The organism is Chelatococcus sp. KU-N122, from assembly GCF_055391085.1.
Genome location: NZ_AP043981.1, coordinates 657413 through 714818, shown reverse-complemented (window position 1 = coordinate 714818; position 57406 = coordinate 657413). Strand labels below are relative to the sequence as shown.

Annotated in this window: 48 protein-coding genes (2 of these 48 cut by a window edge); 36 read left to right on the top strand and 12 right to left on the bottom strand. The window is 68.3% G+C overall.

Annotated features, from left to right (window positions below; genetic code table 11):
* From ACZ5PO_RS03225 to ACZ5PO_RS03190, 8 genes are all read left to right on the top strand, one after another.
* Positions 1-439, top strand: partial view of an HvfC/BufC N-terminal domain-containing protein gene (locus ACZ5PO_RS03225; RefSeq protein WP_464190201.1) — the 3' end only. It extends 476 nt beyond the left edge of the window; the window shows 439 of its 915 coding nt (coding positions 477-915); the start codon falls outside the window, past its left edge; the stop codon is at positions 437-439.
* A complete protein-coding gene (locus ACZ5PO_RS03220; RefSeq protein ID WP_464190199.1) occupies positions 436-942 on the top strand; it encodes a DoxX family protein in 507 nt (168 codons plus the stop codon). The genes ACZ5PO_RS03225 and ACZ5PO_RS03220 overlap by 4 nt, the downstream gene beginning before the upstream one ends.
* A 228-nt stretch (positions 943-1170) precedes the next feature.
* Positions 1171-2145 (top strand): helix-turn-helix domain-containing protein, encoded by a 975-nt coding sequence (locus ACZ5PO_RS03215; protein WP_464190197.1) that lies wholly within the window; start codon positions 1171-1173, stop codon positions 2143-2145.
* A 414-nt stretch (positions 2146-2559) separates the two neighbouring features.
* Positions 2560-4860 (top strand): FdhF/YdeP family oxidoreductase, encoded by a 2301-nt coding sequence (locus ACZ5PO_RS03210; RefSeq protein ID WP_464190195.1) that lies wholly within the window; start codon positions 2560-2562, stop codon positions 4858-4860.
* Positions 4861-4862: 2 nt separating this feature from the next.
* Positions 4863-6305, top strand: a complete 1443-nt coding sequence (locus ACZ5PO_RS03205; protein ID WP_464190193.1) for a cytochrome ubiquinol oxidase subunit I — start codon at positions 4863-4865, stop codon at positions 6303-6305.
* A gap of 4 nt (positions 6306-6309) precedes the next feature.
* The gene (gene cydB / locus ACZ5PO_RS03200; protein WP_464190190.1) at positions 6310-7371 is read left to right on the top strand and encodes a cytochrome d ubiquinol oxidase subunit II; all 1062 of its coding nucleotides are present in this window, start codon (positions 6310-6312) and stop codon (positions 7369-7371) included.
* 505 nt (positions 7372-7876) lie between these two features.
* Positions 7877-8992: an HlyD family secretion protein gene (locus tag ACZ5PO_RS03195; protein ID WP_464190188.1), complete on the top strand. Its 1116-nt coding sequence runs from the start codon at positions 7877-7879 to the stop codon at positions 8990-8992.
* Positions 8973-10574 carry an MFS transporter gene (locus ACZ5PO_RS03190; protein ID WP_464190186.1) on the top strand — a complete coding sequence of 534 codons (1602 nt, stop codon included), beginning with the start codon at positions 8973-8975 and terminating at the stop codon, positions 10572-10574. The genes ACZ5PO_RS03195 and ACZ5PO_RS03190 overlap by 20 nt, the downstream gene beginning before the upstream one ends.
* Positions 10575-10583: 9 nt before the next feature.
* Here ACZ5PO_RS03190 and ACZ5PO_RS03185 read toward each other — a convergent pair whose 3' ends face one another.
* Entirely contained in the window at positions 10584-11816 is a 1233-nt protein-coding gene (locus tag ACZ5PO_RS03185) for an MFS transporter (protein ID WP_464190183.1), read from the bottom strand.
* A gap of 113 nt (positions 11817-11929) precedes the next feature.
* Between ACZ5PO_RS03185 and ACZ5PO_RS03180 the strand changes: the two genes are divergently transcribed.
* Entirely contained in the window at positions 11930-12859 is a 930-nt protein-coding gene (locus ACZ5PO_RS03180) for a LysR family transcriptional regulator (RefSeq protein WP_464190181.1), read from the top strand.
* Here ACZ5PO_RS03180 and ACZ5PO_RS03175 read toward each other — a convergent pair.
* From ACZ5PO_RS03175 to ACZ5PO_RS03165, 3 genes are read right to left on the bottom strand one after another with little or no spacing between them, the layout of a single operon-like run.
* Complete coding sequence (locus ACZ5PO_RS03175) at positions 12843-14126, bottom strand: acyl-CoA dehydrogenase family protein (protein ID WP_464190179.1); 1284 nt, start codon at positions 14124-14126, stop codon at positions 12843-12845. The genes ACZ5PO_RS03180 and ACZ5PO_RS03175 overlap by 17 nt on opposite strands.
* 28 nt (positions 14127-14154) lie before the next feature.
* Positions 14155-15375, bottom strand: coding sequence for an acyl-CoA dehydrogenase family protein (locus ACZ5PO_RS03170; protein ID WP_464190177.1), 1221 nt, complete (start codon positions 15373-15375; stop codon positions 14155-14157).
* A gap of 24 nt (positions 15376-15399) precedes the next feature.
* Positions 15400-16044 carry a peroxidase-related enzyme gene (locus ACZ5PO_RS03165; protein ID WP_464190175.1) on the bottom strand — a complete coding sequence of 215 codons (645 nt, stop codon included), beginning with the start codon at positions 16042-16044 and terminating at the stop codon, positions 15400-15402.
* Positions 16045-16456: 412 nt separating this feature from the next.
* On the opposite strand from ACZ5PO_RS03165, the gene ACZ5PO_RS03160 reads away from it, so the two are divergent.
* The 5 genes from ACZ5PO_RS03160 to ACZ5PO_RS03140 all read left to right on the top strand — a co-directional run bounded on the left by ACZ5PO_RS03160 (position 16457) and on the right by ACZ5PO_RS03140 (position 23363).
* Positions 16457-17701, top strand: coding sequence for a sugar ABC transporter substrate-binding protein (locus tag ACZ5PO_RS03160; RefSeq protein ID WP_464190173.1), 1245 nt, complete (start codon positions 16457-16459; stop codon positions 17699-17701).
* 194 nt (positions 17702-17895) lie between these two features.
* Complete coding sequence (locus tag ACZ5PO_RS03155) at positions 17896-19236, top strand: sugar ABC transporter substrate-binding protein (protein ID WP_464190171.1); 1341 nt, start codon at positions 17896-17898, stop codon at positions 19234-19236.
* Between the two features lie 43 nt (positions 19237-19279).
* Positions 19280-20926, top strand: a complete 1647-nt coding sequence (locus ACZ5PO_RS03150) for a sugar ABC transporter ATP-binding protein (protein ID WP_464190169.1) — start codon at positions 19280-19282, stop codon at positions 20924-20926.
* A complete protein-coding gene (locus ACZ5PO_RS03145; RefSeq protein ID WP_464190167.1) occupies positions 20923-21918 on the top strand; it encodes an ABC transporter permease in 996 nt (331 codons plus the stop codon). Before ACZ5PO_RS03150 ends, ACZ5PO_RS03145 begins: the two co-directional genes overlap by 4 nt.
* A gap of 65 nt (positions 21919-21983) precedes the next feature.
* Entirely contained in the window at positions 21984-23363 is a 1380-nt protein-coding gene (locus ACZ5PO_RS03140; RefSeq protein ID WP_464190165.1) for an LLM class flavin-dependent oxidoreductase, read from the top strand.
* Between the two features lie 127 nt (positions 23364-23490).
* Here ACZ5PO_RS03140 and ACZ5PO_RS03135 read toward each other — a convergent pair whose 3' ends face one another.
* Complete coding sequence (locus ACZ5PO_RS03135) at positions 23491-24063, bottom strand: peroxidase-related enzyme (protein ID WP_464190163.1); 573 nt, start codon at positions 24061-24063, stop codon at positions 23491-23493.
* Positions 24064-24521: 458 nt separating this feature from the next.
* Here ACZ5PO_RS03135 and sfnG point away from each other — a divergent pair, with 458 nt between their 5' ends.
* The 9 genes from sfnG (at position 24522) to ACZ5PO_RS03090 (ending at position 33642) form a co-directional block, all read left to right on the top strand.
* On the top strand, positions 24522-25625 hold the full coding sequence (sfnG, locus tag ACZ5PO_RS03130; protein WP_464190161.1) for a dimethylsulfone monooxygenase SfnG: 1104 nt from the start codon (positions 24522-24524) through the stop codon (positions 25623-25625).
* A 24-nt stretch (positions 25626-25649) separates the two neighbouring features.
* Complete coding sequence (locus ACZ5PO_RS03125; protein WP_464190159.1) at positions 25650-26525, top strand: ABC transporter ATP-binding protein; 876 nt, start codon at positions 25650-25652, stop codon at positions 26523-26525.
* Positions 26525-27421, top strand: coding sequence for a branched-chain amino acid ABC transporter permease (locus ACZ5PO_RS03120; protein ID WP_464190157.1), 897 nt, complete (start codon positions 26525-26527; stop codon positions 27419-27421). The genes ACZ5PO_RS03125 and ACZ5PO_RS03120 overlap by 1 nt, the downstream gene beginning before the upstream one ends.
* 3 nt (positions 27422-27424) lie before the next feature.
* Entirely contained in the window at positions 27425-28477 is a 1053-nt protein-coding gene (locus ACZ5PO_RS03115) for a branched-chain amino acid ABC transporter permease (RefSeq protein WP_464190155.1), read from the top strand.
* A 46-nt stretch (positions 28478-28523) separates the two neighbouring features.
* A complete protein-coding gene (locus ACZ5PO_RS03110) occupies positions 28524-29867 on the top strand; it encodes an ABC transporter substrate-binding protein (protein ID WP_464190153.1) in 1344 nt (447 codons plus the stop codon).
* A gap of 74 nt (positions 29868-29941) precedes the next feature.
* Positions 29942-31261: an LLM class flavin-dependent oxidoreductase gene (locus tag ACZ5PO_RS03105; protein ID WP_464190151.1), complete on the top strand. Its 1320-nt coding sequence runs from the start codon at positions 29942-29944 to the stop codon at positions 31259-31261.
* Positions 31262-31298: 37 nt separating this feature from the next.
* Entirely contained in the window at positions 31299-32132 is an 834-nt protein-coding gene (locus ACZ5PO_RS03100) for an ABC transporter ATP-binding protein (protein ID WP_464190149.1), read from the top strand.
* Positions 32129-33388: an SfnB family sulfur acquisition oxidoreductase gene (locus ACZ5PO_RS03095; protein WP_464190147.1), complete on the top strand. Its 1260-nt coding sequence runs from the start codon at positions 32129-32131 to the stop codon at positions 33386-33388. The genes ACZ5PO_RS03100 and ACZ5PO_RS03095 overlap by 4 nt, the downstream gene beginning before the upstream one ends.
* 41 nt (positions 33389-33429) lie before the next feature.
* Positions 33430-33642: a dodecin gene (locus ACZ5PO_RS03090; RefSeq protein ID WP_464190145.1), complete on the top strand. Its 213-nt coding sequence runs from the start codon at positions 33430-33432 to the stop codon at positions 33640-33642.
* Between the two features lie 125 nt (positions 33643-33767).
* On the opposite strand, the gene ACZ5PO_RS03085 is transcribed toward ACZ5PO_RS03090, so the two are convergent.
* The 7 genes from ACZ5PO_RS03085 to ACZ5PO_RS03055 form a co-directional block, all read right to left on the bottom strand.
* Entirely contained in the window at positions 33768-34982 is a 1215-nt protein-coding gene (locus tag ACZ5PO_RS03085) for an acyl-CoA dehydrogenase family protein (protein ID WP_464190143.1), read from the bottom strand.
* A complete protein-coding gene (locus ACZ5PO_RS03080; RefSeq protein ID WP_464190141.1) occupies positions 34979-36385 on the bottom strand; it encodes an LLM class flavin-dependent oxidoreductase in 1407 nt (468 codons plus the stop codon). The genes ACZ5PO_RS03085 and ACZ5PO_RS03080 overlap by 4 nt, the downstream gene beginning before the upstream one ends.
* On the bottom strand, positions 36382-37614 hold the full coding sequence (locus ACZ5PO_RS03075; protein WP_464190139.1) for an ABC transporter substrate-binding protein: 1233 nt from the start codon (positions 37612-37614) through the stop codon (positions 36382-36384). The genes ACZ5PO_RS03080 and ACZ5PO_RS03075 overlap by 4 nt, the downstream gene beginning before the upstream one ends.
* A 57-nt stretch (positions 37615-37671) precedes the next feature.
* On the bottom strand, positions 37672-38376 hold the full coding sequence (locus tag ACZ5PO_RS03070) for an ABC transporter ATP-binding protein (RefSeq protein ID WP_464190137.1): 705 nt from the start codon (positions 38374-38376) through the stop codon (positions 37672-37674).
* Positions 38373-41105, bottom strand: coding sequence for an ABC transporter permease subunit (locus ACZ5PO_RS03065; RefSeq protein ID WP_464190135.1), 2733 nt, complete (start codon positions 41103-41105; stop codon positions 38373-38375). Before ACZ5PO_RS03065 ends, ACZ5PO_RS03070 begins: the two co-directional genes overlap by 4 nt.
* Before the next feature lie 435 nt (positions 41106-41540).
* Positions 41541-42332, bottom strand: a complete 792-nt coding sequence (locus tag ACZ5PO_RS03060) for an SDR family NAD(P)-dependent oxidoreductase (RefSeq protein ID WP_464190133.1) — start codon at positions 42330-42332, stop codon at positions 41541-41543.
* Positions 42333-42349: 17 nt separating this feature from the next.
* Positions 42350-43465 (bottom strand): PAS domain S-box protein, encoded by a 1116-nt coding sequence (locus tag ACZ5PO_RS03055; RefSeq protein ID WP_464190131.1) that lies wholly within the window; start codon positions 43463-43465, stop codon positions 42350-42352.
* Between the two features lie 177 nt (positions 43466-43642).
* On the opposite strand from ACZ5PO_RS03055, the gene clpS reads away from it, so the two are divergent.
* From clpS to ACZ5PO_RS02990, 13 genes are all read left to right on the top strand, one after another.
* Positions 43643-43948 (top strand): ATP-dependent Clp protease adapter ClpS, encoded by a 306-nt coding sequence (gene clpS, locus ACZ5PO_RS03050; RefSeq protein WP_464190129.1) that lies wholly within the window; start codon positions 43643-43645, stop codon positions 43946-43948.
* Between the two features lie 1939 nt (positions 43949-45887).
* Positions 45888-46703, top strand: a complete 816-nt coding sequence (locus ACZ5PO_RS03045) for an ABC transporter ATP-binding protein (RefSeq protein WP_464190127.1) — start codon at positions 45888-45890, stop codon at positions 46701-46703.
* Complete coding sequence (locus ACZ5PO_RS03040; RefSeq protein ID WP_464190125.1) at positions 46700-47416, top strand: ABC transporter ATP-binding protein; 717 nt, start codon at positions 46700-46702, stop codon at positions 47414-47416. The genes ACZ5PO_RS03045 and ACZ5PO_RS03040 overlap by 4 nt, the downstream gene beginning before the upstream one ends.
* A 10-nt stretch (positions 47417-47426) precedes the next feature.
* Positions 47427-48299 (top strand): branched-chain amino acid ABC transporter permease, encoded by an 873-nt coding sequence (locus ACZ5PO_RS03035; RefSeq protein ID WP_464190123.1) that lies wholly within the window; start codon positions 47427-47429, stop codon positions 48297-48299.
* A 20-nt stretch (positions 48300-48319) separates the two neighbouring features.
* Positions 48320-49264 (top strand): branched-chain amino acid ABC transporter permease, encoded by a 945-nt coding sequence (locus tag ACZ5PO_RS03030; RefSeq protein WP_464190121.1) that lies wholly within the window; start codon positions 48320-48322, stop codon positions 49262-49264.
* A gap of 25 nt (positions 49265-49289) precedes the next feature.
* Positions 49290-50534, top strand: a complete 1245-nt coding sequence (locus ACZ5PO_RS03025) for an ABC transporter substrate-binding protein (protein ID WP_464190119.1) — start codon at positions 49290-49292, stop codon at positions 50532-50534.
* Positions 50535-50590: 56 nt separating this feature from the next.
* Entirely contained in the window at positions 50591-50761 is a 171-nt protein-coding gene (locus ACZ5PO_RS03020) for a DUF559 domain-containing protein (protein WP_464190117.1), read from the top strand.
* A 159-nt stretch (positions 50762-50920) separates the two neighbouring features.
* On the top strand, positions 50921-52477 hold the full coding sequence (locus ACZ5PO_RS03015; RefSeq protein ID WP_464190115.1) for an AMP-binding protein: 1557 nt from the start codon (positions 50921-50923) through the stop codon (positions 52475-52477).
* Between the two features lie 179 nt (positions 52478-52656).
* Positions 52657-53238: a LysE family translocator gene (locus ACZ5PO_RS03010; RefSeq protein ID WP_464190113.1), complete on the top strand. Its 582-nt coding sequence runs from the start codon at positions 52657-52659 to the stop codon at positions 53236-53238.
* Between the two features lie 204 nt (positions 53239-53442).
* Positions 53443-54999 carry a long-chain-fatty-acid--CoA ligase gene (locus tag ACZ5PO_RS03005; RefSeq protein ID WP_464190111.1) on the top strand — a complete coding sequence of 519 codons (1557 nt, stop codon included), beginning with the start codon at positions 53443-53445 and terminating at the stop codon, positions 54997-54999.
* Positions 54882-56048 carry a phosphotransferase family protein gene (locus ACZ5PO_RS03000; RefSeq protein ID WP_464190109.1) on the top strand — a complete coding sequence of 389 codons (1167 nt, stop codon included), beginning with the start codon at positions 54882-54884 and terminating at the stop codon, positions 56046-56048. The genes ACZ5PO_RS03005 and ACZ5PO_RS03000 overlap by 118 nt, the downstream gene beginning before the upstream one ends.
* Entirely contained in the window at positions 56045-56524 is a 480-nt protein-coding gene (locus tag ACZ5PO_RS02995; protein ID WP_464190107.1) for a hypothetical protein, read from the top strand. Before ACZ5PO_RS03000 ends, ACZ5PO_RS02995 begins: the two co-directional genes overlap by 4 nt.
* Before the next feature lie 28 nt (positions 56525-56552).
* Positions 56553-57406, top strand: the 5' portion of a protein-coding gene (locus ACZ5PO_RS02990; RefSeq protein ID WP_464190104.1) for an Rv3169 family protein. It continues 274 nt past the right edge of the window; only the first 854 of its 1128 coding nucleotides appear in the window; it begins with the start codon at positions 56553-56555; its stop codon lies beyond the right edge, outside the window.

Below are 57406 nucleotides of genomic sequence, written 5' to 3'. Positions count from 1 at the left end.
CTACCACGCCGCCGAGGCCGGTCCGACCGATCCCGTGCCGTTCCTGACCATGGATCGGAACGCGCTCCCGGGCCTCCGCCTCAAGCTTCATCCGGCCGTTCGCATTGTTCGCTCGTCGTTTCCAACGGTCCGGATCTGGCAAATGAACACCCGCGACGGCCTTCCTGTCGCCGTCGACATCGATAGCGGCGGCGAGGACGCGCTGGTGACGCGGCGGGAGGCCGAGGTGGACGTCCGCGTGCTGCCCGCCGGCGCTGCCGTGTTCATCGGCGCGCTGGCCTCTGGAGCGCCGATCGTCGAGGCGACGAAGGCGGCGCTGCACGACGATCCCCGGTTCGACCTCGCGGGCGCACTGACCGGCCTGCTGGCAGCAAGGGCGATCGCCGGATGGAGCCCACGCGAAGAGGCCTCCGACAATCAGCCCGGGAGGCCTGCATGACGTCGCTCGTTCGCCCACACGGTGTCGTGCGGCTCGTCCGCAATGTCTTGGAATGGCTGACGGCCGGGGCGGCGGCCGTTGCCCCGCCGTTGCTGCGGATAGCCTTGGCGCTGCCCTTCTTCAGATCGGGCCTGACGCGATGGGACGGCTTCCTCTCCCTCTCCTTCGGGACGCAGTATCTGTTCGAGGAGCAGTTCAAGCTTCATGTCTTTGGCGGCGTCTACGATTTTCCGGCGCCTGAGGTGCTGGCCCTGATCGTCGCCATCGCCGAGATCGTGCTGCCGATCCTGCTTGTCCTGGGGCTTGCGACGCGGTTTGCGGCCGCCATCCTCCTCCTGATGACCGGCGTGATCCAGCTTGTGTTCCCCGACGGCTGGGCGAATTTCCATCTCTATTGGGCGACGCTGGCCATCGCCATCATGGCGCTCGGCCCGGGACCGCTGTCCGTCGACCGCCTCGTCGACCTTTGGCTCCGCTCACGCGCCAACCAAAGCGTGGTGTAAGGCGCAGAGCTCGCCCAGCGCCTCCGTTCACCCAGGCTTCGCCAGCCCACACGGCCCGCCCGGCCGGACTGGCTTTCGACGAGGAGCGCACCGTGTGCATGACATTGATCGTCGAAACGCTGATCGAGCAAGAGCGTGAGCGAGTCTTCGATATTCTGGTCGAGCATGAGCTGTCTTCGGATCATCGCTGATATAGGCTGCGCTGCGATCTCGGACGCGACGGCCGGCATGCATGAGATCAACGGGTGGATCATGACGATGGAACCGCAGCTCGGGAGCCCAACGCGATCGGCGCTCGTTACCATTGACGAAATCGTCAATATCAAGTCTCGCCGTCCAACGGCAACGAGCCGGGAGCGTGGTTGGAGCGGGGTTACGATAGATCTATACCGCCCGCGGACAAATCTCTTTCAGAGCTATCCGGCTCTTGATCATCATCTGATCTGCTATTGTCCATCCGGCGCCGGCCGGCTTGTCCAGCGCCGTAACGGTGTCGTCCATGAGAGCATGATGTCGGCGGGCACGTCGTTGCTGATGCCGGCTGGCTGCGAGTCGACCTGGGAGGGCGATACGGCAGCCTCGGCTCGGTTGCGCGTTCCCGCCTCTCTCGTTGCATCGGCCGGCGAGCAGCTCGGCAGCAGATGCGCGTCGCAGATCGAGATTCGCAACGTCTTCGACGTGCGTGACGCCACGATCGAACGGATGGCGCAGCTTCTGCTGTCAGAGCTCGAGCACGAGCCCCATCCCGCCCAGACTCTGGTGGTCGATCATATCTCCGTGGCCCTCGCGTCCCATATCTTGCGGAGCTACAATGTATTCGACACCGCCGGCCGCTATGAGCTGCCTCCATTGGGGCGTCTCGAACTGTCGCGGTTGACCGAGTTCATCGAGGACAACATCGATCGCTCGATCAGCCTTGCCGAGCTCGCCGAAATCGTGAGTGTCAGCCGCTTTCACTTTACGCGTATATTCAAGAAGAGCACCGGCTTGACGGCCATCAGCTTTGTCGAGCGATGCCGGATTCGCCGAGCCCAATCATTCATTCTCGAAACAGACTTGGCGCTCGTCGACATTGCATTGATGACCGGCTTCGCCGACCAGAGCCACTTCACCAGGCGCTTTCACCGGCACATCGGCTCCACCCCGGCCGTGTTCGCACGAGAGAACGGTCGGCGGCGTTCGACGCGCCGGGCGCCCGATTAGGTGGCGGGCGCCACGTTTATCCGAGCCGAATGCGGACGGCGCGGCTTCCCCGGAGCTGGTGCCGATAGGGCCGAACGGGCGCGTAGACGACCGCATGGCCCGTCCGTCGCATGACGATTCCGAGCGATCGCCACATGCTGGCAGAGCGCTATACCGTGGTTTTGCCAGACTGCTACGCGTCCTGACCGCCTAAACGTTGGTATGTGTTGCTCGATATATTGTTTCATGGGGAATATCCCCGCCAATGGCGGCGCTAAAAGGTATGCCGAAAGCGCGTATTTGCGATCTGCTTCACAATTTTCACCATTCAATACGTTGCCGGTGAAGAGCGCCTCGACAGCGGCCAGTCCGAAAGACGTGGGCATCGCCGGCGCAAGATCGGCCCGCGGCGAAGTCTGACCAAGGGAGCATGTCATGTCCGAGAGAAAGCGCATCCATCGCTATGACGAGCCCGCGGGCGGCTGGGGCGCTCTGAAGGCGCTCAGCCAGCACCTCGTCGAGCAGGACATTCCCGTCAAGGGCGCCACCACGCTGCTGCGCATGAACCAGCCGCTGGGCTTCGACTGCCCCGGTTGCGCCTGGCCGGACCCGAAGCACACCTCGTCGTTCGAGTTCTGCGAGAACGGTGGCAAGGCCGTGGCCTGGGAGGCGACCGCCAAGCGCTGCACGCCCGAGTTCTTCGCCGGGCATACCGTCTCGGAGCTCTCCCGCTGGGACGACTACGAGCTCGAGATGGTCGGGCGCCTCACCCATCCGATGGCCTATGACGCTGCCAGCGATCGCTATCTCCCGGTGAGCTGGGAGGAGGCCTTCGCCACCATCGGGCGGCACCTCGCGGCGCTCCCCGATCCGAACATGGCGGAGTTCTACACCTCCGGCCGCACCTCCAACGAGGCGGCCTTCCTCTACCAGCTGTTCGTGCGCGAATACGGCACCAACAACTTCCCCGACTGCTCCAACATGTGCCACGAGGCCACCAGCGTCGGCCTGCCGCTGTCGCTCGGCGTCGGCAAGGGCACGGTGCTGCTCGACGATTTCGACAAGACCGACTGCATCTTCATCTTCGGCCAGAACCCGGGCACCAACAGCCCGCGCATGATGACCAGCCTGCGCAACGCCTCGCGGCGCGGCGCCGCCATCATCTCCTTCAACCCGTTCCGCGAGCGGGCGCTGGAGCGCTTCCAGGCGCCGCAGAACCCGGTCGAGATGGCGACGCTGACTTCGACCCCGATCAGCTCGCGCCTGCACCAGGTGCGTGTCGGCGGCGACGTCGCCGTCATCAAGGGCCTGATGAAGGTGCTGGTGGAGGAGGACGCGCGCGCCCGGGCCGACGACCGGATCGAGATCCTCGACTGGGACTTCGTCCGTGGCCATACCGCCGGCATCGACGCGCTGGTGGCGGACCTCGTGGCGACCGGCTGGGACGACATCGAGCACCGCTCCGGCCTGACGCGGGCCGCCATCGAGGAGGCGGCGCACGTCTACATGAAGGCGGAGCGCGCCATCGTGGTCTACGGCATGGGCATCACCCAGCACCGGCACGGGGCACGCAACGTCCAGCAACTCGCCAACCTGTGCCTGCTCAAGGGTAACATCGGCAAGGAGGGCGCGGGCCTCTGCCCGGTGCGCGGCCATTCCAACGTGCAGGGCGACCGCACCGTCGGCATCACGGAGATCCCGACGGCGGAGTTCCTCGGGCGGCTGGAGCAGCGCTTCGGCTTCAAGCCGCCGTCCGCCCACGGGCACAACGTGGTCACCGCGCTGGAAGCGATGGCGCGCGGCGAGGTCAAGGTGTTCGTCGGCATGGGCGGCAACATCACCGCCGCCATCCCGGACTGGCAGGTCACCCAGGACGCGTTCCGCCGCCTCGACCTCACCGTCCACGTCTCGACCAAGCTCAATCGCAGCCACCTCGTCCACGGCCGCGAGGCGCTGATCCTGCCCTGCCTCGGCCGCACCGAGATCGACGTGCAGGCCACCGGCCCGCAGTCCGTCACCGTCGAGGATTCCATGTCGATGGTGCACGCCTCGACGGGCATGAACACGCCCGCCGCCGAGCAGCTGAAGAGTGAGCCGGCGATCGTCGCGGGCATGGCCCGGGCCACGCTCGGCGACCGCACCATGGTCGACTGGGAGGGCTTCGTCGGCGACTACGACCTGATCCGCGACGCCATCGAGGCCGTGTTCCCGATCTTCCAGGGCTACAACGCCCGCATCCGCGTTCCCGGCGGCTTCCATCTGACCTCGACGGCGCGGGAGCGGATCTGGGCGACGGCCAGCGGCAAGGCGAACTTCCTCGTCTACGACGGGCTCTGCGAGGACCCCGATCCGACCGATGCGGAGGTGCTGTGGCTCACCAGCGTGCGCAGCCACGACCAGTACAACACTACGCTCTACTCGCTCTCCGACCGTTATCGCGGCGTCTACGGCCAGCGCGACGTGCTGTTCATCAGCGCCGAGGAGATCGCCAAGCGCGGCTTCAAGGCCGACGATCGCGTCGATCTCGTCACCGTCGCCGCCGACGGCGTGGAGCGCCGCGTGCGCAATTTCCGCCTGGTGGCCTACGCCTTCCCGGAGCGGAGCTGCGCCGCCTACTACCCGGAGACCAACCCGCTGGTGCCGCTTGCGGCCTACGACCCGATGAGCTTCACGCCCTCCTACAAGGGCATCCCGATCCGTCTCGAGCGGGCGCAACCCGAGATGGCGGGGGCCTGACCATGGACGCGGTCATCCTGGCGCGGATCCAGTTCGCCTTTACCATCGGCTTCCACATCCTGTGGCCCACCTTCACCATCGGGCTGGCGAGCTTCGTGGCGCTGCTGAGCGGCCTGTGGTGGCGCACCGGGCGCACGGTCTACCGCGACCTGATGCGCTTCTGGATCAAGATCTTCGCGCTCGCGTTCGGCATGGGCGTCATCACCGGCGTCGTGCTGAGCTACGAGATCGGCACCAACTGGGCCGGCTTCTCGCGGTCCGTGGCCAACGTGCTCGGGCCGCTGTTCATGTACGAGGCGCTGACCGCCTTCTTCCTCGAGGCCGGCTTCATCGGCATCGTGCTGTTCGGCGAAGGCCGCGTCGGCAAGGGCCTGCACTTCGCCTCCTGCTGCATGGTGGCCGGCGGCACGCTGCTCTCGGCCACCTGGATCCTCGCCTCCAACAGCTGGATGCAGACGCCGGCCGGCGCCGTGGCCGACACGCAGGGCATCTACCACGTGGTCGACTGGTGGCAGGTGGTCTTCAACCCGTCCTTCCCCTACCGCCTCGCCCATATGGTGTGCGCGAGCTTCGTTACCGGGTCGTTCGTGGTGGCCGGCGTCTCCGCCTTCCACCTGTGGCGCCGGCGGCCATTGAATGGCCAGAACCTGGAGGCGAGCCGCATCGCCTTCTCCCTGGCCCTATGGATGGCGCTGGTGCTGACGCCGACCCAGATCCTGCTCGGCGACCTGCACGGCCGCAACACGCTCGCCTACCAGCCGACCAAGCTCGCCGCCATGGAGGGGCTGTGGGACACCACCCGCGGCGCGCCGATGACCCTCATCGGTTGGCCCGACATGGCCGAGGCGCGCAACCGTTACGCCATCGAGGTTCCGCACGCGGCGAGCCTCTACCTCACCCATTCCTGGAATGGCGAGGTGCAGGGGCTGAAGGCCGTGCCCGCCGCCGACCGGCCCTACGTGCCGATCGTTTTCTTCGCCTTCCGCGTCATGGTCGGCGTCGGCCTGATCCTGCTGGCAACGGCGATCACCGGCGCGGTGTTGCGCTGGCGCCGCCGCCTCTATGACAGCCGCTGGTTCCTGCTGCTGGCCATGGCCACCGCGCCGCTGGGCTTCGTCGCGGTGCTGGCCGGCTGGACGACGACGGAGACCGGGCGGCAGCCGTGGATCGTCTACGGGCTGCTGCGCACGGCCGATGCCGTCGCGCCCGTCAGCGCGAATGCCATGACGCTCAGCCTCGCCGTCTTCTTCATCGTCTACATCGTGCTGCTGCTCACCTTCCTGTGGTTCGCCGGGCGCATCGCGATCCGCGGGCCCGCAAGCATGGACGCGGCCGACCCACGCCGTCTTCGTCCGGGGCTCGACCGCAGCGGACCGGCCATCGTCGGCTCGGCGCCGGCGGCAGTGCCTCTTCCCTCCGCCCGCAACCTCGCGCCTGGAGCGTGACGTCATGATCGCCGATGTGATGACCCACCTGCCTGTCCTGGTCGCGGCGCTCGTCGCCTTCTGCGTCGTCGTCTACGTGCTTGCCGACGGTTTCGACCTCGGCGTCGGCATCCTGTTCCTGCTGGCGCCGCGGAACGCCGACCGTGACCTGATGATGGCGAGCGTCGAGCCGGTGTGGGACGGCAACGAGACCTGGCTGGTGATGGGCGGAACACTGCTGCTCGCCACCTTCCCCGCGGGCTATTACGTGCTGCTGCCGGCGTTCTACCTGCCGGTCATGTTCATGCTGTTCGCGCTGATCTTCCGCGGCATCGCCTTCGAGTTCCGGCTGCAGACGGAGCGCTACCGCTGGGTCTGGGACCTCGCCTTCGCCGGCGGCTCGCTCCTCGCCACCCTGTGCCAGGGACTCATCCTCGGCGGCCTCATCAGCGGCGTCACCGTGCGCGAGGGGATGTTCGCCGGCGGCCCGTTGGACTTCGTCAGTCTGCTCGGCCTTGCCTGCGGCGTCGGCCTCGTCGGTGGCTACGCCCTGCTCGGCGCCGGCTGGCTGATCTGGAAGACGGATGGGCCGACCCAGGTCTTCGCCCGCGAGGTGGCGCATTCGGCGCTGATCCTCACCGCGGCGATGTTGCTGCTGGTCAGCGCCTGGAGCGCCTGGAGCGTCCCCGAGGTTGCGGCCCGCTGGTTCGCCTGGCCGAACATCGCCTGGCTCGCCCCCGTGCCGCTCGTCACGGCAGCCGTGCTGGCGACGATCTGGCGCCGCATCTGGCCCGGGCGTGACGCGACCCCGTTCGTGCTCGCCATCGTCGTGTTCCTGCTGGGCTTCGCCGGCCTCGTGGTGAGCCTGTGGCCCTACGTCGTGCCGCGCCACGTCACCGTCTGGGACGGCATCGCCGACCCGCAGACCGTCGCCTTCGCCGGCGTCGGCGTGGTCATCATCATCCCCATCGTCCTGGCCTACCAGGCGCATGCCTATTGGGTGTTCCGCGGCAAGACGCGGCTGCTCGAAGGCTATGGCGATGGGGCGCACGTGCCGGTCAGCGGCGCCGAGCACCGCGTCGGCTGATGGCGCATCCGCGCCCGGCCCTCCTGCAAGCCGGAATTAGGCGCGCAGTCGCTTCTCGAACGAACCTGCCGCATAAGCTCTTGTTCTGAAAGCATAGAGCAGGTTGGACCACCCCCCACCCTTATCCCTCCCCATCACTTCGTGGGGGAGGGAGGAACCTCACCTTTTAAGCTTGGAGAGTCGGCTGGGCGGCCCAACGAACGGTCTCCCCCTTGTGGGGAGGCTGTCCCGACCGAGGGGGAGGGACTGGTGGGGGTGGGCTCCAACCGCCGCAACGTCGCCAGAGCTGCGTGGCCACGCCGTGGCGCGAGGTCTCCATGCAGCCTCATCCGACCGCACGAGACGCGCCCGGATTCGAAGAGCCTCGCCTCCCCTATACGTTGAGATGATCACGTCCGATCCGGAAATGCTCTAGAGGTTGGTTTCAAGCAGAACCCAGTCTCAGCAAGATCAGGCTCCAGCGACAGCTTGGAGCGGCGCGGGCTTCATCTCGGGAGCAGCAGCCATGTCCATGGCCGAACCGACCATCAGCAAATATGCGCCTCCCGCAGTGGAGCCGCCCGCGTCGCTCGCGGCCGGCCTGCGCCGCCTGGCCCTGCCGGCGGTGGCGATCGGCGCGGTCGTCGGCCTCATCTTCGTCTCCAGCAACCGGTGGGGGCACTGGGTCAGCCAGGCCGCGGTGCAATCGACCGACGACGCCTATGTGCATGCCGACGTCTCGACGCTCTCCGCCCGGGTCAGCGGCAACGTGCGGCGCGTGCTGGTCGATGATTTCGCGCCCGTGAAGGCCGGCCAGGTGCTGGTCGAGATCGACCCGGCCGACTATCAGGCGGCGCTCGAGGCCGCCCGCGCCGCTGCGGCCGGCGCCCGCGCGGCCCTCGACAATCTCGCCAACCAGGAGTCCTTGCAGCGGGCGCTCGCCCTGCAGGCCAAGGCGCAGCACGACTCGGCGCTTGCGGCCCAGACCGAGGCGCTCCAGGAGCGCAATCGCCAGCAGACGCTCGTGCAGGGCGGCATCGCCGGCACGCTGCAAAAGCTCCAGCAGGCGACGGCCGCCTACGACGAGGCGGTGGCCAACGTGGCGGCGACGCAGGCGGCGATGGAGGCGCAGCAGCGCCAGCTCGACGTCCTGGTCGGCCAGCGGGGGACGCTGCGCGCCAATCTGGACGCGGCGCTCGCCAACCTGAAGAGCGCCCAGCTCAAGCTCGACTACACGTCGGTCGTGGCGCCGTTCGACGGCGTGGCGAGCACGCGGCAGGTTCAGCCCGGCGACTACGTCAACGTCGGCACCAACCTCATCTCCGTCGTGCCCGTACCGAACGTCTACGTCATCGCCAACTTCAAGGAGACGCAGCTCACCCGCGTCGAGCCGGGCCAGCCGGTGGAGCTCGGCGTCGACACTTTCCCCGGTGAGACCCTGCGCGGACGCGTCGGACGCCTGTCGCCCGCGAGCGGCGCCGTCTTCGCCCTGCTGCCGCCGGACAACGCCACCGGCAACTTCACCAAGGTGGTGCAGCGCATCCCCGTCCGGATCGAGATCGACGCCGGCCAGCCGCTCGTCGAGCGCCTGCGCGCCGGCATGTCCGTGGAGGCTCACATCCATGTCGACGGCGATCGTTGAGGATCTGACGCCCCGCCCGGGCGGAACCTTCGGGCTGGCCTGTCCGAAGCCGGTCTATGCGGCCGCGGCCGTGCTGCTCGGCTCGTTCATCGTCGGCTTCGACACGCGCCTGTTCTCCGTGGGCCTGCCGGACCTGCGCGGCGCCTTCGGGCTCAGCTTCGACCAGGGCGCCTGGCTCAATACCTTCGCCACGGCGCCGCAGATCCTGATCGCGCCGTCCGTCGCGTGGCTCGCCGCCACCTTCGGCGTGCGGCGGCTGCTGTTCTGGCCCAGCCTCGGCTATGCCGCCATCTCGTTCGTGCTGCCGCAGGTGCGGGAGTGGGAGCTGCTCGTCGCCTTGCACGTGGTGCGCGCGCTGCTGCTCGGCGTGTTCATCCCGGCGACGATCATGATCATCTTCCGCAACCTGCCGATCAGATGGTGGGTGCCGGCGCTGGCGGTCTACGCCTTCCGCCTCACCTTCTCGCTGAACACGGGACCGCTGCTGATCGGGCTCTACGATGCCCACGTCGGCTGGCAGTGGATCTACTGGCAGGACATGATTCTGGCGCCGATCGTCGGCCTGCTCGTCCGGCTCGGCACGCTGCGCGAGACGGTGGACGTCGGGCTGCTTGAGCGGGCCGACTGGGGCGGCATGGCCCTGCTCGGCACCGGATGGATGCTGATCTACGCCGCGCTCGACCAGGGCAACCGCCTGGACTGGTTCGAATCCGGCCTCGTCACCTGCCTGATGGCCGGCGGGGCGACGCTCGTCGTCCTCTTCTTCCTCAACGAGCTGCTGGTGCGCGACCCGTGGGCCAGCCACAGGGTCATCGCCAAGCGCAACGTCAGCCTCGGCATCCTGACCATCTGCGCCTACACGGCGGCCAGCCTGTCGAATTCCCAGCTTGTCCCGGGATTTCTCACCAATGTCGTCGGGCTGCGCCCCGAGGAGATCGGCTGGACGATCTTCGCGAGCAGCGGGCTGCCACTGCTCGTCACCACGCCGCTCGCCGTCCTGCTCATCCACCGGTTCGACGCGCGCGTCACGATCCTGATCGGCTTCGTGGCCTTCGCCGTCGCGGCCTGGCTGGGCACCCGGCTCACCACGCTCTGGGGCCCATGGACCTTCGCGCCGATCGCCCTCATCCAGTCGGTCGGCCAGGGGTTCACGCTGGTCGCCATCATCGTCTACATCCTCGCCAACTCCGACCCCAAGCAGGCGACGGCGTCGGCCGCCTACATCCAGGTGGTGCGCCTCGGCAGCGCCGAGACGGCGACGACGCTGATGGCCACCTTCCTGGTGCACCGTGAGCAGCTGCATTCGTACCTGCTCGGGCTGCACGTGGCGGCGGGCGGGGCCAGGACCGAAGGCGCCCTGGGGCTGCTCTCCCACATCTTTTCCGGCAGCGGCAGCTCGCCTCAGGCGCTCGCCGCCCGCAGCGTCTCGACCCTCCACACCATCGTCGGCCAGCAGGCGAATGCGCTCGCCTATATCGACGGCTTCCAGGTGACCTTCTGGATCGCTCTTGCCGGCCTTGTGCTCGTGGCGCTCCTCGGCCCGGCGCCCGCCGGCCCCTTGTCGCCGCATCGCTCGTCGTGAAGCCGTTCATCAGCCGCCGAGATCCGGCTTGCCGCCGGCGCACCCGACCGTCGGGGCGAGGTCGCGACGGGCTGCCAGGGCGATGCCGAAGGTGGCGGCGAGAAGCGCGAGCAGCAGCGGCGTGAAGGCGGCGACGCCGGCGGCGTCGAGCAGGAGGCCGCCGACCAGCCCGCCACCGGCAATGGCGAGGTTCCAGGCCGTGACCAGCATGGACTGGGCGACATCGGCCGCCTCGCCTGCCGCATGAGCCAGCGCGGTCTGGAACAGGGTGGCTGCGCCGCCGAAGGCCAATCCCCAGAGCGCGATGGCCGCAAGGACGGCGACGGGCTCGCCGCCGGCGGCCGCGAGCCCCGCCACCGCACCGGCAAAGCCGGCCGTGCTCGTCAGCACCAGCGCCCGCAGGTGCCGGTCGATCAATACGCCGGTGAGCCAGAGGCCCGCGAGCGCGGCGACGCCGAAGACCAGGAGCGCCAGGTCGACGCGGCTCGCCATGCCGCGGGCGGCGAGGAGCGGCGCCAGATAGGTGTACAGGATGTTGTGAGCGAGTACGAAGGCGAGCACCATCGCGAGGATCGGCCGGATGCCGGGCCGGGAGAGCACCGCACGCAGGCGCGGGCGATGTCCCGCCGGCTGGCCGCAGAAATCCGGCACGCCGAAGCGCACCCAGACGGTCAGCGCCAGCGCCAGCGCGCTCATCAGGCCGAACGTCATCCGCCAGCCGAGCAGGACGCCGGCGAAGGTGCCGGCGGGGATGCCCAGCGACAGCGCCAACGGCGTGCCGACCATGGCGACGGCGATGGCCCGGCCCTTCAGATGCGGCGGCACCAGGCGCGCCGCATAGCCGGCGAGCAAGGCCCAGAGCAGGCCGGCGGCGACACCGGCGACGAAGCGAGCGACGAGCGTCAGGCCATAGTGCGTCGACACCGCCGTCACCCCGTTGGCTACAGTGAAGCCGGCGACGGCGGCCATCAGCAGGGGGCGACGGCGCATCCCCTGCGTCGCCGTGGTCAGCGGTATGGCGGCCAGCAGCGAGCCCAGGGCGTAGGCAGTGACGAGCTGGCCGACCAGGGCTTCGGACGCACCGAGGCCGGCGCTCATCTGCGGCAGCAGGCCGGCCGGCAGCGCCTCCGTCAGAATGGTGATGAAGCCTGCCATGGCGAGCGCCAGGAGGCTCGGCCAGGGCAGGCGGTCGGACCCGGCGGGGGCAGGGCGGGGGGACGAGGCGGAGAGGGTGGAGCTCATGGCCGCGGACCCTACGAGGCTCGCCCATACGAGAAAACGAGGCTACGGTTCCTGTCATACCGGACATCAAAGTCCGTAATGGCGCCTTCAATCTCAAGCCTCGAGGCCGGCTCATGGAGCACCTGGGCGCGCTCGCGTCTTTCGTTCAGACGGCCGAGACCGGCAGCTTCGCCGCCGCCGCGCGCCAGCTCGGCGTGTCTCCCTCCGCCGTCGGCAAGGCGGTGGGGCGGCTGGAAGAGCGCCTGCGGGTGCGGCTCTTCCACCGCTCCACGCGATCGCTCACCTTGACGGCCGAAGGCGCCCTTTTCCTGGACCGGTGCCGGCGCATCTTCTGCGAGCTCGAAGCGGCGGAGCTGGAGCTCGCCCAGGCCCAGGAGGCGCCGCGCGGCCGGTTGCGTGTCAGCCTGCCGTTGATCGGCATGCTGATGATGCCGGCCGTGATGGCCTTCATGCGCGCCTATCCGCAGATCGAGCTCGATCTCGACTTCACGGACCGGCTGGTGGACGTGATCGAGGAGGGCTTCGACGCCGTCGTCCGCACCGGCGAAGCCCGGGACTCACGGTTGATGATGCGTCGACTGGGCGCGTTCTCGCACCGCATCGTCGCCTCGCCCTCCTACCTTGCCGCGTACGGCACGCCGGGAGTTCCGGAGGACCTGGTCCATCACGCGTGCCTGCATCACAAGTATCCCTCGACCGGCCGGCTCGAACGCTGGCCTCTCGTGCGCGACGGCGTCGACCTCGAGCTCGACCTGCCGGTGAGGGCGGTCGCAAGCACGCTGGAGCCTCAGATCTGCCTCGCCGAGGAGGGCTTCGGCCTCGCCTGCCTGCCGCTCTTCGCCGTGCGCCGGCAGCTCGACGGCGGTACGCTGGTCAGCGTGCTGCAGGGCCATATCCGGGACATGGGCGCCTTCCACGTGCTCTGGCCGGCGAGCCGCCATCCTTCGCCGAAGGTCGCGGCCTTCGTCGCCTTCATGGCCGCGAACCTGCTGGGTGATCAGCCGCCCCGTGGAGGGGCGGCGGATGTCAGGCCAGCGCTCTGAGCAGGGGGCCGGTCTTCTGCTCGCCGGCGTCCGCCGCCGGCTCCGCGGGCGTGCCGATGCGCCACTGATAGGGCGGCAGGGTGCCGTTCACGGCGAAGTCGCCGACGATGCGGTCCTTGTAGATGCGCGGATTGTGCGAGGACAGGGTGCGGGCGTTGCGCCAGTGCCGGTCGAGCCCCGCCGGCTTCTTCGTGGCCGAGGCGCCGAGCGCGTCGAACAGCACGGTCGACGACTCGAGAATGAGATTGCTGACCACGGTCTGCGCTTGCGCGGTCTCCAGCTCGGCGATGGCGTTGGCCGCCTCCTCGGCGGCGAGGTCGCCGGCGAAGCGGGCGTCGAACGCCCTTTGCAGCGAGGCCGCCGCCTGCAGCACGATGGCGCTCGCCGAATAAGCCGCGCCGCGGATGCGGCCCACCACCTGCAGCACCTGCGGATCATGGCTCGAACGCGGCCCGGCGGCGTGCGTATAAGTGCGCGTGCGCTGTGCCACGGCCTTGGCTACGTCGCCGGTGATGGCGCGTCCGATCCCCGCCAGCGTCGCCAGATGGACGAGCTGGTAGAAGGCGGCGGAGTACTTGAAGCGGTCCTCGTCGGGCAGGATCTCCTCCGGCGCGACGGCGACATCGGTGAAGACGGTGGTGCCGCTGGCGGTCAGGATCTGGCCGAAGCCGTCCCAGTCGTCGACGACCGAGACACCCTCGGCGTTCCGGCGGACGAAGGCCGAGATGCGCTCGCCGGCCGGGCCCGTGGCCCCGACGTCGATCCAGTCGGCGAACAGCGAGCCGGTCGTGTAGTACTTGGCGCCGTTGAGCACCAGCGCACCATTCTTCGCGCTGACGCGGGTCGAGAAGCCGTCGATCTGCGCATCGCCGATCTCGGTCCAGGCGCTGCCGGCGATCTCGCCCTCGGCAAGGCGCGCGCTCCAGCGCTTGCGGTGCGCCGGCGCCCTGACGTTGAGCACGTCCTCGGCGAAGCCGAAATGCGCGCGCAGCGACTGGGTGACGTTGGAATCGGCCTCGGACAGCTCGATCAGCAGGTTGAACAGCTCCGGCAGGCTGGCCCCGTGCCCGCCGTCCGCGCGCGGCACGCGGACCGCGCCGAACCTCACCTGCTTGAGCCAGCCGATCGGCTCGTAGGGCAGCTCGTGGCCGAGCTCCCGTTGCAGGGCGCCCTCGGCGATCCTGGCGAAGATGGGACGAAAGCGGGCGGCAAGATCCTCGTAGCCGGCGCTAGGCCCGGCTCCCCATGCCAGATCGATCTGACTCATACCGTTATTGACCTTTGGTCCTGGTGCTTCACGCGGGGGCGTCGAGGACGCCGAGATAGGTCCGGCCGATCACGTCGTGCGTCGCATCGGTGTTCGGCGGATGGAACGGGCCGGAGCGCACGTCGCGATAGAGCCGCTCCAGCTCGTTGCGCCGATAGAGCGACGAGGCGCCGGCGATCTTGGTGGCGAGGTCCACCACGCGGCGCGCGCCGTCGACCGCGTGCTGCTTGGCGCCCAGGAGCTTCGCGCCCCAGTAGGGGCCATGGTCGGCGCCCTCGGACCACTCGACGGCGACGCGCTCCAGCAAGGCCCAGATGCTGTCCAGCTCGATCGCCGCCTGCGAGACGGCGAGCTGGGTCGGCCCATGGTGGGCATAGGTCTTGCCGCCGAGCGCGGGCGAGGCACGGCGCCTGGCGCCGTCGACGGCGATATCGAACGCCCGCCGCGCGATGCCGTAATAGACCGCGGCGATCGACGGTATGGCGGCGCCGAGGATGCCGTCGACGAAGGGATCCACCGGAGGCCCCGCCGGCAGGACGCGCGTGACGTGCGCGGCGTCGGCGACCACCCCCTCGAGGACGGTGTCGTCGCTGCGCGTCGCCCGCACGCCGAGCGTGTCCCAGGTCTCCTCCACCCGATGTCCGGGCGCCTCGCGCGCGATGAACGCGTGGACGATCCGGGGATTGGCCGGATCCGACTTGTCCAGGCCGTGGATGCCCAGCCAGTCCCAGACCGGCGAGAGCGAGGTGAAGGTCTTGCGGCCGGTGAAGCGATAGCCGCCGTCCCCCAGCGGCTCGGCATCGACGAGGGATCCCGCCAGGCCGAGGTCGTTGCCGGGCTCGCCGTGCCCGGCGGCGAAGACCTTGCCGTCCGCCGCGGCCTGCAGGAGCCAGTCCGTGGAGTGGTCGCCGCGGTGCCACAGATAGGCGGCCGCGCCCGTCCAGTAGAGGTGCATGTTGATGGCGAGCGCCGTCGCCGGGGCGTGATAGGCGAGGCGCACCTGCTCGCGCAGCAGCTCCGGCAAAGCCAGTCCGGCGCCGCCGAAGCTCTCGGGGATCGTGGCGCGCAGATAGCCCGCCGCCTTGAGGTCCTCGAAATCCTCGTCGAAGAAGCGGTTCTCCCGATCGTAGGCGGCGGCACGCCCGGCGAAGCGGGCGAGCAGCTCGTCGGAGAGCAGGCGCCCGGAGGCCAGTGGTGCGCCCGCCGGCGTGCCGATGTCGGCGCGGATGTCGCGGGTGATCTGGTTCATGCTCGCACTCCTCTCCGAGACCGGTCAGGCCGAGAAGAACTGCGCGTCCGGCACCACGTTGAGCGCGATGGTCAGCCGGTTGGCGTAGCTGAAGAAGGCGGAGATCTCGAGCACCTCGGTGATGGCCTTGTCGGTGAAGCCGAGGCCGCGCAGGCGCGCGATTTCGGCCTCGCCGACCGCGGTCGGGTTGCGGGTGAGGAGGTCGACGGTCTCGGCGAGCGCCTGCTCGCGTTCGGACAGCAGGACGTGTCCGTAGCCCTGCGCGATGCGCTGGGCGCGCACCCTGTCGCCGAGCGCCGCGGCGAGCGCCTGGGTGTGGTTGAAGACGCAGTAGCTGCAATGGTTGGCGGCGGAGGTCACGACGGCGATCAGCTCGCGGTCCGCAGCCGTGAGGTGGCTGTTCTTCGGATCGAACAGGTGCCGATAGAATTCGACGAGCCGATAGGCGGTGTCCGGATTGATCGCCAAGGCGCTCAGCCAATTGGGCACGAAGCCGTAGTGGGTGCGGAAGTCGTCGTAGATCGCCCGCACGTGTGCCGGCAGCCCCGCCTCATCGGGCAGCCCGAGGCGGGAAACCGGTTCCGCGCCCTGCGCAGGGCTCCCCGACGGGCGTTCCGCCGAGACGGCAACCGCAGCGGAACGATCGTGCGCGAGTGAGAGATTCGACATCGGTTATCTCCTGCGGTTGCCGGATGATGAGCTGTCAGGATCGGGACGAAATGGGCTCTGCCGTGGTGTGGCTACACATCGCTCAAGTGGTATTGCAATATAAGCCAACGTGAATCTTATCGATGCTCCGAACTGGAGACTTGTCCGCGCCCACTGTCCGTATGCGGCGACGAGGGGGTCGCGAGATGCGATCCTTGCACGCTAATCGCCGGATGTTAATAGCAAATATTTTGCTCGATCGCGCGGAAAATAAAGTAAGACTTTCCGGATGGATGTGAATAGCCTTGCTCTGTAGAAAATAAATCTAAAATCTGGAGCGATCTTGCCTCCCTATACCGATCCCCGACGTTTCCCGGATTTCGACAACAGGCGCGTCGTCGATGCGCATCTTGATCGTTTGGACACCCGCGGGGTGTCCCGCCGCGATTTCCTCGCCCTTGCTTCGGCGGGCGTGCTGGCCGGGGCGGCGGCGGGAGCCGCGGGGCTGCCCTCCGCCGCCGTGGCATCGCCGGACGGCAAGCTCGCCTATCTCGCCTGGACGTCGCGCGTCGAGTACATGATCCAGGCGGGACGGGCGATCGAAGCCGCGAGCAAGGCGCTGGGCCTCGGCTACACCTTCCTGGATGGCCAGTTCGACAGCCAGCGCCAGCTCAACCAGTTCGAGCAGCAGACCGCGACCGGTGCCGCCGGCGTCATCCTGCACGCTTCGGACGGCAGCGCGCTCAAACGCATCGCCCAGTTGTCGCAACAGAACAAAGTCTATTTCGCCAACGTCTGGGCGACGCTGCCCTGGTTTACGCCGTTCGACGCCGGCGAATACTATACGTTGTATGCGGTGCCCGAGGAGTTCTCGGCGCATCGTGGCGTGACGGCCGAGCTGCTCAAGACCGTCACGGCCACCTTCGGCGGGGGTGACATCCTGGGCGTCACGGGCGTGCCGGGCTTCTCCACCGACACGGTGCGCAGCCGCGGCCGCGACGACGCCTTCAAGGACTTTCCGAAGACCAGGCTGGTCGGCCAGCTGCCGGGCAACTTCAACCGCGAAGACTCGCTGAAGGCCACGGAGGACCTGCTCGCGCGCCATCGCAACATCGTCGGCGTCGTCGCGCAGAATGACGACGTGGCGCAGGGCGTGATCGCCGCGCTGAAGGGTGCCGGCCTCAAGCCCGGCAAGGACGTGCTCGTGGTCGGCGCCGACGGCACGAGCGAGGGCGCAACGGCCATCGTACAGGGATCGCAGCTTGCCACCAGCGCCAACAGCCCGGCCTTTTTCGGCGCCTTCTTCACCGCCCGGCTCTACGACGTCACCCACGGCTGGACGCCGCGCGCCGCCGAGCGGCTGCTCTATTGGCGCTCGGTCACGACCACCAAGGACAACGTCGACGTCTATGTAAAACGCTACGTCGACAACAAGGGCGTCGAGCCGTTCGACTACCGCAAGCTGTCCAAGGTGCTGCATCCCAACGACTGGGATCCGCAGGCCGAAGTCTTCCCGCTCGACATCGATCAGGAGTGGGCGGGCGTCGCCAAGCCGGAGGGCTGGACCTACCCGAAGGCCTATAGCGACGCCAAGGCCAACGGCGAATGGGAGGCCGTCACCGCCGAATACCGGGATCACTACAAGATCAAGTTCTTCGGCCCATCGCCCAACAGCTGATTCCGTCCTCGCCCGCTTCAGGCCTGTGTACGGCCGAGACGCCGAGGCGCGCGCCAACGGCGAGTTCGAGCCGTGAAGGCCGGGTGCGCCGCCCACGGCAAGATCGAGACCGACCTTTCCTCGAACCGCAAGACCTGACGCCAAAACCGTCGGTATCCCCAGTCGCTGTCGACACGTATCGGACCACACTCGAGATGACCAACAAGCATCCCTCCGCCGCCTTTCCCGATTTCGAGGACCGCAAGGTCGTCGACAGCTACCTGGAGCGGCTCGATACACACGGCGTCTCGCGGCGCGATTTCCTCGCTCTGGCCTCGGCCGGTGCGGCGGCGGGCGTCGCCGCCACGGCCATGGGCCTGCCGAGCGTCGCGGTCGCCGACCCGTCCGGCAAGATCGCCTATCTGGCCTGGAGCGCCAGCACCGAGTACAACCAGCTGGTGAGCAAGGGCGCGGAAGCCGCCTCCAAGGCGCTCGGCCTGAACTACGTGTTCCTCGACGGCCAGATCGACAGCAACCGCCAGCTCAACCAGTTCGAGCAGCTGACCACCACCAAGGCGGCCGGCGGCTTCTTCAACATCCTCGACGGCAGCGCCCTGCGCCGGGTCGGACAGATCGCCAACGACACCAGCACCTATTTCGGCGCAGTGTGGGACAGCGTGGCCTGGTACACGCCGTTCGACGTCGGCGACTACTACACGCTCTACGCCGTTCCCGAGGAGGACGAGGCGCATCGCGGCGTCAGCGTCGAGGTGCTGAAGGCGGTGACCGACGCGTTCGGCGGCGGCGACGTCGTTGCCCTCACCGGGACGCCCGGCAACTGGTGCGAGAACGCGCGCAATCGCGGCCGCGACGACGCCTTCAAGGACTTCCCCAAGACCCGGCTGGTCGACCAGCTCCCCGGCAAATGGCTGCGCGAGGAATCGCTGAAGGCGACCGAGGACCTGCTCACCCGCAACAAGAAGATCGTCGGCATCATCACCCAGAACGACGACGAGGCGCAGGGCGCGCTCGCCGCCCTGCGCAATGCCGGCATCCGCCCCGGGAAGGACGTGTTCATCGGCGGCGCCGACGGCACATCACTCGGCGCCCAGGCGATCAAGCGCGGGCTCCAGACCTCGACCAGCGGCAACAGCCCCGTCTTCACCGGCGCCCTGTTCGCCGCCCGCATCTACGACGTCACCCATGGCTGGAAGCCCAAGGCCGCCGAGCGCCAGCTCTATTGGCGCGCGCTGACGGTCACCGCGAAGAACGTGGACGGTTACATCGACCGCTACGTCGACAACAAGGAGGTGGAGCCCTTCGACTACCGCAAGCTGTCGCGCGTGCTGCATCCCAACGACTGGGATCCGCAGGCGGATGTCTATCCGATCGACCTGGAGCGCCACTGGCGCGGCTATCCCAAGCCGGACGGCTGGGCGCCGCCCAAGGCCTATGCCGAGGCCAAGGCGAGCGGCGAGTTCGAGGCGGTCAAGGAGGAGTACGCGGCCCACTACAAGATCAAGTTCGACGGCCCCTCGCCGAACCGCAAGGCGTGAGCTCGATGCGCGATACGGCGCGGCGCACGCCGGGAGGCGGCCCATGACGGTGCCCCAGCCGTCCCCGGTGCCCGCTTCAGGCCTCCTCTTCGAGGCCGAGGGGCTCACCAAGCACTACGGCACCAACCCGGTCCTGCTGGACGTCGGGTTCGCCGTGCCGAGGAACAAGGTCGTCTCCTTCGTCGGCGAGAACGGCGCCGGCAAGTCGACCCTGTTCAACATCCTGAGCGGCATCGTGCCGCCCGATGCCGGCAGCATGCGCGCCGGCGGTGCCGCGTACCGGCCCGCCGACTACGGCGAGGCGACGCGCCGCGGCATCGCGCGCGTGTTCCAGGAGCAGTCGCTGATCCTCAACGTGCCGGTCTACGAGAACCTGCTCATCGGCCAGGAGGCGCGCTTCGCCCGGCTGGGGCAGGTGCTCGACCGGACGGCGATGATCGCCGCCGCCGAGCGCATCGTCGACGACGCCGGGCTCGACGTCGACGTACGCCGGCGGACCGGCGACTATGACTTCTCCAAGCGCCAGTCCATCGAGATCGCCCGCGCCTGCCTCGCCGGCATTCATCTGGCCGGCATCGCGGAGCCGTTCGTGCTGCTCGACGAGCCGACCTCGGCGCTCGACCGGCGCGACGAGGAGGCGTTCTTCCGGCTCGTCGCCAAGATCAAGACGCGCGGCTCGCTGCTGTTCGTCTCGCACCGCCTGACCGAGGTGCTCGACGTCTCCGACGTCATCTACGTGCTGAAGGACGGGCGCCTGGTCGCCGAGCTCTCGCCGGCCAGCACCAGCGAAGCGGACCTGCACGGCCACATGGTCGGTCGCGAACGGGCCGCCGACTACTACTACGAGCGGCGCCAGCGGGTCGTGGCGGAGACTGCTCCGGCGGTGCTGCGGGCGCGGGCGCTGGCGCAGGAAGGCGCGTTCGAGCCCATCGACATCACCGTGCGCGCCGGCGAGGTCGTCGGCGTCGGCGGGCTGCTCGATTCCGGCAAGAGCGCCTTCGGCAAGGCGATCGCCGGCGTCGATGCGCCGACGGCCGGCACGGTCTCGCTCGATGGGCGCCCGGACGCCCTGCCGGACATCGGCCGCTTCGTACGCCAGGGGCTCGGCTACGTGCCGGCTGAGCGCATGGCCGAGGGCCTGGTCGCCGACGCCAGCGTCGCCTGGAACATCTCGCTCGCCAGCGGCGCCGATCTGTTCTCCAATGCTCTCGGCTTCTGGCGGCGGCGGCGCGAGGTCGCCACCGCCGAGCATTATGTGCGCAGCCTTGCGATCCGCTCGGGCTCGGCCGACGTGCGGGCGGCACGGCTGTCCGGCGGCAACCAGCAGAAGGCGGTGCTGGCGCGCTGGCTCTGCCGCGACCCGAAGGTGCTGGTCCTCGACAATCCGACGCGCGGCGTCGACGCCGGCGCCAAGGAGGAGATCTACCGGCTGATCCGCGACCTCGCGGACAAGGGCGTGGCGATCCTGCTCATCACCGACGAGCTGCTCGAGCTGATCGGGCTCGCCAACCGCATCATCGTTCTCCAGCGCGGCCGGCTCGTGGCCGAGGTGCCGGCCCCGGCCGACGCCAAGCCGACCGAACGCGAGCTCGTCGCCCTCATGCTGCCCCAGCTCGGGCGCGTGGACGGCGCGCCCGCGCCGGCCTTCCCCATTCCCGCCGATCCGAGAGCACCGGAGCCCGCCCGATGAGTGTCGAAGCCGACACGTTGTCCCCGTCCGCCGAGCGTCCGTTCCTGCGGTTGCCGCGGATCGACAAGAGCCTGTGGCTCCCCATCGTCGTGGTGCTGGGGTTGATCGCCTTCTTCTCGGTGGCGACCGATTCCTTCGCCACCCTGCGCAATTTCACCGCCATCAGCGGGCAGGCGGGGGCGCTGCTGATCGTGTGCCTCGGCGGCACCTTCGTCATCCTGATGGGCAGCATCGATCTCTCGGTCGGCGCCATCGTGCTGTTCGTTGCCGCCGCCAGCGTGAAGCTGCTCAATCTCACGGACATCGGCGGCGGCGTGCTGCTCGTCGCCGCCGGCATCGGCCTGCTGCTCGGCCTGTTCAACGGCGTGGTCTACGCCTATGGCCGCATCCCGTCGTTCGTGGCGACGCTCGGCACCCTGTCCATCTTCAGCGGGCTCGCCCTGCAGATCCTGGAAGGCCGCGCCATCCAGTTCGACCTGCCCGGCTTCGAGGAGATCGCCATCGGCCAGCTGGTGCCGCGGCTGCCGAACATCGCGCTGTGCGCGCTGGTGGCGTGGGCGCTCGCCGTGCTCATCGCCACGCGCACGCGCTTCGGCCGCTACATGTATCTGATCGGCGGCGGCGAGACGGTGGCGCGGACCGCCGGCATCCCGGTGCGGCGCTACAAGATCTACGCCTTCGCGCTGTCGGGCCTGCTCACCGGCATCGGCGCCATCCTGATGGTCGCTCGGCTCGGCGCCGCCGGCCCGTCGATCGGCCAGGAGCTGCTGCTCAACAGCCTCGCCGCCATCGTCGTCGGCGGCACCTCGCTGGCCGGAGGGGTAGGCGGGCCGCACCGGACGCTGATCGGGGTCCTGATCATTGCCATTCTCGACAATGGCCTGAACCTGCTGGGCGTGACGCAGTATTCGCAGATGATCGTCAAGGGCGTCGTGGTCATCGCCGCCGTCCTGGTCAGCCGCGAGCGCATCCTCGCCGCCATCGTCAAGTAGCCGCGTCGCCTGGCCAGCGCGGCGCAGCGCGGGCTGAGCGCGGCATCTCGCCAAGGACACCGCATATGACAAAGCGACTGATCCTCAACGGCTTCTCCATGAATGCCGTCTCCCACATCTATCACGGCTTCTGGCGGCGCCCGGATACGCGGCAGACCGAGTTCAACGACCTCGGGGCCTGGGTCGAGCTGGCCAAGCTGCTCGAGAAGGGCCGGTTCGACGCGCTGTTCGTCGCCGACGTCCTGGGCACCGACCCGGCCTATCGCGGCAGCTGGGACACCTACATCAAGGAAGCCGTGCAGATCCCGATCAACGATTCCGGCGCGCTCATTGCGGCGCTGATCGGCGCCACGGAGCATCTCGGGCTCACCTTCACCAGCTCGATCCTCCAGGAGCACCCCTTCAACTTCGCGCGCAAGGTCTCGACGCTCGACCATCTGAGCAAGGGCCGCATCGGCTGGAACATCGTGACCAGCGTCAGCCACAATGCGGCGCAGAACTTCGGCTTCGACCGCATCGTGCCGCACGACGAACGCTACCGCTGGGCGGAGGAATACGTCGACGTCGTCTACAAGCTCTGGGAGGGCTCCTGGGAGGACGACGCCGTCATCAACGACAAGCAGCGCGGCCTCTACGCCGACCCCGACCGCATCCATCGCATCCGCCACGTCGGCGAGCGCTACCGCGTGCTCGGGCCGCACCTGGCGCAGCCGTCGCCGCAGCGCACGCCGGTGCTGTTCCAGGCCGGCTCCTCGCGCGCCGGCCGGGCATTCGCCGCGCAGAACGCCGAGGGCACGTTCATCACCAGCCTGACGCCGGAGGGGGCGGCCAGGCTGGTGACCGAGGTGCGCGGCCAGGTCGCCGCCGCCGGGCGCGATCCGAGCGACCTGCTGTTCATCCAGGGCCTGTCGTTCGTCATCGGCAGCACCGAGGCGGAGGCGCGGCGCAAGGCGCGCGACCTCGACGAATACCGGAGCGACGACGGCCTGCTCGCCCATATCAGCCGGGATCTCGGCATCGATCTCGGCCGGCTGCCGCCGGACCAGCCGGTCGACGAGCTCGACATCGAAGGCGTGCAGGGGCTGGTGCGCTTCTTCGAGGAGGCCAATCCCGGTCGGCGGGCGACGGTGGCCGACATCGGGCAGGCTTACGCCTACAACACCCGCATCGTCGGCACGCCGGAGAGCATCGCGGACGACCTCGCCCGCTGGCAGGCGGCGGGCGTCGACGGCGTCAACGTCATCTACCAGACGACGCCGGGCTCCTTCGTGGAATTCATCGAGCACGTGCTGCCGGTGTTGCAGCAGCGAGGGCTGGCGCAGCGGGACTATGGGCCGGGCACCTATCGCGAGCGCCTGTTCGCCGGCCGTGGTGCCCGGCTGAACGAGCGCCATCCGGCGGCACGCTACCGCGGCGCCTTCCGGCCCAAGGCCAAGGTGGCCTGAGGGGCTGTGGCAAAACGAGTCTTTGAGCGGATGGATGGTCGGGCTTGACCCGACCATCCATCGACTTGGAAACTCCAGCAGTCATCTGCGCAAAGTCACGATCGTCGACTCTGGTGGGGTTCGCCCCTCAGCGCTCGAAGTATTTGGCGTCGGGGATCACGCCGAGCGATATGAAGATGCGGTTGGTGTGGTTGAACCAGGCGATGGTCTCCACCGCTTCGAGGATTTCCGCGTCGGCGAAGCCCACCGTGCGTAGCTCGTCGAAATCGGCCGGATGCACCGACTTGGGGTCCTGGGTGATGCGCACGGCCAGCTCCGCCAGTGCCTCTTCGCGCGCATTGAGCGGCGCGAGGTGATGGTCGAGCGCGATGCGGCGGGCCTTCGCCTCGTCGCCGATGAGGTCGGCCAGCGCGTTGGTGTGGTGGATCTCGCAAAGACCGCAGCCGTTGGTGGACGAGACGATCACCGCGATGAGCTCGCGCTCGCGCAACGGCAGGCGGCCGTTCGCCGGGTCGAACAAGCTGCCGAAATAGGCGACGAAGCGCTTGGCCGTATCGGCGTTCACCGACAGCGCGCGGATCCAGTTCTCGCCGTGATTGGCCTCAGTCAGCGCACGCACGTCGGCGCTCAGCGCGTCGGCGGCGGGCGGCGGCAGGCGTGATATCTCGGCCGATGCGGCGGGCTTGGGGCGGTCGAGCATCGATCTCTCCTTCGGCTTCCGTGCCGCCTGTGCGGCGCGTTCATTGAATGGTGGTGGCAGGCCCCCATAGATCAGCTTGAGGATAGGATGATCGGGTGAGAATTTGCTGTCATAGTTCGTCGTCGCAGCAGCAAATTTTGTTTATTATCAAGCATAAGCAAAGACGATGCCGGTTTGGTGGCGGTGTGGCGAAGGCGATCGACCCGCGGGGGTCGTCGGCTCGACGATGCCGATGAAGATGCGCGTTTCGGCGCTGACTGCCCAGGATAATAATTACTGCTTCGCCCTTGAAAAATGTGAAATCTACCTCATTGACCTCGGGCAGCGGCAGGTGAATGTTGATTTGGTGAGCTCGCTCGGTCGATGCCGAGCTTGCGGTTCAGTCCAGCGCGGGCGAAATACAACTTTTCTGGATCAACTTGGCAGAGTTCGCCCTCGGGGGCGGACGAGGAGAGCTTATGTCGACGCAGGTACTCCGCGCCCCCCTCAAATTCGCTTATTGGGTGCCGAACGTATCCGGCGGTCTGGTGATCAGCGATGTCGAGCAGCGCACCGGTTGGGACATCGATTATAATCGAAAGCTTGCGCAGATCGCCGAGCAGAATGGGTTCGACTACGCGCTCAGCCAGATCCGCTTCACGGCCGGCTATGGCGCCGAATTCCAGCATGAACCGGTGACGTTCAGCCAGGCGCTCCTCGAAGCGACGAAAGAGCTGAAGGTGATCGCGGCGTTGCTTCCCGGCCCCTGGAATCCGGCGGTTGCGGCCAAGCAGATTGCGACCATCAACAATCTCTACGGCGGGCGAGTGGCGGTGAATGTCGTCAGTGGCTGGTTCCGCGGCGAGTTCACCGCGATCGGCGAGCCGTGGCTCGACCACGACGAGCGCTATCGCCGTTCGGAAGAGTTCATCCGCGCTCTGAGGGGAATTTGGACGCAGGACGACTTTACCTTCCGCGGCGATTTTTATCGGTTCAGCAATTATAGCCTCAAGCCCAAGCCGATCGATCCTCAGCCCGAGATCTTCCAGGGCGGGTCGTCCCGTGCGGCCCGCGATATGGCGGCGCGCGTCTCGGATTGGTATTTCACCAACGGCAACACGCCGGAGGAGATCAAGAAGCAGGTCGACGATATCCGCGCCAAGGCCGCCGAAACCGGCCACAGCGTTCGGGTCGGCGTGAACGCCTTCGTGATTGCTCGCGATAGCGAGGCGGAGGCCAAGGCGGTTGTGGCCGAGATCATCGACAAGGCCAATCCCGAGGCCGTCAATGCCTTCGGGCACGAGGTCAAGAACGCCGGCAAGGCCTCGCCGGAAGGCGAGGGCAACTGGGCCAAGTCGACGTTCGAGGACTTGGTGCAATACAACGATGGCTTTCGCTCCAACCTGATCGGCACACCACAGCAGATCGCCGAGCGCATCCTGGCGCTGAAGGATGCGGGAGCGGACCTCATCCTGCTCGCCTTCCTCCACTTCCAGGAGGAGGTCGAGTTCTTCGGCAAGAACATCATTCCGCTCGTGCGGGAGCTGGAAGCTGCTCGGCCGGTCGCGGTCGCGGCCGAATAGCGCCATCGCCCTGAGGACCAGCCAATGGCCGCCGTGACCAGGGCCGCTTTGCGGCATGCGGACGCCACCGCCGATGCCCGCTCGCCTGCGGGGTCGGCGGTTGTCGCTCGACGCGTCGCTGCGCCGGTCCTCGTGCTCTCCGGGATCGAGCTGGCATTCGGCGGCGTGGCGGCGCTCCGCAGCGTCGATCTCGAGGTTCGATCGGGAGAGATCCGCTCCATCATCGGCCCCAACGGGGCGGGCAAGAGCTCGTTGATCAACGTGATCAGCGGTATCTACCGCCCCGACCGCGGTCAGATTCGCATCGACGGGCAGGTCTTCTCACGGGTTCCGACGCAGCGGCTGGCCAAGCTCGGCGTCGCCCGCACGTTCCAGAACCTGGCGCTGTTCCATGGCCTGACGGTGCTCGACAACATCGTTGCCGGCCGCGTCGCGGCGGCTCGCGCCAGCCTGGCCGAGCAGATCGTCGGTCTCGGCCGGGCGCGCCGCGAGCGCGACGATGCGCGGGCCAGGGCCGAGCTCCTGCTCGACTTCCTGGAGTTGCGGCCCGTCCGCGACCGCGCTGTCGGCACGCTGCCCTACGGCCTCCAGAAGCGGGTGGAGCTCGCCCGCGCCCTCGTGGCCGAGCCCAGGCTGCTGCTGCTCGACGAGCCGCTGGCGGGGATGACCGCCACCGAGAAGTCGCAGATGTCGGCCTTCGTCCGGGCCGCGCGCGATCGGTTCGGCACCACCGTGGTGCTGATCGAGCACGACATCGGCGTGGTCATGGACCTTTCCGATCACGTGGCCGTGCTCGACTACGGGCGCAAGATCGCCGACGGCCCGCCGGACGCCGTGCGGGACGACCAGGCCGTGATCGACGCCTATCTCGGCGTTGCGCACGACGACGAGGCGGCGTAATGGCGGGGTTCGACTGGCCTTTCTTCGTCGAGGTGGTGGTCGGCGGCCTGCTGTCGGGCGTGATGTACTCGCTCGTCGCGATCGGCTTCGTGCTGATCTACAAGACCTCGGGCGTGCTGAACTTCGCCCAGGGCGCCATGCTGCTGTTCGCCGCCCTGACCTTCGTCAGCCTCGTCGAGCGCGGACTGTCGTTCCCGCTCGCCTTGCTCGCCACCGTCGCCGTCATGGTGGTGCTCGGCATCGCGATCGAGAAGGCCGTGCTGCGCCCGCTGGTGAACAAGCCGCCGATCACCCTGTTCATGGCGACGCTCGGCCTGTCCTACATCATCGAAGGCGCGGCGCAGCTGGCCTGGGGCACGCAGGTTCACGGCCTCGATCTCGGCGTCGACGATACGCCGTTCGAGGTGGCGGGTGTGCTGATCTCGACCTTCGATCTCTTCGCCGCCGCCGTCGCGGGGCTGATGGTGGCGAGCCTGACCGCGTTCTTCCGCTTCACCCGTACGGGCCTCGCCTTCCGGGCCGTTGCGGACGACCAGTTCGCCGCATTTGCCGTTGGCCTGCGGCTGCCGCGCATCTGGGCCACCGTCTGGACGGCGGCGGGCGTGGTGGCGCTCGTCGCCGGGCTGCTGTGGGGCGCGCGGCTCGGCGTGCAGTTCTCGCTCTCGCTCGTGGTGCTCAAGGCCCTGCCGGTGCTCGTCCTCGGCGGCTTCGATTCCATTCTCGGCGCGATCGTCGGCGGGCTGCTGATCGGCGCCCTCGAGAAGGTGGCCGAAGTCTATATCGGCCCCTTCGTCGGAGGCGGCATCGAGGGCTGGTTCGCCTACGTCATCGCGCTCGCCTTCCTGCTGGTCAGGCCCGCCGGCCTGTTCGGCCAGAAGCTCGTGGAGAGGGCCTGAGCCATGTCGGTGCTGGCACCATCGGCGGAGACCTCGGCCAAGGGTGCGGCCAAGACGCTGAAGGTGCCGGGCTGGCTGTGGACGGCGCTGGCCGTCGCCGCCGCCTACGCGATCGTGCCCTTCGTCGGCAGCGCCTACCTGCTCGAAGCCATCCTCACACCGTTTCTCGTCCTGTCGCTCGCGGCCGTGGGGCTCAATCTGCTGACCGGCTATGCCGGGCAACTGTCGCTCGGCAGCGCCGCCTTCATGGCCGTGGGCGCCTTCGCCGCCTACAACTTCAATCTGCGCGTGCCCGGCCTTCCCCTGCTGGCCAGCCTGGCGCTGGGCGGCCTGACGGCCGCCGGCATCGGTCTGGTCTTCGGGCTCCCGAGCCTGCGCCTGCGCGGCTTCTACCTGGCGGTCTCGACGCTGGCGGCGCAATTCTTCGTGCAGTGGGCGCTGACCAAGTTCGGCTGGTTCTCCAACAACAATCCGTCCGGAGTGATCGATGCGCCGCCGCTGCGGGTTGCCGGCCTGTCCTTCGACGGCGCGATCGGCCGCTACCTGTTCACGCTGACCATCGTCGTCGCGCTCACCGCTCTGGCGGCGCGCATCGTTGCCACCCAGACCGGGCACAACTTTATCGCGGTCCGCGACAACGAGCTTGCGGCGCGGGTCATCGGCGTGCCGGTGCTGCGCACCAAGCTGCTGGCCTTCGGGCTGTCCTCCTTCATCATCGGGGTGGCCGGTGCGCTGTGGGCCTTCGCCTATCTGCGGACCGTCGAGCCGGCGGGCTTCAACCTCGACCGGTCGTTCCAGATCCTGTTCATCATCATCATCGGCGGGCTCGCGACCATCCGCGGCGCCTTTCTCGGCGCAGCGCTGATCGTGGTCTTTCCGCTCGTCCTGTCGCGGCTGGGCAATCTTCTCTTCGGCGGGCTGTTCGATTCGGGCGTGCTCGACATGACGCAGCGCATCGTCCTCGGCGTGCTGATCATCGTCTTCCTCATCGCCGAGCCGGACGGCCTTGCGGCGCTTGGCCGACGCCTGGCGGCGAAGCTCCGCCTGGCCGCCTGATCCCTTGTCCTCCCGTTTTCCATCCCCCGTGTCCGGAGCTCGTCCAATGCAACGCCCCCGTCGATCGTTTCCGGCCAGGATCCTGCGGGCCGTCGCCGTGCTCGCGGGCCTGGTGCCGGCGCTCGCCGCGCCGCTCGGCCAGACCGCGCGGGCGGACGAGCAGTACTTCCCGCTGCAGAGCTACCGCGTCGGCCCCTACGCCGCCGGTGGCACCGGGTTCTTCGGCGGCTTCATCGACTATCTCAACCTCGTCAATATCCGTGACGGCGGCGTCAACGGCGTCAAGCTCACCTGGGACGAGTGCGAGACGCAGTACGAGGTCGAGCGCGGCGTCGAATGCTACGAGCGCCAGAAGACGGGAAAGAACGTGGCGGCGTTCAATCCGCTCAGCCTCGGCATCCAGATCGCCCTGCTCGATCGCAGCAGGACCGACAAGATCCCGATCATCACCATCGACCACGGCCAGACCGCGACGTCGGACGGGCGGGTCTTCGAATACCTGTTCCCGCTGCTGATGAATCCGCCGAGCGAGACGTCGGCGATCGTCACCTATATCGGCCAGCGCGAGGGCGGCCTCGACAAGCTCAAGGGCAAGAAGATCGCCGTGCTGTATCACGGGTCGCCGTACGGCAAGGAGACCATCCCGATCTTCGAGCTGCTGGCGCAGAAGTACGGCTTCGACCTCCAGCAGATCGAGGTGCCGCATCCCGGCAGCGAACAGCAATCGCAGTGGCTGACCATCCGCCGCTGGAAGCCTGACTACGTGGTGCTGCGCGGCTGGGGCATCATGAACCCGGTCGCGATCAAATCGGCCCAGAAGGTCGGCTTTCCCATCGACCGCGTGATCGGCAACGTCTGGGCCAACTCCGAGGAGGACGTGATCCCGGCAGGGGATGCGGCCAAGGGCTATGTCTCGCTGATCACCCAGCCCTCCGGAACGGAATTCCCGGTGCTGCAGCAGATCATCGACAAGATCTACGGGGCCAACAAGGGCAACCTGGAAGACAAGAAGCGCATCGGCAGCGTCTATCATAATCTCGGGGTGGTGAACGGCATCCTCAACGTCGAGGCGATCCGGGCCGGCCAGGAGCGCTTCGGCAAGCGGGCGCTCACCGGCGAGGAAGTGCGCTGGGGCTTCGAGCATCTGCGCCTCGATCCCAAGCGCATCGCCGAGCTGGGCGCCACCGGCCTCCTGCAATCGATCAACGTGACGTGCGCCGATCACGAGGGGGAGGGGTCGGTGAAGTTCCAGCAATGGGACGGCAAGACGTGGAACCTGGTCAGCGACTGGGTGAAGCCGGATCGCGCCCTGCTGCGGCCGATCATCGAAGCCGCCGCGGCAAAGTATGCGGCCGAGCACAACATCACGCCGCGCACCTGCACCGAGTAGCGCTGCCCCCGGCGGGGCCGCCGAGCCTGCCCCGCCACACCCGATCAGACGCCGCACCTGGGACCACGATACACATGCCCGTCAAGAAAGCGCACTTGCTCGGCTTCATGCAGAACGGCTTCAACAGCCATGCGACCGGCATGTGGCGCCATCCGCGCGACAAGGTCAATTGGGACTACGGCCGCTACGATTACTGGCAGCATATCGCCAAGGTCCTGGAACGCGGCCTGTTCGACGCGATCTTCATTGCGGACCAGCTGGCGCCGTATGCGACCTACAAGGGGTCGTCGGACGACAGCGTCCGTTACGCCGTGCAGTTCCCGTGCAACGAGCCCTCGACGATCGTGCCCGCGATCGCCACGGCCACGCAGCATCTGGGCATCGGCGTCACCCTGTCGACGGCCTTCGAGCATCCCTATTCCATGTGCCGGCGGCTCTCGAGCCTCGACTATCAATCCGGCGGGCGCATTGCGTGGAACATCGTCTCCTCGTTCTCCCACGGAGAGTGGGACGCCTACGGCATCGACGGGCGCAACCGCGCCGACCGCTATGAGCGCCTCGAAGAATACATGGATCTCTGCTACAAATTGTGGACGTCCTGGGACGACGACGCCATCATCGCGGACAAGGCGTCGGGGCTGTATGCCGATCCCGATAAGATAAAGCTCGTCGAGCACAGCGGCCAGTACTTCAGCTCCAAGGCGCGCCACTTCGTCCCGCCGTCGCCGCAGCGATCGCCCGTGCTTTGGCAGGCGGGATCCTCCGATCGCGGGCGCGATTTCGCCGCCAAGCATGCCGAAGCCATCTTCGCTGTGCTGCCGACGCTGGCGCGCATGCAGGAGTATACGTCGGATCTGGACAACCGCGTCACCCAGCGTTTCGGACGCGCCCCCGGCAGCGTGAAGAAGATCTTCGGGCTGCAGACGGTTGTCGCGGAGAGCCGTGCCGAAGCCGAGGACAAGTTCGAGCGCATCAAGGCCTGCATCCCGCTCGAAGGGGCGCTGGCCTGGATTTCGGGCCACTTCGGCCTGGACTTCTCGCAGTACGGCCTCGACGAAAATGTCGCCAACATCGAAGTCCCCGGCATTCAGGGGCTGTTCGAATCCATCGTCTACGCCAAGGACGGAGCGCCCGTCACGGTGAAGGAGGCGGCGCTGATCTACGCGCAGGGCATGGGCATGCCGGTGGCGGTCGGCACCGCGAAGGACATAGCGGATCAGATGGAGCTCTACCTGGACGAGGGCGGCGCCGACGGCTTCATGCTGATCACGACGTTCACCCCCGGTTGCTACGAGGAGTTCGTCGACTGGGTCGTGCCGGAGCTGCAGCGACGAGGGCGCTACCGCTCCGCATATACGCAGTCGACCCTGCGCGGTCACCTGCAGGAATACTGAAGAGACCGCGATCGGCCTCCAATAGGGCTCGGCAGGCATGCAGCAGCGGCAAGAACGTCTGAAAGAACTTCTGACGGTCGACGGCATCGCCGCCGTCTACAACCATTCGATCGTCGCGCTCCACGGCGTGTCGCTGGCCGTGGCGACGGGCGAGATCGTGGCGCTGCTCGGCGCGAACGGGGCCGGCAAGTCGACTACGCTCAAGGCGATCTCCAATCTGCTGCCGGCCGAGCGCGGACGGCTGACGGCCGGCGCCATCCGCTTCGACGGCCGGGACGTTTTGCGCGCCAGGCCGGCGCAACTCGTCCGCGCGGGGCTGGTGCAGGTGCTCGAGGGGCGCCATTGCTTCCGCACGCTCACGGTGGAGGAGAACCTGCTCAGCGGCGGGCTGGGCCGCAGCTCGACCCGCACCGAGCTGGCGCAGGACCTCGAGCGCGCCTACGCCATCTTTCCCCGCCTCAGGGACAAGCGCAGAACCGTCTCGGGCCTCACCTCCGGCGGCGAGCAACAGATGACGGCGATCGCACGGGCGCTGATGTCCCGTCCGCGGCTGCTGGTGCTCGACGAGCCGTCCATGGGGCTGGCGCCGCTCGTGGTCCAGGACATCTTCGAGCGGCTGGCCGGTCTCAACCGGAACGAGGGGCTGTCGCTCCTGGTCGCCGAACAGAACTCCACGGTTGCCCTGCGCTATGCGCACCGCGCGGTCGTGCTCGAAGCCGGCGCCTCGGTGCTGGACGGCACGGCCGCCGATCTGCGCCGGCGCGACGACATCAAGGCCTTCTACCTCGGCCGAGCGCCCGTGCTCGCCGGCACCGCCAAGCCTGCCGTTCCCCCCTTCCGGACCGTGGCCGAACCCAGGAGCATCCCATGACCATTCAGCTCAAGCCCGCCGTCGTGGATCCGCTTCAGTCCGCTCAGGCGGTCCCCGCTGTGCCGCGCCCGGCCGAGCCGGCCCACATCGTGACCGACGATGCGGAAGCGATCGCCATCGCCAAGGCGCTCGCCGTGCAGTTTGCGGAAGGCGCCTCCGAGCGTGACCTGAGGCGCACCTGGCCGGTCGCGGAGCTCGACGCCTATTCGCAAAGCGGCCTCTGGTCGCTCAACGTGCCCAAGGCCTACGGCGGGCCCGACCTGTCCTACGTGACCATCGACAAGGTCATCCAGATCATCTCCGCCGCCGATCCCTCGATCGGTCAGATCACGCAGAACCATATCGGCGTGGTGGCGGCGATCCGGACGGTGTCGGACGAAGCCCAGAAGGCGCTGCTGTTCGCCGAGGTGCTGAAAGGCATCCGGTTCGGCAACGCCTTCTCCGAATTCGGCTCCAAGCGCGCCGCCGACTTCGAGACGACCTTCACGGACGCCGGTGACCACGTGGTGGTCACCGGCCGGAAGTTCTATTCATCCGGTGCGCTGCTGGCCCATCTCGTTCCGATCGTCGCGCTCGATGACCAGGGACGCGCCTGGTACGCCATTGCCGAGCGCGATGCGCCCGGTCTCACCGTCATCGACGACTGGTCGAGCTTCGGCCAGAAGACCACGCTCAGCGGCACGGTGATCCTGGACGGCGTCAAGGTGCCGAAGACCCACCTCGTGCCCGGCTACAAGGGGTACGAGGCGCCGACGGCCGACGGGGCGATCTTCCAGATCATCCAGGCGGCCGTGGACACCGGCATCGCCGACGCGGCGATCCAGGACACCATCGCCTTCGTCCGTTCGGGTTCGCGCGCCTGGGTCGACAGCGGCCTCGAGCACGCCTGGCAGGACCCCTATACCATACAGGCCGTCGGCGACCTCACGCTCCGCCTCCATGCCGCGGAAGCCCTGCTCGACAAGGCCGGGCTGGCCGTCGACGAGGCCGTGACGACCGTCACCCCCGAGACCGTTGCCAAGGCGCAGATCGCGGTTGCGGAGGCCAAGGTGCTCTCGACCGAGGTCGCAATCCTGGCCACCAACAAGCTGTTCGAATTGGCCGGCACGCGCGCGACGCTCGGCGTCCACAACCTCGATCGCCACTGGCGCAATGCCCGCACGCATACGCTGCACGACCCGGTGCGCTGGAAGTACGCGATCCTCGGCAACTACGCGCTGAACGGCGTCAATCCGCCGTTGCATGCCTGGAGTTGAATACGGCGCAGCGGACGAGAGCTCTCGACGGAGGACAAGCCATGTCGGATCACACCTATAGCGTCACCGAGATCGTGGGCTCATCGCCCACCAGCATCGACGAGGCCATCCGCAATGCGGTCGCCGACGCATCCAAGACGCTGCGGCACATCGGCTGGTTCGAGGTTACGGAAACCCGCGGGCACGTGGACGACGGCAAGGTGGCGCATTTTCAGGTCACGCTGAAATTGGGCTTCAGGCTGGACGACCGCTGAAGGCGGACGGCCTGGACCGCCGCTGCGCCTTGCGCGGCCTGGGCTCGGTGACGTGACGGCGGCGGCTTGCCGCGCCGTCCCAGCATCCATCCGAGGGCTGTCCTTCGCGGTCGGCTACATCAGGCTCAGCCGACGCCGGCCAGCCAGCTCTTCGGCGGCTCGGTGCCGTTGACGACGTAATCCCCGACGATCCGCTCCTTGTAGACGAGCGGATTGTGCGAGGCGATCGTGCGCGCATTGCGCCAGAAGCGGTCCAGCCCGCGGTCGCGGTCCAGCGCCGACGCGCCGAGCGCGTTGAAGACGAGGCTGGTGGCGCTCAGCACGCTCTCGGACACCACGATCTGCGCCTGATAAACCTCCGTGTCGAGGCGGGCGACGTCGGGCGGCGTGCCCGCCGACCCGGCTTCGTCGGTGGCGCGGCGGAGCGCCTCGGCGACCGAGAGGGTCAGCGCATTGGCGGCGTAGACCTGCGCGTGCACGCGTCCGAGCAGCTGGAGCACGAGCGGGTCTTCCCGCGCGGTCGGTGCGGAGCCGTGCGAGTAGGTGCGCTTGCGCCCGGCGACATAGCGCGAGGCCTCCGTCGCGAGCGCCCGGCCGATGCCGGACAGGGTCGCGAGATGGACGATCTGGTAGAACGCCGTGAGGAACGGCGGGTGCTCGGTCATCGTGCGAATGTCGTCCGCCCGAATCTCGATATTGTCGAGGATCGCCGTGCCGCTCGCGGTCAAGGCCTGCCCGAAGCCGTTCCAGTCGTCGACGATCGACAGGCCTGCCGCATCGCGGGGGATCGAAACGCGAACCGTCTCGGTCTCGCCGCGCGTGGCGCCGATCTGGATCCAGTCGGCGAACAGGGCGCCGGTGGTGTAGTACTTTCGTCCGTTCAGGCGCCACGTCTCCCCGTCCGGGGCAACGGTCGTCGAAAAGCCTCGCCAGCTCGCGTCCCCCGGCTCCGTCCAGCCGATCGAGAGGATGGCGCCGTCGCCGACGCGGCGCAGCCAGGTCCGCGACCAATCGCTCTCGGGGCCGAAGACGAGGCCTTCGACGGAGCCGAAATGCGCCCGCAGGATCTGAGCGAGGTTCGAGTCGGCCTCGGCGAGCTCGATCAGCAGGGCAAACAGATCCGGCAGCGTCGCGCCGAGGCCGCCGAGCTCGCGGGGCACCCTCACCGCACCGAAGCCCGCCTCCCGCAGTTGACGGACCGCCTCGCGCGGCAGCTCGCGCCGCCTGTCGCGCTCCGCCGCCCCCTGCCGGATCGCATCGAACACGGGCCGAAAACGGCCCGCCAGCTCCTCGTAGGCCGCTCCTCCGTGGTGCGGCCAGGCTGTCTTCGTCGATGTCATCGTGCTTCACTCACGTGGGCTGGCGCGACGGTGCGCGGGCTCCAGGACCGCAGGCGCCGCGCGGGATGCGTATCCGGCAGGTGCGGGCTCCGGCGGAACAGCTTTTCACGCAGCGTGCCGGGCGCGTAGGCGCGCTGCATGAGGCCGCGCGCCTGGAGCACCGGCACCACGTGGTCGACGAATTCCGACCACCAGCCGAGCGTCGTCACCGGCACGACGTTGAAGCCGGCCACGCCGGCGGCGGCCCAGCGCTCCACCTCGTCGGCGATCTGCTCGGGCGTGCCGGCGAACTGCGCCGATATGGTCTTGCGCAGGACGTCGGCGAAGGTCAGGGCGTCGGACGGCGCCGCATCGATGAAGGCGCGGACCGTGCCCTGCGTGCCGTTCTGCCGCCGCAGCTCGGTCAGCGGCGTCGCCGGATCGATCTTGGAGAGGTCGACCCCGATGCCGCCGCTCCAGAATGCCTGCAGCGCCTCGATGCTGAACCAGTCCTGGATCTCCTTGCGCCGCGCCACAGCCTCGGCCTCGGTGCTGCCGATCACCGGCGACAGCATGACGATGGCGTGGATGTCGTCCGGGTGGCGGCCTTGGGCCACGGCGCGGGCGCGGATGTCGGCGATGTCCCTGGCTGCGGTCTCGGGCGTCCGCGCCGGCAGGAAGGTGACTTCCGCGTGCCGCGCGGCGAAGCTGCGGCCCGCCTCCGAGGAGCCGGCCTGGAACAGGACCGGCGTGCGCTGGGGAGAGGTCTGCACCAGGTGCGGGCCTTCGACCCGGTAGCGCTCGCCGACATGGTCGATCGTGTGCAGCTTGGCCGGATCGACGAAGACGCCGCTCGATGGATCGGCGACGAGCGCACCATCCTCCCAGCTCGCCTCCCACAGCTTGTAGACGACGTCCGCGTATTCCTCGGCCCAGACGTAGCGGTCGTCGTGGTCCGGCAGGCGCTCCAGGCCGTAGTTGCGCGCGGTATTGTCGAGGTACGACGTGACGATGTTCCAGGCCACGCGCCCCTCGCTCAGGTGGTCGAGGGTCGACAGCTTGCGGGCGAACGAGAACGGGTGCTCCTGGATGACCGAGCTGGTGACCGCGAAGCCGATGTTCTCCGTCGCCGCGGCGAGGGCCGAGACCAGGCTCGCGGGGTCGTGGGAGGGAAACTGCATGCCGGTGCGGACGGCCTGGTCGCGGTTGCCCTGCGAGACCTGGTAGATGCCGGCGACGTCAGCGAGGAAGACGACGTCGAAGCAGCCGCGCTCCGCCGTCTGCGCCAGCTCGATCCAAGGCTGCAGCTTGTAGAAGTCGATCTGGTGCCGGCCGTCGGGATGACGCCAGAAGCCGTGGCTGTGATGGTTGGGGGTGACGTGCGTGAAGGCGTTGTAGATCAACGGCCGGGCGGCGGTGCTCATCGGCCGCCTCCCGCCGCGGCGATCTGCTCGGACGTCCAGGGCGCGATCTCCGTCTTCTCCCAGGCGCTGAACGGCGTCGGGTCGTCGACGACCTCGCGCCCATTGGCGACGTGGCCGGCGAAGGCCCAGATGTTGGCCTGCCGGGGCATGCCGTCGACCGGCGCATCCCGGGTAAAATCGATCGGATGCAGCACGTCGGTGTCGAAGTTGCTCAGCTGGGCGACGTAGGCGTGGAAGCTGTCGACGGTCACCTCCGGCAGCTTGCGGGCGATCTCGGCGAAGGTCCACACGGCGAGCCAATCGGTCGTGGTGCTGCCGTCGGTCGGCCCTTTCACCTTGCCGTCGGGATCGTACTTGGCGAGCTGGCGCTCGTACTCGGCCCAGGTCGGAAAGCGGGCCGCATCTTCGCCCTTCTCGAGCGCGATGGAATTTGGGAACGGCGCCTTGCTGAGGGCGGCGAGCGTGGCGTTCTCGATCACGTTGTTGCTGCTGACGAACGGGATGGTCAGCCCCTGCTGCGCCGCCGCCTCGACCAGCAGCGTCTGCTGCTCCGGCGGGTAGAGCATGCCGCCCCAGACATCCGGCGCGATCTCCTTGATGCGCGCGATATAGGGGGCGAAGTCCGTGGTGCTCGGCGGGATCTCGACGATCGAGACGTCGGTCACGCCCGCCTGCGCATAGCCGAATTTCGCGGTCGTCTGGTAGGTGATGTTGCCGCGCATGGAGACGTACACGGCGCGCTTGGCGTTGAAGCGCTTGGCCCCGAGATAGGTGCCCTGAGCTGCGCCGGCCGAGTTCAGCGCCGTGATGAACGAGCGGGGATTGCGGACGTCGGCCGGGTTGCTGCCCATGGGAAACCAGGCGGCCATGTTCTTCGCGGCGAGGATCTTGTCGACGCCGTTGCCGCTGTTGCCGCCGATCAGGGTGATCGCCCCCGCATCGGCCAGGCGCCGGGCGCAGGCGAGGCTCGCGGCGGCCTGGCCCTTGGTGTCGCACACGTCGACGACCAGCTTGCGGCCGTTGATGCCGCCCGCATCGTTCACCGCCTGGGCCGCGATCCTGGCCACGCGTCCCGGATCGGTGACGGCGAAGGGCGAGCTCGTCTCGGCGATGATCATCCCGACCAGGATGGGCGGCTTGTCGTCCGTCGCCGCGCGCGCGGCCGGCACTCCGGCCAGGACGAGAAGGGCGGCTGCGGAATGCAGGAGCTGGCGTCGGCGCTTCATCATGGATGATCCAAGAGCGGTGGTTTCAGAGCGGTTGTCGGGGGCGGGCGGCACAGATCGTCAGACGTCCGGCGGATGGCCGAGGTAGATGGCTTCCACCTCGCCGGCCCGCTGCTGCAGCTCGTCGCGGCGCAGATGAAGCCGCACGATGCCGTCGCCGATGATGGCGGCGTGCGTGGCGATGCGTTCGGCGACATGGATATGCTGCTCCACCGCCACCACCGCGAGCCCCTCCGCCTTGGCCTGCCGGGTGACGGCATCGACCAGCCGGGTCGCCATGGACGGGCTGAGGCCGAAGGTGAGCTCGTCGAGCAGCACCACCTTGGGCCGGCGCAGCAGCGCCCGGGCGACGGCGACCATCTGCTGCTCGCCGCCGCTGAGCTGGCCGGCGCGCACGCCCATGCGCTTGTGCAGCTCCGGGAAGATGGCCAGGAGCGCGTCGTCGGAGACCTTCGCCAGGCGCAGGTTCTCGGCGACGGTGAGCGATGCGAACAGCGTCCGCCCCTTGATGACGAGGCCGATCGCCTCGCGCGCCCGCTGGTGCGGCGGTCCGGTGAGCGGGCGGCCGTTCAGCAGGATGTCGCCCTGGGCACCCGGTACGAAGCCGGCGATCGACAGCAGCGTGGTCGACTTGCCCGCTCCGTTGCGGCCGAGCAGGGCCAGCACCTCGCCGGAGCCGACGCTCAGGTTGACGTCGTGGAGCACCTGGCGCCGGCCATAGCCGGCGCGCAGGTTGCGGATCTGGAGAACCGGCGTCGCGCTCACGCCACCGTCTCCAGCCCACGCGCGTGGGCAGCGGGGGTCTCGTCGAGCAGCTCGCCCAGATAGGCGCGCCGGACGTCGGCACGGCGCAGGACCTCCGCCGGGGCGCCCCGGGCGATGATGCGGCCAGCGTCCATCACCAGCACCTGGTCGCAGACCTCGCGCACGACGTCGATATTGTGCTCGACCAGGAGGATGGCGATGCCGAGGTCGCGCGCCGCGGCGCGGATGGTGGCGATGATATGAGTGCGTGCGTCGGGGCTGAGGGCGGCGGCGGGCTCGTCGAGGCAGAGCACGGTCGGGCGTGCGGCGAGGGCGCGGGCCAAGGTGACGCGCGCATGCCAGCCGAGCGACAGCGCTTCGGCCAGCGTGTCGAGGTAGGGGGTGGCGCCGGCAAGCTGTGCGGCGGCCCGGATGGTCGGCGCATCGCCGCGGCTGCCGTCGACGAAGGGGCCGGTGAGATAGGCGGCGGCATCATCCCGATCGGCCGCCGCGAGCAGGTTTTCGCGCACGGTCAGATCCTCGAACAGGAGATGGTCCTGGAAGGTGCGCACCAAGCCCCGTCGTGCGCGCAGGTGGGGCTCGAGCCGCGCGACGTCGTCGCCCAGGATCAGCACGCGGCCACTGTCGGCCGCAACGAAGCCGGTCAGAGCATCGATCAGGCTGCTCTTGCCGGCGCCGTTCGGCCCGAGCACGCCGAGCACGGCGCCGGCGTGGAGCTCGAACGAGACGCCGCTCACCACCACCGTCTCGCCGTAGCGTACGGCGAGATCTTCGACGGCGAGCGCGACCGTCCCGGGTGGGCTTGAGCGCGCGGGACGCAGCGCAGCTTCGATCTCGGCTTGGCTGAGCGACCGTTGGCCGCCGTCCGCCGCGGTCGACGAACGGGCGTCCGCCTTGCGGCCCTTCAGCCGCGCCAGTCCGCGCAGCACCTGGGCGACCACGCCGTCAGGCTCGCTGATGAGAACGAACACGAGATTGAGCGCCAGCAGCAGCGCCAGCCAATCGTTGAAGGTCGGCCCGAACGACAGAATCTGGGGAATGATGCCGCCCGGGGAGAACACGCCGGCCAGCAGGCCGCCGATCACGTAGCCGGCGCCGCCCAGCACCGTCATGCTCAGGACGGCCAGGGAATCCGCGTACATGAACCCTTCGCCGAAGCGCTGGCCGCCCACCGTGCCGGCTTGCAGCGCCAGCAGCGCGCCCGCCAGGCCGCAGAGCGAGGCCGAGAGGGCGAAGGCCGCGACCTTGGCCTGCGGCACGGCAATGCCGCAGGCCGCCGCGGCGCGCTCGTTGGAGCGCATGGCCAGAAGCCGACGGCCCGCCCGGCTGCGGCGGAGGCTGGCGGTGGCGAGCCCCGCCAGAATCGCCACCGCCCAGCACAGCAAGGCAAAGCGTTGCGGGTGGAGCGCGTTGTCCAGGGAGACGCCGAAGAGCGACGCCTCGGCGAGCTTCCAGCCCTGGACGCCATTGAGGAACCGCTCGGTCGTGTAGATCCAGGTCTCGATGATCGCCGCGATCGCCAGGGTGGCGACTGTGAGCCCGACACCCCGCAGGCGGGCGGCGGGAAGCCCGACCAGCAGGCCGAAAGCTCCGGCCGCCAGCAGGCTGATGCCCAGTGTCGCGAGGAGGGGCGCCCCGTGCTGGCTGACCCAGCCCGCCAGCAGCATCGACACCGCCGTCAAGCCGAGCGGCAGCAGGCTGACCTGCCCGGCGTAGCCCGCCGAGATCACGGCGGACAGGCCGATCAAGCCGAAGATCGCGGTGAAGGCGAGGATGTCGGACCAGTAGTCGGGCAGCGCATAGGCAGCGAGCACGATCGCGATGCTGGCGACGATCAGCCCGAGCTTGTTGACGTCACCCGAGCCGACGCGGAACAGTCGCGGCGCGTCGACGGTGCCGCGGCCGGGCAGCTTGCGGCCGGCGACGACGAGCGCGAGCACGGTGACGATATAGGGGATCGACTTGCCGAGGCCGGCCTCGACGCCGAAGCCGACGGCGAGCGATTCAGCCGCTCCGGCCGCGAGCGCGACGGCGAGCGCCACCCAGAAATGCCGGAACGAGGCGATCAGCGCCGCGCCCAGCGCCGGGATGACGAGCGAGGTGAGCGATATGGGGCTGAGCGCGGTGACGGGCGAGAGCAGAATGCCCGCCAGGGCCGCGAGCAGGCCGCTGATCGCCCACGCGGCGGCGCCCCAGGGGTGGGGCGAATAGCCCAGCGCCTGGGCACCCATCGGGCTGTCCTGCAGCGCCGTGGTGACGTGCCCGAAGCGCGTGCGCGAGAACAGCAGGGTCAGCAGCGTGGTGAGGACGACGGCGGTGAGAAGGAGGACGAGCGTCAGGGCCTGGATCCTGACGTCGAGCACGGAGACGCTGCCCGACACGAGAAAGGCACCGACGCGCTCCTGCTGGTTCGTCCAGGCGATGCGCACGACGGCCTCGAGCATCAGGAGAAGCCCGAGCGTCACCAGCGTCTTCGTCGTCGTCGACGCGCCGACGAGGCGCCGCCCGACAAAGCCGTAGAAGGCGACGCTCACGCCGATGCCGACGACGAGGCCGGCCGCGATCGCCGGCCAGAGCGGGACGCCCGCATGGGCGTGCAGCTTCCAGAACGCGTAGGTCGACGCCATGCCGATGGCGCCCTGCGCAAAATTGACGATGCCGGTGCCGCGATGGACCGCCACGAGCCCGAGCGCTACAAGTGCGTAGGCGCTCCCCGTCGTGAGGCCCAACAGGCAATACTCTATAATACTTAGCATTCGCTCGAATTCGATCGACGTCTGATCGTGTTATACAGCTACGATCGACGCAAGAGCACTAGATGATGTTTGCTTTTTTGGGCCTGAATGGAGGCTGCGCAGGCCGGCCGTGCCGTGGTGTTGGGAGAATTTTCTATGCCGGGCGCCCCTCCGCCTGCCGGTCGGCGAGGCGCAGGGCCGTCAAGCGCGCAGCGGGAGGTCGCGGTTGTTCCGATCGCATTCGGCCGCGATCACGCCGGAGCGCCCCTCTCCATAGGATGGGCACGCGATGACCGCGTGCGGGAGCGGCGCCGACGGCCGCATCGAGGCCGGAGCTGCGAACCGTCGGTGCACAGGTGTTCGTTTCGGGTCGTACTGCTCGAGCGTGAGTGTTCCCCGAGACGGGGCATCCGCCCCGGGGATCATGCCCTAAAGCGACTCGAGGACGCCGCCATCGACGCGCAGCGCAGCACCCGTCGTCGCGGCTGCGAGCGGGGAGGCGATGTAGACCACCATGTTGGCGACCTCCTCGACGCTGGCGGCCCGGCGGATGATGGAGCTCGATCGGTGCGCCTGCACGAAGTCGGCCGCGACCTCCTCGATCGGCTTGCCGGATTGCGCCTGCGCATCCTTCAACATGGTGCGCAGGCCATCCGACAGCGTCGGGCCCGGCAGCACCGAGTTCACGGTGACGCCGGTGCCCGCCATCCGCTTCGCCAGCCCGCGGGCGACTGCGACGTCGGCGGTCTTGCTGACGCCGTAGTGGATCATCTCGACAGGGATGTTGAAGGCGGACTCCGAGCTCAGGAAGATCACCCGGCCCCAGCCTGCCCGTTCCATCGCCGGCAGATAGGCGCGGGAGAGGCGCACTCCGGCCATGACGTTGACGGCCCAATGGCGCTCCCACACCTCGTCCGAAGCGTCGAAGAAGTCGATGGGCTGGAAGATGCCGGCATTGTTCACCAGGATGTCGCAGGTGGGCTCGGCGGCGATCAGCGCGGCGCACCCCGCCGCCGTGGCGAGATCGGCGGTGACGCCGCGGACGGATGAGCCCGGATGCGCGGATTTGACCTGGGCGATGGCGGCGTCGAGCGCGGCCGTCTTGCGGCCGTTGAGCACCACGGCAGCGCCGGCGCCCGCCAGTCCGATCGCGATGGCAAGCCCGATGCCCTCGCTGGAGCCGGTGACGACGGCGGTGCGGCCGGACAGATCGATGTTCACGGATGCTCTCCTGGTCTTCAGTCCGCCGGTCGCAAGGCGCCGGCGGGAATGGACAAGCGGATCACCAGGCCGTCGCGCCGCCATTCCCTCAGGATGGTCGCACCGAGCGCCCCTTTGATCGACTGTTCGAGACGGCTGCCGAAGCCGACGCCATCGGGGGGCGTGACCGGCGGGCCGGCCATTTCCGTCCAGGTCAGGTGCAGGACCTCGCCGAGGAGCTCGGTCCTGACGGCGATGCGCCCGTCGGGGACGGATAGTGCGCCGTATTTGGCCGCATTGGTCACGAACTCGTGGAGCAGCAGCGCCAGGTTGACGAGGTTGCGTGCCCCGATCTCGACGTCGTCGCCGCTGATCGCCGCCCGGGCATTGTGGGCGTCGCGGTAGGGCGCCACGAGCCCGTCCAGCAGCTTGAACAACGTCGTGCTGGCCTCCAGCAGCGTGTGGTCCGGCTGCAGGCTGGGCAGCGTCATCTCGTGGGCGCGCGCCAGCGCAACGAGGCGCTCCTTCACCGCCCGGGCCAATGCCGCCGGCGAGTCGGCCGTGCGGGCGGCCAGCGTGACGATGCCGCCGGCGAGGGCGAAGACGTTCTTGATGCGGTGATGCATCTCCCGCAGCAGCAGCGCCTGGCGCTCGGCCGCCCGCTTGCGCTCGGTGATGTCGCGCGCCACCTTCGACGCGCCGACGATCCTCCCGTCGATGTTGCGCACGGGCGAGATGGTGAGGGAGATGTCGAGCAGCGCACCGTCCTTGCGCCGCCTGACCGTCTCGAAGTGATCGACGCGCTCGCCGGCATGGATGCGCGCCAGGATGGCCGGCTCCTCGTCGAGGTGGTCGTCGGGGATGAGGATGGTAACGGACTTGCCGATGACCTCCTCGCCCGTATAGCCGAAGAGCCGTTCGGCGCCCTTGTTCCAGCTGGTGATGATGCCCCTCAGGTCCTTGCTGAGGATCGCATCTTCCGACGATTCCACGATGGCTGCCAGCAGCGCCGCGGCATCGTGCGCCTCCCGTCGTGCGGCGGCGTCCGGTTGCGCCGTCAGCGGCGGCCGGGCGTCGACTCCCGACAGCCCCGCTTCCTCGGCTGCTGCGGGGCTCCTGGCGTCGCTCGGCTGGGAGTCCAGCTGGTCTGGCATCAACGCGTGCTCGGTTCTGGGGCTCGCCTCTCGTTCGGGTGCGAAGCGTACCGGACGGGCGCGGCTGCGCATAGGGCTCGCGGGGCCGGCGGCCGGCGCATGGACCCGATGCGGCAGGCGTGCGAAACTATGGGCACTCCGGATCAGGCGGTAGATGGCAATTGGACGAGGACTCCTATGGAGCGCATCGATACCAAGCGGCGGACCAAGCTGCTCCCGCGGACGGAGCGGCCGCGGCTGCACAAGGTCATCCTGGTCAACGACGATTTCACGCCGCGCGAATTCGTCGTCACCGTGCTCAAGGCCGAGTTTCGCATGAACGAGAGCGAAGCCCACAAGGTCATGCTCACGGCCCATCAGCGCGGGGTCTGCGTCGTCGCGGTGTTCGCCCGCGACGTGGCCGAGACCAAGGCGACGCGTGCCACCGATGCCGGGCGGAGCAAGGGCTATCCGCTGCTGTTCACCACGGAGCCGGAGGAGTAGGGCGCAGGTTCGTCGTTGGGTGCAAGCCGCCTCTTGCCGCCCGCCGGCGCGGGCGCGTGCGCAAGGCTCCGGCATCGAGCGCCATGGGGCGGCCGCGAGGCGTGCCGCTCTGCGAGCGCACGGGGCCGCCGGGACGACTTGGAGCAACCTTCCGACCGGCTCTGCGGAGGGGCGGGGCTTGGGAAGCGATCCCGTCAGGGGCCGGCTGCCCGCCTCTCGGCGCCGGCGCGCCTCGTCACGACGGTCAGGGTGCCGACGTCGGGTCGTTCGATGGCCGATCCTGGCGAGCGAAGGCGGCCGCTATTCCAGAGGCTGGTGAGGTCGGCGCGGCGGGGAGCGCCGAGGACGCGAGGCGTTGCAATGTGGCGCAGCCGCGAGCTCGCAGGACGAATGCTGCCGAGATGCTTCGACTGCAGGCGGGGGCGCGATCATGCCTCGGGAAAGGAACCACGCCCGCACGATGGGCCGAATGTCTTCCAAGCTCGCACTGGAATTCGGATTGGAGATGAACCGTTTGATCAGCTTGAGCTGATGCGGTGAAAGACCAAGATTCCGCATTTTACCTCCTAAAGGCGGAACATAGCCAGTTGTGTTCCGGTGATACCTTGGCGCCAGCCTCGCCCGGTTGGGGACGGAGGCAATATTTGGGTTCGAAGCGACAATCATTGCTGCTCAAGCGGGCGCCCGGATCGCCGGTCGGCGCTGCTCTTCGGGCGCGACATTTGGTCAAACAAAGCGGATCCGGTCTCGTCCCGGAGCGGTCGACCCAATAATGCTGGGATCAGGGATGCAACGAGATCGGGTGTCGCAGCGCGCATCTTGCCGCCCACGTTCTCGGGGGCAATCGCGAACTTGGACGTATCGAAGGATAAGTTACTCCAGAAGTTCGGTTTTGTCAACATATATTCGCAGATATATTCGAATTCGTCGATGAGCGTTGGCTGATTTTAAGTATATCTCAGCAGAATGACGATCCGCGAGCTAGCGGCGGCGGCGCGAAACGATATGTAGATCTGCTTGAAGTCCGACTATGCCCTAGCAAGTCGGACAGTGCTCGACGGCGTTGACTTGCTGTCAAGGAGCGAACCAGCCGCCCAGCGTTAGCGCGGTGTCAGGCGCTGGGTTTAGGGCCCGGAGCTTGGAGCCGGAAGGGTGCGGCCGAGGCAATCGAAAGGAATGAAATAGTGTTGCTGCGATGGAAGTATTCGCCGAGACGGCGGCGACGCGGATCCTGGTCGGCGGAGCGCGAACAGCGGGGAGGGGAGACGCGGCGATTGCCGGAGCGGGCTTCGCCTCGACGGGCGACGATCTGGAGAGGGCCGGGACGGCCGGCGCGCCCGGATCGGCGGCCGGCGCGCCGTGGTCCACTGGCCGAGAACTCTTCGCGACCGTGCGCTCCGGCCACATCGATGCATCCGTCGCCCGATCCCGGCAGACAATCGCAGACTGCCCGCTGGCTGAGCCTCGAGCCTGGATGCGCACACCCGCGAGGCTCGGCGCCTCCGATCTTGGTCCAGCCCGAGCGAGCTCTCCTGGGGCTGGCAGAAGACGAGGTCAGGCTCCAGCTCGTTGCGGAGCGAAGTCCGATCCTGCGCGGAGCGATGAGCGGCGCTTCTTGCGCCGGTCCCGTCGTTCGGTAAACGACGAGGCGTCCCTCTTCGCGCCATCGCCGGATGGCGTCGTCCGCGCGGGGTCGCCTGCCCGCCTCTCGGACGATTGACATAGACCGGCCAGCCGGTCTAATAATTCGTCAAGATCGGGTCTGCGAACGGGACAACGCAAGGCGTCGTCCGCGCCGCACGATCCGGCGGGAGGGGAGGACGGTTTCGTGCGAGCATCGCTGCAGGCGGCCGGTTTGGAGCAGTCGAGCATGCGGTCCGCGCGCGCCGCTCGATCATTGCCGACGAGCGATCCAGGCGAGCGGTCGGCGCCTCGATCCGTGACGACGGCCGACGGCGGCGCCGGCGCGCGTCCGGCAGGAGAGCTGGGCGCCGCGCTGCTGTCGTTCCGCGGCGTATCCGTCCGGTTCGGCGGCCTGGTCGCCCTCGACGATGTGAGCTTCGACGTCGAGCATCGGTCCATATGCGGGTTGATCGGGCCCAACGGCGCGGGCAAGACGACGCTCTTCAACTGTCTGAGCCGGCTCTATACGCCGACGGCCGGCACCATTACTATGGAAGGCACGTCGATCGACCGGCTGCCTCGCAGCGCCATGGCCGGCTTGGGGGTCGGCAGGACGTTTCAGAACCTGGCGCTGTTCCACAGCATGTCGGTGCGCCGCAACGTCCTGGTGGGCACGCACTGCCGCAGCCGCGGCGGCTTCCTGGCGGAGGCGCTGCAGCTGCCGTTCGTGCGGCGCGAGGAGCGCGTGCAAGGCGCCTATGCCGACGAGCTGATCGATCTGCTGGATCTGCGCTCGGTCGCGGATCTCCCGGTCGGCGTCCTGCCCTTCGCCACCAAGAAGCGCGTGGAGATGGCGCGCGCCCTCGCCGCAAGGCCGAAGATCCTGCTGCTCGACGAGCCGGCTGCCGGGCTCAACCATGAAGGGGTGGACCAGCTCCTCGGCACGATCCGGCTCGTGCGCGACCAGTTGGGCGTCGCCGTTCTTCTGGTCGAGCACCATCTCAACCTGGTCATGCGCGTGTCGGACAAGGTCGTCGTCCTGAACTTCGGCCGAAAGATCTGCGAAGGACCGCCTGCCTACGTTCAGCGCGACCCGGCGGTGATCAGCTCCTATCTCGGGAGCCCCGCGTGAACGAGCTGCTCTCCATCTCCGGCCTCGATGCCAGCTACGGCCAGATCCAGGTCCTGCGCAACCTGTCGATGCGGGTCAATCGCGGCGCGATCACCGTCCTGATCGGCGCCAACGGCGCCGGCAAGACCACGACCCTGCGCGCCATCTGCGGCCTGTGGGTGCGCGCGTCGGGCAGCATCCGCCTCGACGGCGCCCAACTGGTCGGGATGAAGACCGAAGACATCGCCCGCGCCGGCGCCGCCCATGTGCCGGACGGGCGCGGCACGTTCCTGAACTTCACGGTCGAAGAGAACCTGCGGGTCGCCGCCTCGACGCGTCGCGACAAGCGCGCCGTGGCCGCGGACCTCGAGCGCGTGCTGTCCTACTTTCCGCGCCTGCGGGAGCGCTATCAGCAGCAGGCCGGCACGCTGTCCGGCGGCGAGCAGCAGATGCTCGCCATCTCCCGCGCGCTGATGCTGCGGCCGAAGCTGCTGCTGCTGGACGAGCCGTCGTTCGGCCTCGCGCCGCTCGTCGTTCGCGACATTTTTGGGATCATCAGGGCCATCAACCGCGACGACAACGTCAGCATCCTGCTGGTGGAGCAGAACGTCGGGCTGGCGCTCGATGTCGCCGACGAAGCCTACCTGCTGGAGCAGGGCGCCATCGCTTTGGCAGGAAGCCCGGAGGCGTTCCGCGCCTCCGAAGTCATCCAGAACGTCTATCTCGCCTGTTGAGGGTGCGGGCATGAACAGCATCGTGCAGCAGATTGCCGACGGCGCCACGACCGGCCTGATCTACGGCAGCGTCGCCCTCGCCCTGGTGATGATCTACAAGGCGACGCACCAGATCAATTTCGCCCAGGGCGAAATGGCGGTCTTCTCCACTTACATCGCACTCACCCTCGTCGCGCTGGGCCTGCCGTATTGGGCGGCCTTCGTCCTGGCGCTGCTCGCGTCGTTCCTGGCCGGCATCGTCATCGAGTGGCTTCTCATCCGCCCCCTCGCCGGCGCGCCCGAGCTGAATGCGGTGATCGTCTTCATCGGGCTGTTCGCGATCATGAACAGCCTCACCGGCTGGATCTGGGGCTTCAACATCCGCACGTTTCCGTCGCCGTTCTCGGACGGCCATTGGTTCACCGGCGGCTACCTGTCCCAGCATCAGGTCGGCATGGCGGGCCTCATCCTGCTGGAGCTGGTGGCGGTGTTCCTCTTCTTCCGCTTCACCAATCTGGGGCTATGGATGCGCGCGGCGGCGGAGAATCCCAGCTCGAGCCGCCTGTCGGGCGTCAGGGTCGACCGCATGCTGGCGCTCGGCTGGGGGCTGGCGGCGGCGGTCGGCGCCGTCGCCGGCATCCTGACCGCGCCGATGGTGTTTCTCGATCCCAACATGATGAGCGGCGTCCTGATCTACGGTTTTGCCGGCGCCCTGCTGGGCGGCCTTGAGTCACCGGCCGGCGCCGTTGCCGGAGGCATCCTCGTCGGCATCATCGAGGCGGTGGCCGGCGCCTATCTCGTCGGCTCGGAGCTGAAGCTGACGCTCGCGCTCGTCGTCATCATCCTCGTGCTGCTGGTCAAGCCGTCCGGCTTGTTCGGTCGCACCTTCGCCAGCCGCGTCTGAGGCCGCCGATGACGCCCACCATGAAGATGACAGCCTTGATCGCGATGGCCGTCGGCGCGGCGGCGGCGCCATGGCTGCTCGGCGGCTTCCTGCTGTTCCAGGCCAGCACCATCCTCGCCTGTTCGATCGCCATCCTGAGCCTGGTCGTCCTGACCGGCATGACCGGGCAGATCTCGCTCGGCCACGGCGCCTTCTTCGCCATCGGCGCCTATGCCCTGGCCATCCTGGTGTCCCGATACGGGGTGCCGTACTGGGCCGCCGTGGCGCTGGCCGGCCTCGTCTGCCTCGTGCTGGGCTACCTCATCGGCATTCCCGCCGTGAAGCTGGAGGGGCTCTACCTGGCGCTCGCCACGTTCAGCCTGGCGATCGCGACGCCGCAGCTTCTCAAGTACAAGGGGCTGAGCGGCTGGACCGGCGGCTTTCAGGGGCTCATCCTCGATCCGCCGGAGCCGCCGCCGTTCCTGCATCTGTCCAACGACCAGTGGCTCTACATCGTCTGCCTGGTCAGCGTCTGCCTCTGTCTCTGGCTGGTCAGCAACATGCTGCGCGGGCGCACCGGGCGGGCGCTCGAGGCCATCCGCGAGCAGTCGACGGCGGCCGGCGCGCTGGGCATAGATGTCGCGCAGACCAAGGCCAAGATCTTCGGGGTCAGCGCGATGCTGGCGGGGTTCTCCGGCGCGCTCAGCGCCATGCTCACGCAATTCGTGTCGCCGGACGGCTTCAACTTCTTTCTCTCGATCTCGCTCATGGTCGGCGCCGTCGTCGGCGGGCTCACCACGATCTGGGGCGCCATCCTCGGCGCGGCGTTCATCGTGCTGGTGCCGAACGTCAGCGAGAGCCTGTCGAAGGCCGCTCCCTGGGCGATCTACGGCACACTGCTGATCGCCGTCGCCTTCCTGATGCCGACCGGCTTGGCCGGCCTGATCAAGGCGTTGGTCGCGACCAAGAGGACAAGCAACCAATAACAGTAAGCTGGAGGAGGACCATACGATGACTTGGGATACGCCATCCAGGCACGCCATCACGCGCCGTACCGCGCTGCTGGGAGCTGCCGCCGCCACGGCCGGCGCGGCGCTCGGCGGCCTTACCCGTGCAGCCCGGGCCGCGGACGCGCCCGGCGTCTCCAAGACCGAGATCAAGATCGGCCAGACGGCGCCCTACAGCGGCGGCGCCTCCAACATGAGCGTCATGTCGCGCGTGGAGGCGGCCTACTTCGCCAAGATCAACGACGAGGGTGGCATCAACGGGCGCAAGGTCAACCTCATCAGCCTCGACGACGGCTACTCGCCGCCGAAGACCGTGGAGCAGACCCGGCGCCTGGTCGAGCAGGACGGTGTGGCCTTCCTGTTCCATCCCATCGGCACCGGCGGGGCAACGGCGGTCGCCCGCTATCTCAACCAGCGCAAGGTTCCGCATCTTCTGATCGGCACGGGGTCGGCGCGCTTCCATGACCCGGCGGGCCTGCCCTGGAGCCTCGGCTACGATGCCTCCGGCGAGATCGAAGGACTGATCTTCGGCACGTTCATCCTGAAGCAGATGCCGGCGAGCAAGATTTCAGTCCTCTACCAGAACGACGATTTCGGCCAGGCCTACCTCAAGGGCCTGCAGACGGCGCTGGGCGGCAAGGCCAACATGATCGTCTCGACGGCGAGCTACGAGGTTACGGATTCGACCGTCGACTCGCAGCTGACGACGCTGCGGGACTCGGGAGCGGACGTCTTCATCAACGCCGCCATTCCGAAGTTCGCAGCCCAGGCCATCCGCAAAGTCTACGACATGGGCTGGAAGCCGGTGCAGATCCTGACGATGAAGGCGAACTTCATGAGCGTCACCATCGAGCCGGCCGGTGTCGACAAGGCGAAGGGGCTCTACTCCTGCCGCTACCGCATGGATCCGGCCGATGCGGCCTGGGACAACGACGCCGGCATGGTCGAGTGGAAGGCGTTCATGAAGAGATATCATCCGTCCGCGGATATCCGCGACGGGCAGAACATCGACGGCTACATCACCGCGCGCATCATGGTCGACATCCTGAAGCGCTGCGGTGACGATCTCAGCCGCGAGAACATCATGGCCAAGGCGACCAGCATCGACGGGCTGGCCGTGCCGACGCTGATCCCCGGCATCAAGATCAGCACCAGCAAGGGCGACTACAATCCGATCAAGCAGCTGCAGATGATCCAGTTCGACGGCGCGAACTGGAAGGCGGTGGGGGACGTGATCAGCCCGAGCTGAGCGGGGCACCCCTCTCGCCGCTTGCGGGGAGAGGTGCGCGGCGGGGCCATTGCGACATGCCGGCCTTCTCGCTGCGGCGGCGCAGCCGCCTAACGTCGCCGCGCGACGCATATCTCGCGTCGCGCGGCTACCGGGCGCTGCGCTTTTGGAACAATGAAGCCTCTGTGAACATCGACGGTGCTCTCGATACGATCTACCTCGCGCTGGCGGCTAAGAGGGGTAGCTGAGCTGCTTGGCGTCGCCCTTTTCGGGATCCCCCCTCACCCGGCCTGCGCTTCGTGCAAGCCGACCTCTCCCCGCAGGCGGGGCGAGGTGTGCGGCTGAGCCTGCGGCACTTCGCCGGTTCAGGCAGAGCGGCGGCCGCATCGACCAAGGAGACAAGTACAGTGCAGGTTACGCAGACGCTACGCCGATCCGCGCAGCTTTATCCGGACCGGCCGGCGACGATCTTTCGCGACCGGCGGCGCACCTGGCGCGAGGTTGCCGGCCGCGTCGCGCGCCTGGCCGGCGCGCTGCGCGCGCTCGGCGTCGAGCCGGGCGAGCACGTGGCCGTCCTGGCGTTCAACAACGACCGCTATGTCGAGCTCTGCTACGCCATCCCGTGGGCCGGTGGCGTCGTCGTTCCCATGAACATCCGCTGGGCCGAGGCCGAGCTGGCCGAGGCCCTGGCCGACATCCGGCCGCGGGTGGTGTTCCTCGGCGATGCCTTCCTCGAGCTGGCCGAGCCCTTGCGCCGCCGCGTCGGCTCCGTCGCCCAAGTCATCGCCATGGGCGAGACCGTCCCGAGCGATCTCGTGCACTACGAGGATCTCGTCGCCGCGCACGATCCCGCGCCCGACGCCGGCCGCAGCGGCACCGACCCGTTCACGCGCTTTTACACCGGCGGCACCACGGGCAAGCCGCGCGGCGTCACGCTGTCCCATCAGAACGTCATCGTCGCCTCGCTGAGCTATATCGCCGAGCTCAAGCTGACCCACGAGATGGTGCACATGCATGTGGGCGGGATGTTCCATCTCTCCGGCGCGGGCCACATGTGGTACACGACGATGGTGGGCGGCTGCCACGTGGTCCTGCCGAAGTTCGAGGTCGTGCCCGTCCTCCAGGCGATCCACGCGCATCGCGTCACCAATACCGTGCTGCTGCCGACCATGGTCAACATGCTGCTCGGCCACGCGCAGGCCGGCGACTACGATCTGACCAGCATGAAGCTGTGCATCTACGGCGGCTCGCCGATGCCGGAGGCCATGATCCGCGCCTTCATGGACCGGCTGCCGACGTGGTCGTTCACGCAGGTCTACGCGATGACCGAGACGTCCGGCCTGGCGACGTTCCTGCCCTGGCACCGGCATGTCGCTTCGCCGGCGGGACCCAGCAAGATCAATTCCGTCGGCCGGCCCGCCCTGGGCGTCGATATCAGGATCATCGACGCGGCCGGCGCCGAACGGCCGGCCGGGGAGATCGGCGAGATCGCGCTGCGCGGGCTGAACGTCATGCAGGGCTATGCGGGCGCCGAGGCTGGCGCCGCTCCCGCCTTCGCCGACGGCTACCTGCGCAGCGGCGACGTCGGCTGGATCGACGAGGACCATTTCCTCCATGTCGTCGACCGCGCCAAGGACATGATCATCTCGGGCGGCGAGAACGTGTACTCTGCCGAGGTCGAGAACGCCCTCTACAAGCTTCCGTCCATCCGCGAATGCGCCGTCATCGGCGTCCCCAGCGAGACCTGGGGAGAGGCCGTCCTCGCCATCGTCGTGCTGAAGGACGGCGCGCAGGCCACGGAGGCCGCCGTGATCGAGCATTGCCGCCGGCTGATCGGCAACTTCAAGTGCCCGAAGGAGGTGGAGTTCCGCACCGCGCCGCTGCCGCTCTCTCCCGCCGGGAAGATCAAGAAGGACATCCTGCGCGCGCCCTATTGGGCAGGCTGCGAACGCCGCATCGGCTGAGGCTCGGGCATTTCGATCCGGAGCGCTTGGCGGTCGACGGCCCTGGCCCCGTCCATTGCTTGCCGGTCAAGACCTGCTACCTGTGCCCCGGCCATTCCGCGCTGGTGGGCCGCGCCCGGGTCGAGCGGTCCCGGTGCGACGCCCCATCGCCGCATCCGACGACAGGTGCCCCAAGCGTCATGGAAGACCCCGTCCTCTTCGCGCTGGCCGTCCTGGCCGTCCTCGGCACGCCGGGCCCCACCAACACGTTGCTGGCGACTGCCGGAGCGACCGCCGGGTGGCGGCGCTCCCTCCCCCTCATTCCCGCGGAGGCGGCCGGCTACACGATGTCCATCCTGACGCTCGGGCTGGCGGTGGGGCCGGTGGTGGCCCAGGCGCCGCTGCTGGCCGGGGCGCTGCGCGCCGCCGTCGGCGTCTACCTGCTGCTCCTCGCCCTGCGCCTGTGGCGCCGCGGCGGAATGGCCCTGGCGGCCGGGGCCGTCGTCACGCCGGCGCAGGTGTTCCTGACCACCTTGCTCAACCCGAAGGCGATCGTCTTCGCCCTGGGCGTCATTCCCTTCGGCGCGGCGCGGGGCGTCTGGCCCTACATGCTCGGCTTCCTGCTGCTGCTGGTGTCGGTCGCTACCGCCTGGATCGCGGCGGGCGCGACGCTCGGCGCCGCCGCGGGCCGGCGCGGCTGGGGCGGGGTCGTGCCGCGCGTCGGGGCCGCTGCGGTCGGCGGCTTCGCCGTTCTGCTGCTCGTGACGCCGCTGCTGCGGTGATGGACGCCGTCCGCACGGGCTGTGCCCGGCGGACGAGGGAGCCAGCGGCCTGACACGGCCGCGCGCTTGTCCCGGTCGGACGACCACATCCGACGGGGAAAGCCCTGCTTCAAATCGCGGCCGGAACGCCTTGCGGTGCCTCCGGCGATCTGAGATAATAAACCGGCTGGACGGTCATATAATGAACGATGGGAGGTCACGGGCGTGTTCTTCACGCAAGCCATCAAGCGGGCGGTGCAGGTCGCGGCCGACCACCCCAGCACGATCCACGCGGGGCGGATCCGGACGTGGGCGGCGACGCTCGATCGGGTCGAGCGGCTGGCAGCCGGCCTGCGCAGCATGGGCGGCCAGGACGGCGCCCGGGTCGCCATCCTGGCCATGAACAGCGATCGCTATCTCGAAGCCATGTATGCCGTCGCCTGGGCGGGCGGGGTGTTCGTTCCCATGAACACCCGCTGGTCGAGGCCCGAGCTGGCTTACGCCCTCGCCGACTGCCGGGCGCAGATCATGCTCGTCGACGACGAGTTCGCTCCGATGGTGGGGGACATCGGCGAGCAATATCGACTGGGAACCGTCATCTACATCGGTGACGGTCCCGCACCCGCCGGCATGCTGGACTATGAGGAGATCATCAGGACGAGCGCGGCCTGCGCCGATGCCGAGCGCCGTGACGACGACCTCTGCGGGATATTCTATACCGGAGGCACGACAGGGCACCCCAAAGGCGTCATGCTGTCGAACAGGAATATCATCTTTGCTTCGCTGAACTGGTTGTCGTGCCTGCATGTCTCGCGGGAAACCGTCTACATGCATGTCGCCGGATTCTTTCATCTGGGCGGTGCGTCGCCGGCGTTCGCGACGACCTTGGCGGCCGGGACCAACGTCATCCTGCCGAAGTTCGAGCCAGGCCCGGTGATGCAGACGATTCAGGATCATCGCCCGAACTACACGCTGCTCATCCCCGTCATGGTGAACACCCTGGTCAACGAGGCGTCGCTCGGTCGCTACGACCTGTCGAGCATCAGAATGTGCCACTACGGCGGCTCGCCGATGCCCGAGGCCGTCCTGCGCAAGGCGATGGACAGACTGCCGACCTGGACCTTCCATCAGGGCTACGGCCAGACGGAAACCTCCGCCGTGCTGACGACGCTGGACTGGACGCAGCACGCCGTCGACGGGCCGCTGGCCAAGCGACTGACGTCGGCGGGGCAGGTGAGCCCCGGCTGGGAGCTGAAGATCGCCGGCCCGGACAGGCAGGAGCTGCCCCGCGGCGAGGTCGGCGAGATCGTGGTGCGCGGCGCCGGCGTCATGCTGGGCTATTGGGGCAATGCCGACGCCACCGCCGCGGTCGTCCGGGACGGATGGCTGCATACCGGGGATGGCGCGCTGATGGACGACGACGGCTTCGTCTTCATCGTCGACCGCGTCAAGGACATGATCATCTCCGGCGGGGAGAACATCTACTCAACGGAAGTCGAGAATGCGATCTACAAGCATCCGGTCGTGCGCGAATGCGCTGTCATCGGCATACCCCACGACGTCTGGGGCGAGGCGGTCCATGCGGTGGTGGTCCCCCACGACGGTGCGACCGTGTCCGCGGCGGATATCGTGGCGCACTGTCGGAAACTGATTGCCGGCTACAAATGCCCGCGCAGCGTCGAGGTGACGGCGACGCCGCTGCCGGTATCGCCGACCGGCAAGATCACCAAGAACGTCATTCGAGACAAATTCTGGGCGGGCCGGGCCCGCAAGGTGAACTGATGCACGCCCCGTGTCCGGCGACCGCCGATACCGACCCCGACCGGCGATACCGGGACCCTGCCTGGTTGGCCGATCGCCTCGAAAGCCATCTCGCGGCGACCCTGGGTCAGGACGTGTCGGTGCGGGGCCTCCGGCGCATCTCCAACGGCTTCTCGTGGGTGACCTGGACGTTCGAATTGTCCACCGCACCGCAAGGCGCCGGGCGCGATCTGGTGTTCCGCATCGGCCCTCCCGACGGCTTGCTGGCGCCATACAGCGCGACGCGCGAAGAAACCGTTCTGGGGTTGCTCGCCGGCACCGACGTCCCCGTTCCAGCCATCCTGCTGAGCAGCGACGACGCCTCCGTTTTCGGTGCGCCCTTCCTCGTGTGCGAGCGGATGCGCGGCGCCGCGTTCACCCCCTGGACCGTCGGCCGGGATGCGGGCGGCGCGCAGGCGCTCGAGCCGGTCCTGCGGGAGTTCGTCCGCCTCCTGGCGGCCGTCCACGCGGCGCCGTGGGCCGGCACCCCGGCGGCCGCGCTGGCCGGGTCCACGGACGTACAGACCGCGGCGATCGACCAGGTCCGCTACTGGGAGCGCCGCTATCGCGACAACCAGATGGAGTGCCTGCCGATCCTGGAATGGGCGCTCGACTGGCTCAAGGACCATGCGCCGGCCGCTCCGAAGGTGGCGCTGCTGCACGGCGATTACCGCATCGGCAACTTCCTCACCCAGGATTCGGCCATCACGGCCGTGCTCGATTGGGAGATGAGCCACTTCGGCGACCCGCATGAGGACATCGCCTGGGCGCTATATCCGCCGTTCGGCCTGCCGCGCCTGATGGATCGATCGGCGTTCTACGCGCAGTACAGCCGGCATTCCGGCCTCGCGGTCTCGGACACCAGCGTCGCCTACTACGCCGCACTGAACCTGCTCAAGATGACCGTCATCAATCTCATTGGTCTGCGCGGCTTTGTCCGCGGGTCCAACGACACGCGGCTTGCCGTTCTGGGGCTTCTGACGGCGTCGCATCTGGCCCAGCTCATGAAGGCCATCAGGGCAGCATCATGAAGATCGCGTTCTCACGGGTCGTCGCCGCGGCGGCGGAGAGCCTCCGGCGTGACGTCGCGCCGACGCTGACGGACGATTACGCACGGGGCCAGGTCCATGCGGTCGTCAATCTGCTGAAGACGCTGGAATTGCGCGCCGACTGGTCGGCCGCATTCTACACGGCCCAGTTGGCGCGCCAGAGCCAGGCGATCGACGCCGTCGCGCGCCTGCTGGCCCGCCATACCGACCTGTTCCCGGGCCGAGGCCTCGAACAGCCTGGAGCGATGACCGTCGGCGAGCTGTTCGATGGCCTGGAGGCCGGAAGCCGGCAGATCGTCGCCATGGCGACATGGCTGCGGGAGAACCGGTCACGGCTGCGGGACGACGATCGTGCGGCGATCGAAGCCGCGCTGGAGGCCGCGATGAAATCGCTCAACGACGAGGAATGGCGGCACGTGGCGCCGCAGACGCTGGCGCTGCTGTCCGGCGCGGAATGAATAGGCCATTCTCTTCAGGGGACCAACCATGCTCACCGAAGATGACGACTTCCTGGGGCACCAGACGAGCGAGGAGTTCAGCAAGGTCGCCGTCAGCGATACCAGGCACGCCATGTATACGGAGCGGTTCTGGTACATGGGCACCGTCGTTCCCGACGGCCGCCTGGTCTTCGGGCTCGGCCTGGGATATTACCCCAACCGCGGCGTGATGGACTGCTACGCCGCCGTGACCGTCGACAACATTCAGCACAATGTCCGGGCCTCGCGAACGACGGACCGCGATCCGCTGCTTCCGGCGGTGGGGCCGCTGAAGATCGAGATGAGGGGCGGCCTCGACAAGCATCGCCTGCTGGTGCAGCCCAACGAGTCGAACGTCTCGCTCGATGTCGAGTTCATCGGCGGCATGCACCGGCACGACGAGGGGCGCGAGGTCACCGAGCACCGCGGCCGGATCTTCTCCGATGTCCGGCGCTTCGTGCAGTCCGGCAGGTTCTCCGGCCATATCCGGGTGGAGGGGCGGCGGATCGATCTCGATCCGGCGAGCACCATCGGTTTCCGCGACCGATCCTGGGGGCTGCGTGCCGAAGCGCGGACCGACGAATCGACACCTCCCGTATCGAATTTTCCCCCCATTCTCTACGTCTTCCTGTGCGCGCAGTTCGAGACGCACAGCATCCATCTCTTCTTCAAGGAGGACGCACCGGGCCGGTTCCGCTTCCTGAGCGGCGACGAGACGGGGCCCCTGGGTCTCGACGGGCCGGACGGCAGCAGGGCGGTGAGCAATGTCGAGCATGACCTCACGTGGACGGCGGACGCCATGAGCCAGGAGATCGAAGGCGGTCGGATCACGGTGTCGTTCAGGGACGGCAGCGCCAAGACCCT

Bases quoted from the DNA above. Each gene is read 5' to 3' on its own strand.
- ACZ5PO_RS03220 (WP_464190199.1), top strand. From the start codon at position 436: ATGACGTCGCTCGTTCGCCCACACGGTGTCGTGCGGCTCGTCCGCAAT.
- ACZ5PO_RS03215 (WP_464190197.1), top strand. From the start codon at position 1,171: ATGCATGAGATCAACGGGTGGATCATGACGATGGAACCGCAGCTCGGG.
- ACZ5PO_RS03210 (WP_464190195.1), top strand. From the start codon at position 2,560: ATGTCCGAGAGAAAGCGCATCCATCGCTATGACGAGCCCGCGGGCGGC.
- ACZ5PO_RS03205 (WP_464190193.1), top strand. From the start codon at position 4,863: ATGGACGCGGTCATCCTGGCGCGGATCCAGTTCGCCTTTACCATCGGC.
- cydB (WP_464190190.1), top strand. From the start codon at position 6,310: ATGATCGCCGATGTGATGACCCACCTGCCTGTCCTGGTCGCGGCGCTC.
- ACZ5PO_RS03195 (WP_464190188.1), top strand. From the start codon at position 7,877: ATGTCCATGGCCGAACCGACCATCAGCAAATATGCGCCTCCCGCAGTG.
- ACZ5PO_RS03190 (WP_464190186.1), top strand. From the start codon at position 8,973: ATGTCGACGGCGATCGTTGAGGATCTGACGCCCCGCCCGGGCGGAACC.
- ACZ5PO_RS03185 (WP_464190183.1), bottom strand. From the start codon at position 11,816: ATGAGCTCCACCCTCTCCGCCTCGTCCCCCCGCCCTGCCCCCGCCGGG.
- ACZ5PO_RS03180 (WP_464190181.1), top strand. From the start codon at position 11,930: ATGGAGCACCTGGGCGCGCTCGCGTCTTTCGTTCAGACGGCCGAGACC.
- ACZ5PO_RS03175 (WP_464190179.1), bottom strand. From the start codon at position 14,126: ATGAGTCAGATCGATCTGGCATGGGGAGCCGGGCCTAGCGCCGGCTAC.
- ACZ5PO_RS03170 (WP_464190177.1), bottom strand. From the start codon at position 15,375: ATGAACCAGATCACCCGCGACATCCGCGCCGACATCGGCACGCCGGCG.
- ACZ5PO_RS03165 (WP_464190175.1), bottom strand. From the start codon at position 16,044: ATGTCGAATCTCTCACTCGCGCACGATCGTTCCGCTGCGGTTGCCGTC.
- ACZ5PO_RS03155 (WP_464190171.1), top strand. From the start codon at position 17,896: ATGACCAACAAGCATCCCTCCGCCGCCTTTCCCGATTTCGAGGACCGC.
- ACZ5PO_RS03150 (WP_464190169.1), top strand. From the start codon at position 19,280: ATGACGGTGCCCCAGCCGTCCCCGGTGCCCGCTTCAGGCCTCCTCTTC.
- ACZ5PO_RS03145 (WP_464190167.1), top strand. From the start codon at position 20,923: ATGAGTGTCGAAGCCGACACGTTGTCCCCGTCCGCCGAGCGTCCGTTC.
- ACZ5PO_RS03140 (WP_464190165.1), top strand. From the start codon at position 21,984: ATGACAAAGCGACTGATCCTCAACGGCTTCTCCATGAATGCCGTCTCC.
- ACZ5PO_RS03135 (WP_464190163.1), bottom strand. From the start codon at position 24,063: ATGCTCGACCGCCCCAAGCCCGCCGCATCGGCCGAGATATCACGCCTG.
- sfnG (WP_464190161.1), top strand. From the start codon at position 24,522: ATGTCGACGCAGGTACTCCGCGCCCCCCTCAAATTCGCTTATTGGGTG.
- ACZ5PO_RS03125 (WP_464190159.1), top strand. From the start codon at position 25,650: ATGGCCGCCGTGACCAGGGCCGCTTTGCGGCATGCGGACGCCACCGCC.
- ACZ5PO_RS03120 (WP_464190157.1), top strand. From the start codon at position 26,525: ATGGCGGGGTTCGACTGGCCTTTCTTCGTCGAGGTGGTGGTCGGCGGC.
- ACZ5PO_RS03115 (WP_464190155.1), top strand. From the start codon at position 27,425: ATGTCGGTGCTGGCACCATCGGCGGAGACCTCGGCCAAGGGTGCGGCC.
- ACZ5PO_RS03110 (WP_464190153.1), top strand. From the start codon at position 28,524: ATGCAACGCCCCCGTCGATCGTTTCCGGCCAGGATCCTGCGGGCCGTC.
- ACZ5PO_RS03105 (WP_464190151.1), top strand. From the start codon at position 29,942: ATGCCCGTCAAGAAAGCGCACTTGCTCGGCTTCATGCAGAACGGCTTC.
- ACZ5PO_RS03100 (WP_464190149.1), top strand. From the start codon at position 31,299: ATGCAGCAGCGGCAAGAACGTCTGAAAGAACTTCTGACGGTCGACGGC.
- ACZ5PO_RS03095 (WP_464190147.1), top strand. From the start codon at position 32,129: ATGACCATTCAGCTCAAGCCCGCCGTCGTGGATCCGCTTCAGTCCGCT.
- ACZ5PO_RS03090 (WP_464190145.1), top strand. From the start codon at position 33,430: ATGTCGGATCACACCTATAGCGTCACCGAGATCGTGGGCTCATCGCCC.
- ACZ5PO_RS03085 (WP_464190143.1), bottom strand. From the start codon at position 34,982: ATGACATCGACGAAGACAGCCTGGCCGCACCACGGAGGAGCGGCCTAC.
- ACZ5PO_RS03080 (WP_464190141.1), bottom strand. From the start codon at position 36,385: ATGAGCACCGCCGCCCGGCCGTTGATCTACAACGCCTTCACGCACGTC.
- ACZ5PO_RS03075 (WP_464190139.1), bottom strand. From the start codon at position 37,614: ATGATGAAGCGCCGACGCCAGCTCCTGCATTCCGCAGCCGCCCTTCTC.
- ACZ5PO_RS03055 (WP_464190131.1), bottom strand. From the start codon at position 43,465: ATGCCAGACCAGCTGGACTCCCAGCCGAGCGACGCCAGGAGCCCCGCA.
- clpS (WP_464190129.1), top strand. From the start codon at position 43,643: ATGGAGCGCATCGATACCAAGCGGCGGACCAAGCTGCTCCCGCGGACG.
- ACZ5PO_RS03035 (WP_464190123.1), top strand. From the start codon at position 47,427: ATGAACAGCATCGTGCAGCAGATTGCCGACGGCGCCACGACCGGCCTG.
- ACZ5PO_RS03030 (WP_464190121.1), top strand. From the start codon at position 48,320: ATGAAGATGACAGCCTTGATCGCGATGGCCGTCGGCGCGGCGGCGGCG.
- ACZ5PO_RS03025 (WP_464190119.1), top strand. From the start codon at position 49,290: ATGACTTGGGATACGCCATCCAGGCACGCCATCACGCGCCGTACCGCG.
- ACZ5PO_RS03020 (WP_464190117.1), top strand. From the start codon at position 50,591: ATGCCGGCCTTCTCGCTGCGGCGGCGCAGCCGCCTAACGTCGCCGCGC.
- ACZ5PO_RS03010 (WP_464190113.1), top strand. From the start codon at position 52,657: ATGGAAGACCCCGTCCTCTTCGCGCTGGCCGTCCTGGCCGTCCTCGGC.
- ACZ5PO_RS03000 (WP_464190109.1), top strand. From the start codon at position 54,882: ATGCCCGCGCAGCGTCGAGGTGACGGCGACGCCGCTGCCGGTATCGCC.
- ACZ5PO_RS02995 (WP_464190107.1), top strand. From the start codon at position 56,045: ATGAAGATCGCGTTCTCACGGGTCGTCGCCGCGGCGGCGGAGAGCCTC.